Source organism: Xenorhabdus santafensis, from assembly GCF_033949405.1.
In the GTDB taxonomy this organism is placed as follows: Bacteria; Pseudomonadota; Gammaproteobacteria; order Enterobacterales; family Enterobacteriaceae; genus Xenorhabdus; species Xenorhabdus santafensis.
Genome location: NZ_VCDN01000019.1, coordinates 173,015 through 230,685, shown reverse-complemented (window position 1 = coordinate 230,685; position 57,671 = coordinate 173,015). Strand labels below are relative to the sequence as shown.

51 protein-coding genes (2 of these 51 running past the window's edge) are annotated in these 57,671 nt (G+C 44.7%); 21 read left to right on the top strand and 30 right to left on the bottom strand.

All coding sequences use genetic code 11. The features are described from left to right. Both FE392_RS06530 and FE392_RS06525 read right to left on the bottom strand, forming a co-directional pair. Positions 1-41: the beginning of a dihydrodipicolinate synthase family protein gene (locus FE392_RS06530; protein ID WP_319929427.1), read on the bottom strand. It extends 853 nt beyond the left edge of the window; only the first 41 of its 894 coding nucleotides appear in the window; the start codon lies at positions 39-41; its stop codon lies beyond the left edge, outside the window. A gap of 601 nt (positions 42-642) precedes the next feature. Beyond that, a complete protein-coding gene (locus FE392_RS06525) occupies positions 643-3,780 on the bottom strand; it encodes an autotransporter domain-containing protein (protein ID WP_319929414.1) in 3,138 nt (1,045 codons plus the stop codon). Between the two features lie 468 nt (positions 3,781-4,248). Here FE392_RS06525 and FE392_RS06520 point away from each other — a divergent pair, with 468 nt between their 5' ends. Then, the gene (locus FE392_RS06520; protein ID WP_319929413.1) at positions 4,249-4,743 is read left to right on the top strand and encodes a TIGR00645 family protein; all 495 of its coding nucleotides are present in this window, start codon (positions 4,249-4,251) and stop codon (positions 4,741-4,743) included. Between the two features lie 46 nt (positions 4,744-4,789). Here the strand turns inward: FE392_RS06520 and FE392_RS06515 are convergent, their stop codons facing one another. The 5 genes from FE392_RS06515 to FE392_RS06495 form a co-directional block, all read right to left on the bottom strand. Beyond that, positions 4,790-5,275 carry a tellurium resistance protein TerW gene (locus tag FE392_RS06515; protein ID WP_319929412.1) on the bottom strand — a complete coding sequence of 162 codons (486 nt, stop codon included), beginning with the start codon at positions 5,273-5,275 and terminating at the stop codon, positions 4,790-4,792. 197 nt (positions 5,276-5,472) lie between these two features. After that, positions 5,473-6,387 carry an HpcH/HpaI aldolase/citrate lyase family protein gene (locus FE392_RS06510; protein ID WP_319929411.1) on the bottom strand — a complete coding sequence of 305 codons (915 nt, stop codon included), beginning with the start codon at positions 6,385-6,387 and terminating at the stop codon, positions 5,473-5,475. Beyond that, on the bottom strand, positions 6,387-7,466 hold the full coding sequence (locus FE392_RS06505) for a cysteine protease StiP family protein (protein ID WP_319929410.1): 1,080 nt from the start codon (positions 7,464-7,466) through the stop codon (positions 6,387-6,389). Before FE392_RS06505 ends, FE392_RS06510 begins: the two co-directional genes overlap by 1 nt. Beyond that, entirely contained in the window at positions 7,459-8,262 is an 804-nt protein-coding gene (locus FE392_RS06500; RefSeq protein WP_319929409.1) for a hypothetical protein, read from the bottom strand. Before FE392_RS06500 ends, FE392_RS06505 begins: the two co-directional genes overlap by 8 nt. Further along, positions 8,255-9,424 carry a phosphoribosyltransferase domain-containing protein gene (locus tag FE392_RS06495; protein WP_319929408.1) on the bottom strand — a complete coding sequence of 390 codons (1,170 nt, stop codon included), beginning with the start codon at positions 9,422-9,424 and terminating at the stop codon, positions 8,255-8,257. Before FE392_RS06495 ends, FE392_RS06500 begins: the two co-directional genes overlap by 8 nt. Positions 9,425-9,847: 423 nt before the next feature. Here FE392_RS06495 and FE392_RS06490 point away from each other — a divergent pair, with 423 nt between their 5' ends. The 5 genes from FE392_RS06490 to FE392_RS06470 all read left to right on the top strand — a co-directional run bounded on the left by FE392_RS06490 (position 9,848) and on the right by FE392_RS06470 (position 13,812). Further along, complete coding sequence (locus FE392_RS06490; protein ID WP_319929407.1) at positions 9,848-10,435, top strand: TerD family protein; 588 nt, start codon at positions 9,848-9,850, stop codon at positions 10,433-10,435. Then, positions 10,435-11,589, top strand: coding sequence for a TerD family protein (locus FE392_RS06485; protein WP_319929406.1), 1,155 nt, complete (start codon positions 10,435-10,437; stop codon positions 11,587-11,589). Before FE392_RS06490 ends, FE392_RS06485 begins: the two co-directional genes overlap by 1 nt. A 63-nt stretch (positions 11,590-11,652) precedes the next feature. Beyond that, on the top strand, positions 11,653-12,108 hold the full coding sequence (locus tag FE392_RS06480; RefSeq protein WP_319929405.1) for a tellurite resistance TerB family protein: 456 nt from the start codon (positions 11,653-11,655) through the stop codon (positions 12,106-12,108). A 30-nt stretch (positions 12,109-12,138) separates the two neighbouring features. Beyond that, the gene (locus tag FE392_RS06475) at positions 12,139-13,167 is read left to right on the top strand and encodes a TerC/Alx family metal homeostasis membrane protein (protein WP_319929404.1); all 1,029 of its coding nucleotides are present in this window, start codon (positions 12,139-12,141) and stop codon (positions 13,165-13,167) included. Positions 13,168-13,233: 66 nt separating this feature from the next. Beyond that, entirely contained in the window at positions 13,234-13,812 is a 579-nt protein-coding gene (locus FE392_RS06470; RefSeq protein WP_092507922.1) for a TerD family protein, read from the top strand. Positions 13,813-14,159: 347 nt separating this feature from the next. Here FE392_RS06470 and FE392_RS06465 read toward each other — a convergent pair whose 3' ends face one another. Beyond that, positions 14,160-14,771: a tyrosine-type DNA invertase gene (locus FE392_RS06465; RefSeq protein WP_319929403.1), complete on the bottom strand. Its 612-nt coding sequence runs from the start codon at positions 14,769-14,771 to the stop codon at positions 14,160-14,162. Positions 14,772-15,485: 714 nt separating this feature from the next. Beyond that, entirely contained in the window at positions 15,486-16,892 is a 1,407-nt protein-coding gene (gene tnaA / locus FE392_RS06460) for a tryptophanase (RefSeq protein WP_319929402.1), read from the bottom strand. A gap of 815 nt (positions 16,893-17,707) precedes the next feature. On the opposite strand from tnaA, the gene FE392_RS06455 reads away from it, so the two are divergent. Beyond that, positions 17,708-18,058, top strand: a complete 351-nt coding sequence (locus tag FE392_RS06455) for a hypothetical protein (protein ID WP_319929401.1) — start codon at positions 17,708-17,710, stop codon at positions 18,056-18,058. Positions 18,059-18,171: 113 nt separating this feature from the next. Continuing rightward, complete coding sequence (locus FE392_RS06450) at positions 18,172-18,351, top strand: hypothetical protein (RefSeq protein ID WP_319929400.1); 180 nt, start codon at positions 18,172-18,174, stop codon at positions 18,349-18,351. Positions 18,352-18,472: 121 nt separating this feature from the next. Here the strand turns inward: FE392_RS06450 and FE392_RS06445 are convergent, their stop codons facing one another. The 3 genes from FE392_RS06445 to FE392_RS06435 form a co-directional block, all read right to left on the bottom strand. Further along, a complete protein-coding gene (locus FE392_RS06445; RefSeq protein WP_319929399.1) occupies positions 18,473-19,219 on the bottom strand; it encodes an SDR family oxidoreductase in 747 nt (248 codons plus the stop codon). Between the two features lie 36 nt (positions 19,220-19,255). Then, a complete protein-coding gene (locus FE392_RS06440; RefSeq protein ID WP_319929398.1) occupies positions 19,256-20,224 on the bottom strand; it encodes a 5-bromo-4-chloroindolyl phosphate hydrolysis family protein in 969 nt (322 codons plus the stop codon). Between the two features lie 133 nt (positions 20,225-20,357). Next, positions 20,358-21,461, bottom strand: a complete 1,104-nt coding sequence (locus FE392_RS06435) for a toxic anion resistance protein (RefSeq protein ID WP_319929397.1) — start codon at positions 21,459-21,461, stop codon at positions 20,358-20,360. A gap of 350 nt (positions 21,462-21,811) precedes the next feature. Here FE392_RS06435 and FE392_RS06430 point away from each other — a divergent pair, with 350 nt between their 5' ends. The 5 genes from FE392_RS06430 (at position 21,812) to FE392_RS06410 (ending at position 27,916) form a co-directional block, all read left to right on the top strand. Next, positions 21,812-22,141 carry a DUF3761 domain-containing protein gene (locus FE392_RS06430; RefSeq protein ID WP_319929396.1) on the top strand — a complete coding sequence of 110 codons (330 nt, stop codon included), beginning with the start codon at positions 21,812-21,814 and terminating at the stop codon, positions 22,139-22,141. A gap of 893 nt (positions 22,142-23,034) precedes the next feature. Further along, entirely contained in the window at positions 23,035-23,811 is a 777-nt protein-coding gene (locus FE392_RS06425; protein ID WP_319929395.1) for a protein bax, read from the top strand. Between the two features lie 299 nt (positions 23,812-24,110). Further along, positions 24,111-25,532 (top strand): MBOAT family O-acyltransferase, encoded by a 1,422-nt coding sequence (locus FE392_RS06420; RefSeq protein WP_319929394.1) that lies wholly within the window; start codon positions 24,111-24,113, stop codon positions 25,530-25,532. Continuing rightward, complete coding sequence (locus FE392_RS06415) at positions 25,519-26,688, top strand: SGNH/GDSL hydrolase family protein (RefSeq protein WP_319929393.1); 1,170 nt, start codon at positions 25,519-25,521, stop codon at positions 26,686-26,688. The genes FE392_RS06420 and FE392_RS06415 overlap by 14 nt, the downstream gene beginning before the upstream one ends. After that, positions 26,675-27,916, top strand: a complete 1,242-nt coding sequence (locus FE392_RS06410; RefSeq protein WP_319929392.1) for an SGNH/GDSL hydrolase family protein — start codon at positions 26,675-26,677, stop codon at positions 27,914-27,916. Before FE392_RS06415 ends, FE392_RS06410 begins: the two co-directional genes overlap by 14 nt. A gap of 81 nt (positions 27,917-27,997) precedes the next feature. Here FE392_RS06410 and gntU read toward each other — a convergent pair whose 3' ends face one another. From gntU to FE392_RS06395, 3 genes are all read right to left on the bottom strand, one after another. Further along, positions 27,998-29,335: a gluconate transporter gene (gene gntU / locus FE392_RS06405; RefSeq protein WP_319929391.1), complete on the bottom strand. Its 1,338-nt coding sequence runs from the start codon at positions 29,333-29,335 to the stop codon at positions 27,998-28,000. Then, positions 29,332-29,892, bottom strand: coding sequence for a gluconokinase (gntK, locus tag FE392_RS06400; protein ID WP_319929390.1), 561 nt, complete (start codon positions 29,890-29,892; stop codon positions 29,332-29,334). The genes gntU and gntK overlap by 4 nt, the downstream gene beginning before the upstream one ends. Before the next feature lie 376 nt (positions 29,893-30,268). Continuing rightward, positions 30,269-31,183, bottom strand: coding sequence for a LysR family transcriptional regulator (locus FE392_RS06395; RefSeq protein WP_319929389.1), 915 nt, complete (start codon positions 31,181-31,183; stop codon positions 30,269-30,271). A gap of 143 nt (positions 31,184-31,326) precedes the next feature. On the opposite strand from FE392_RS06395, the gene FE392_RS06390 reads away from it, so the two are divergent. Next, the gene (locus FE392_RS06390) at positions 31,327-32,256 is read left to right on the top strand and encodes an aromatic alcohol reductase (RefSeq protein ID WP_319929388.1); all 930 of its coding nucleotides are present in this window, start codon (positions 31,327-31,329) and stop codon (positions 32,254-32,256) included. 253 nt (positions 32,257-32,509) lie between these two features. Next, positions 32,510-32,785: a putative quinol monooxygenase gene (locus FE392_RS06385; protein ID WP_319929387.1), complete on the top strand. Its 276-nt coding sequence runs from the start codon at positions 32,510-32,512 to the stop codon at positions 32,783-32,785. A 200-nt stretch (positions 32,786-32,985) separates the two neighbouring features. Here FE392_RS06385 and gntR read toward each other — a convergent pair whose 3' ends face one another. The 6 genes from gntR to FE392_RS06355 form a co-directional block, all read right to left on the bottom strand. Next, positions 32,986-33,981, bottom strand: a complete 996-nt coding sequence (gntR, locus tag FE392_RS06380; RefSeq protein ID WP_319929386.1) for a gluconate operon transcriptional repressor GntR — start codon at positions 33,979-33,981, stop codon at positions 32,986-32,988. A gap of 146 nt (positions 33,982-34,127) precedes the next feature. After that, on the bottom strand, positions 34,128-35,099 hold the full coding sequence (locus FE392_RS06375; RefSeq protein ID WP_319929385.1) for a LacI family DNA-binding transcriptional regulator: 972 nt from the start codon (positions 35,097-35,099) through the stop codon (positions 34,128-34,130). Between the two features lie 52 nt (positions 35,100-35,151). Next, positions 35,152-36,459 (bottom strand): 6-phospho-beta-glucosidase, encoded by a 1,308-nt coding sequence (locus FE392_RS06370; protein WP_319929384.1) that lies wholly within the window; start codon positions 36,457-36,459, stop codon positions 35,152-35,154. 13 nt (positions 36,460-36,472) lie between these two features. Further along, positions 36,473-36,805, bottom strand: a complete 333-nt coding sequence (locus tag FE392_RS06365; RefSeq protein WP_319929383.1) for a PTS lactose/cellobiose transporter subunit IIA — start codon at positions 36,803-36,805, stop codon at positions 36,473-36,475. Positions 36,806-36,823: 18 nt separating this feature from the next. Next, positions 36,824-38,137, bottom strand: a complete 1,314-nt coding sequence (locus FE392_RS06360; protein ID WP_319929382.1) for a PTS sugar transporter subunit IIC — start codon at positions 38,135-38,137, stop codon at positions 36,824-36,826. A gap of 24 nt (positions 38,138-38,161) precedes the next feature. Next, positions 38,162-38,467, bottom strand: coding sequence for a PTS sugar transporter subunit IIB (locus tag FE392_RS06355; RefSeq protein WP_319929381.1), 306 nt, complete (start codon positions 38,465-38,467; stop codon positions 38,162-38,164). A 1,142-nt stretch (positions 38,468-39,609) separates the two neighbouring features. On the opposite strand from FE392_RS06355, the gene speC reads away from it, so the two are divergent. From speC to FE392_RS06325, 6 genes are all read left to right on the top strand, one after another. Then, entirely contained in the window at positions 39,610-41,772 is a 2,163-nt protein-coding gene (speC, locus tag FE392_RS06350) for an ornithine decarboxylase (protein ID WP_319929426.1), read from the top strand. A 106-nt stretch (positions 41,773-41,878) separates the two neighbouring features. Then, positions 41,879-42,316, top strand: a complete 438-nt coding sequence (locus FE392_RS06345; protein ID WP_319929380.1) for a bleomycin resistance protein — start codon at positions 41,879-41,881, stop codon at positions 42,314-42,316. A 400-nt stretch (positions 42,317-42,716) separates the two neighbouring features. Then, positions 42,717-43,703, top strand: coding sequence for a hypothetical protein (locus FE392_RS06340; protein WP_319929379.1), 987 nt, complete (start codon positions 42,717-42,719; stop codon positions 43,701-43,703). After that, positions 43,703-44,854 (top strand): BamA/TamA family outer membrane protein, encoded by a 1,152-nt coding sequence (locus FE392_RS06335; RefSeq protein ID WP_319929378.1) that lies wholly within the window; start codon positions 43,703-43,705, stop codon positions 44,852-44,854. The genes FE392_RS06340 and FE392_RS06335 overlap by 1 nt, the downstream gene beginning before the upstream one ends. Further along, a complete protein-coding gene (locus FE392_RS06330) occupies positions 44,851-45,987 on the top strand; it encodes a DUF4056 domain-containing protein (RefSeq protein ID WP_319929377.1) in 1,137 nt (378 codons plus the stop codon). The genes FE392_RS06335 and FE392_RS06330 overlap by 4 nt, the downstream gene beginning before the upstream one ends. A gap of 733 nt (positions 45,988-46,720) precedes the next feature. Continuing rightward, a complete protein-coding gene (locus FE392_RS06325; protein ID WP_319929376.1) occupies positions 46,721-47,533 on the top strand; it encodes a hypothetical protein in 813 nt (270 codons plus the stop codon). Positions 47,534-47,762: 229 nt separating this feature from the next. Here the strand turns inward: FE392_RS06325 and FE392_RS06320 are convergent, their stop codons facing one another. The 9 genes from FE392_RS06320 to FE392_RS06280 all read right to left on the bottom strand — a co-directional run. Further along, positions 47,763-48,233 carry a MarR family winged helix-turn-helix transcriptional regulator gene (locus FE392_RS06320; protein ID WP_319929375.1) on the bottom strand — a complete coding sequence of 157 codons (471 nt, stop codon included), beginning with the start codon at positions 48,231-48,233 and terminating at the stop codon, positions 47,763-47,765. Positions 48,234-48,324: 91 nt separating this feature from the next. Then, on the bottom strand, positions 48,325-49,080 hold the full coding sequence (locus tag FE392_RS06315) for a maleate cis-trans isomerase family protein (protein ID WP_319929374.1): 756 nt from the start codon (positions 49,078-49,080) through the stop codon (positions 48,325-48,327). Then, entirely contained in the window at positions 49,077-50,099 is a 1,023-nt protein-coding gene (locus tag FE392_RS06310; RefSeq protein ID WP_319929373.1) for a carbon-nitrogen hydrolase family protein, read from the bottom strand. The genes FE392_RS06315 and FE392_RS06310 overlap by 4 nt, the downstream gene beginning before the upstream one ends. 30 nt (positions 50,100-50,129) lie before the next feature. Beyond that, positions 50,130-51,041, bottom strand: coding sequence for a fumarylacetoacetate hydrolase family protein (locus tag FE392_RS06305; RefSeq protein WP_319929372.1), 912 nt, complete (start codon positions 51,039-51,041; stop codon positions 50,130-50,132). Further along, positions 51,032-52,183: a cupin domain-containing protein gene (locus FE392_RS06300; protein ID WP_319929371.1), complete on the bottom strand. Its 1,152-nt coding sequence runs from the start codon at positions 52,181-52,183 to the stop codon at positions 51,032-51,034. The genes FE392_RS06305 and FE392_RS06300 overlap by 10 nt, the downstream gene beginning before the upstream one ends. Positions 52,184-52,262: 79 nt before the next feature. Further along, positions 52,263-54,596 carry a bifunctional salicylyl-CoA 5-hydroxylase/oxidoreductase gene (locus tag FE392_RS06295; RefSeq protein WP_319929370.1) on the bottom strand — a complete coding sequence of 778 codons (2,334 nt, stop codon included), beginning with the start codon at positions 54,594-54,596 and terminating at the stop codon, positions 52,263-52,265. Between the two features lie 90 nt (positions 54,597-54,686). Continuing rightward, positions 54,687-55,106 (bottom strand): acyl-CoA thioesterase, encoded by a 420-nt coding sequence (locus FE392_RS06290; RefSeq protein WP_319929369.1) that lies wholly within the window; start codon positions 55,104-55,106, stop codon positions 54,687-54,689. Positions 55,107-55,213: 107 nt separating this feature from the next. Then, entirely contained in the window at positions 55,214-56,857 is a 1,644-nt protein-coding gene (locus tag FE392_RS06285; protein ID WP_319929368.1) for an indolepyruvate oxidoreductase subunit beta family protein, read from the bottom strand. Positions 56,858-56,868: 11 nt separating this feature from the next. Further along, positions 56,869-57,671: the 3' portion of a thiamine pyrophosphate-dependent enzyme gene (locus FE392_RS06280; protein ID WP_319929367.1), read on the bottom strand. 1,384 nt of this gene lie beyond the right edge of the window; the window shows 803 of its 2,187 coding nt (coding positions 1,385-2,187); the start codon falls outside the window, past its right edge; its stop codon occupies positions 56,869-56,871.

Genomic DNA, 57,671 nt, shown 5'->3' with positions numbered 1-57,671 from the left:
ACCAGAGGCGTTAACGGAAATGCTGAAAGCCCTTCAAACATACTCGATTTCATCTGTTTATTTATCCTCTTTTTGGCCAAATATGCCCACAGATATTTCCTGTGGTATATAACCAGCCGATGTAAGCTGACATAGTCGATCTCGGAGTTTTTTCAGTTTTATAAGGGAGAGGAGGTTAAGAGAAATGTCTCAATTTTATCGCGAGACCTCGCATCTGCCGTTCAACAGATTAGCCTCATATTAATCCCTGGCTAATTATTTATTTTTTACAGATAAATTGCGATACCCCAAACAAATTAAACTATATAATAAAAATATTGAAATAACATTCATCAGTTAATGCTAATAAGTAGATATGAAAGCATGTTTTATTTTTGTTGTGATTGCCTTATCTGGAATAAAATTCTTTTAGGATAGATTCTTAGTAAGAAATGATTTTAGTGAAGCTCAATATTATTTTATAGGCTTGCATTAAATCTGATTTTTCCTGTTCTCTGCTATAGTTGCGGATTGCCGCTTCGTTTAGCCCCACAGTACGTCATGATAATGGCTTTTGCCTTTAGCAATAAAATTGCCTTATATTACGGAGCCAGAAATCCCCCTGGCTCCGTATATTTTCTCAGATAGTTAAACCTTCAACTATCAGAAACGCCAGATAAATCCAGCATTTATACTGTTATCTTGATGATTTTTGGACAGCACGCCGCTATAACCAAAAGTGACTGAAACATTGTCATTTGCTTTCACTTCTGCATTGGCTTTCAACACGACTCCGTCACGGGAAATAGGCACGCTACGGGTTAAAAACGTCGTGTTGCTGCCACGGAATGACAGGCCAGTTGCTCGCTCACGATCACCGTATTGATGCTGCCAGCCTAGCTCTCCATTCAGGGCAACCAAAGCGCCTGATGGCATTTGCCAATTATGGTTAGCACGTAATCCTAATGTAGAGAGTGTCGCTTCAGTATGTTGGCGGTCACCGTGAAGTGCAGCCGCAGCCCCCTTCTCATTGATGCCTTCACTTTGGAAATTAACGTAGGCCAAATTGGCGAATGGCTCCAAATTTGCCGCGCCAACCGGCAAGTGGTAAGCAAGTTCCGCAGATATTTGTGCTGTTCTCCCGTCATAATTCGCATTTTCATCGTCATACTGGTTGCCATAGCTGATCAGGCGTTTGGTATCAATCTGATGCCAAGTGAATCCGCCGTTGGTACGCAATGCAAAGTCACCAAACTGGCGATCACCATAAAGAGCAAGATGATAGTTATTGCTGTCAGCGGTAGAGCGATTACCACCGTCGAGGGAAGTACGGGTGTAACCTGTCGCAACCCCAAGACGGCTGTAATCATCAATAAGCGTGTCAATGCCAAGGAGTACACCGTAGTTATTGGCCTGATAACCACTCGCATTTTCTGTACCCGATGCATGCTCCCAAGCACTGAGCAGGCGAACCCATGCACCGTTATTATCGCCGTGGATATCCGATGACAATGAGCGGCCTTCGGCCTGACTTAAACGAGAGTTTAAAGTGTCACGCAAGTAACGGCTGTTGTTGACAAGCAAAGACGCGACGTCAGCGTGGATTTGTCCATCAAGCTGGCAGTATACATTACGTGCCTGCTCCGCAGAATGACTGGTCAGAATACTTTCGTAAACTGAATTGCCGAAACCAAGAGAATCAGCAGCAGCGGCTAATTCACGTTCATTTTGTGTCTTGGCAACATCCACGAAAGCAGTGTCATTACGTTCAACATGGAGGTTTACTTCGCTTGGCTGGTAAGACAATGTCGTATCAACAAAGAGGGAATTAGTGCTGGTCGGTTGCTCAAAATACCCGCTTATACCCTGCCTTGCATTCAGAATACGGTATGGATGCTTCAGGAAGCCACTCACTTTATTGTGGGAAAGTAAGTTGCCGGTATTTTCAAGAGATACGGAAACTGTTGCACCATTCAGTTGCGCATTCTTTTCAACCTGAATGTTGTCGCCGCGCCCATCACCAGAGATTTCAACTGCATAATGAGAACCCGGTTCAAAAATCATTTTGTCAGCAACTTTCAACGTACCAATGGCATCACCCGGAGCCACAATACCGCCACGCTGTACAGTAACTTCGCCGACCGAACCCGCCCCGCCAAGCGCTCCATTTTCCATGACCAAAACGGTGGAAGAAATACTGCCGTTGACATTCAGCAACCCTTGTTTGACCAACGTTGGGCCTGAATAGGTATTCGCACCGCTGAGGCTCAACGCACCCCGACCCTGTTTCGTTAACCCGCCATGACCACTAATGTCATTGCTCCAGATATCCGACTCGCACTGATCCCCTTCACAAACACGTTCAGTCGGCTGGCCCTTGTCCAGTATGGCACCAACCCCCGGAATATCAGCAATAAACTGCCCATTGCCGTAAGCGACGCCGTCAGGATCTGGGATACGGAATTTCTCCGGAATATCTTCTGCGGTATAGAACATGCCCGGGCCATTTATTGCTTTACCGAGGTTAATCAACCCCCAACCGTAAAGCTCATCAATCCCTTTTTCACCCATATCCGTCGCAGTGGTGCGAAGAACAGAAGCTACTTGGGCACCCGTCATGTACGGGAAACGCTCCATCAATACCGCAATGCTACCGGCAGCATGTGGTGCAGCCATGGAAGTGCCGCTCCATTTTGCGTAACCATTTTTAATGTCATCAAGTTGGCCTTTGATCATTGAGCTATAAATTTGGCTGCCGGGAGCACTGACACAAAAGCTGGCGGTATATCCACAACGGGAAGAGAAACTACTGATAGTGTAAGGTTCGCTGTTAGCGCTATTTGGATCTTGTTGCAAACTAGCAACCGTCAGCCAGTTAGGGGCGATATCTGGCACAAACCAAGCCAGACCCGCGATAGCATCTGGCTCAGTGAAATTTTTACTATTGCCAGCGGCAAAAATTGTCACAATACCGCTTCTCGCGGCATCAATTGCCCCCTGATAAGCACCGCCGGGTTTTGTCCCTAAAATCGGTTTTATTTCATCAAACTGCTTCTGTGCTTCAACTAAGGTAAAGTGAGCTGCGTTTGGATCGCTTCCTCCATCCTCAAGCTTCTTAGGAACACCAATTCCCCAACTGTTATTAATGATGCGTACTCCGCTGTTTCTCAAAGCATCCCATCCAGCTTGGTAAACACCGCCATCATTACCTAAGATTTTTCCATCTTCAGGGCCGGGATCGCCGTTATCCGCGCCGATAATTTGAGCATCATAGGCCACACCGTGCATTTCTTTGCCATCCCGATTAGCCGCGGCGATGCCCGCAACATGAACACCGTGTGCGCCTACTTTCCCATCACCTTCCAGCTTTGGCCCATCACCGTATTTGAATTTAGTACCTTTGTTTACTTTAAGATACGGGTCGGTATATTCACGTATTCCTTCAGTAATTAAGTTAGTGACTTTGCCTTTTCCCATTAGCTCAGGATGCTTGACATAAACGTACTGATCAAGTATTCCCAGCTTGATCCCTTTACCGGTATAGCCTCGGGCATAGGCTTCATCAGCCCGGATAGCGCCAAGTCCCCATTCATTCTGGAATTCTTGGGTTCGCCAACTAGCGGGATTACCCAACCGTCCTGTTTCGACATAGTTCTTTAAGTTGTTGTTTTCTGCATAGGCGCCGGCACTGGCGGCAGCCAGACAACAGGCTATGGCGTAACAAAGGATACGCGGTTGAGTTTTGACTGACAGGCCAGCAGCAGCCAGAGAACTCTGGGGTATTCTGTCTTGTTTCTTCATCTCGATAACCATCCACGGTTGTTGGTTTGCAACAATACAAATTTCTCTGTTTTTTTAATGTATAAGCGAGGTTGAACCATCAAGGTGATGGCTCATTGAGTAATAAGGACAGATTGGAAGGAAATGCTGATTGCTAAATTTCCATCGAAAAGAAAGCTGAATCAAAACCATCCCTTTTACCATTTAAATACACCACAAAATGACACATTTAGTTAACATTTATTGTTATAAATTTTAAATATTGTGAAACAGGCAATGTTTTATCTAGTAAAAAGTAATATTTCATTTAGGAAATAGTGTCGTGGTTTTTATGTTTCGACGTAATGGCATGATATGGATGGGAATGAGTTGCATTGTTAATAATGTCAACAAAGAGGCTGTTTAAGATCCATGGTGTATATGTATTTCATAGCTGTCACATTGTTGATCTATAATATTATCCCTTTTGTAATAAATTCAAAAAACACTATGGAACGTTTTCTAGAAAATCTTATGTATTCCTCTCGCTGGCTATTGGCACCTGTGTATTTCGGCCTATCGTTGACGCTACTCGCTCTTACGATTAAGTTCTTTCAGGAAATTCTGCATGTCCTGCCTCAGATTTTTTCCGTTAACGAAGCTAATCTGATCCTGACGCTTCTTTCACTGATTGATATGGCTTTGGTCGGTGGATTGCTGGTAATGGTGATGTTCTCTGGATATGAAAACTTTGTTTCAAGTCTGGATATCCATGAACATAAAGAGAAGCTAAGCTGGCTGGGGAAAATGGATGCCACATCACTTAAGAATAAAGTTGCGGCTTCTATTGTTGCTATTTCCTCTATTCACTTGTTGCGCATTTTTATGGAAACCCAAACTATACCGGACAATAAATTGATGTGGTATGTCATTATTCACCTCACCTTCGTTTTGTCCGCATTTGTGATGGGATATCTTGATAGGATTACGCGTAATAGCCATTAAGCAAGCTGCTTAACCCAGTGCCAGTTATATTCCCTATCGGCTGGCATTATGGGTTTTTCCGCTTAAGTGATGAGTTATCCATTGTCTCTTTCATCAAGTTATCAATAAATTTATCCACTACCATTTCTACAATTTCACTTCTGGTTGTCTCAAGCCGATTGGACAAGCCATCAATTTTCCTGATAACGGACATTCTCAGGGAGAGAGAAATGGATTTTTTCTTTTCTTTATCAAGAAAAACATGACTGGCGGTCTCTTCTGATCCAAGGCTGAGGTGCTGGGCGAGCAATTCTTCGATTCTTTTGACATCCTTCCTGGTCAGCAGCCCTTTCTCGACCAACTGATAAGTATTCCCTATTTTGCTAAACCGAATATCAGCGCAGTACAAATCTCTTAATTCCCGCAGTGCACGTGTTAACGTCGGCTCAGAGCAATTGAGCTCTTGAACGATTTTAACCTTGCTGACGGGTTTGCCATGTGAAAGTAATAAAGTTAATTTAAAATTTCTAAATTGTTTGGGACTGAGCAACATTTTTTATTACCAAGTGAGAGGCAATCAGATCGATTGCCCCTACCATTAACTACGAAAATGATTTCAGCATAGCTTCAATCGCAGCTAAATCAACATCAAAACAGATTAAAAACCCCATCGCTCTCACTCTATTGCCAAAAAGTGAAAAATCTTCAGGATATGCAAGGTGCCGGATATTCCAATTCCGGATCTAAATTTCATGCTGCTTCTGGCTCAATGCCTGAATGTTTTGCACGTTCAAGGATATTTTTCGCCCAACGTTGATGGGTAGCTGGTTCACACATGGCTCCCAGTGACTTGAACACCGCGTGTTGTGTATTGAGAATATTCAACGCATCAGCATAATCGTGGGCACTTACCATAAGCGCTCTCTGGATATACCCGATTTGCTTCGGGTGTATGGCTGTTTTTCCCACTAAGCCGTGGGCAATATCCAATGTCAGCTCTTTTTCCAAGAGATTCAAATCATCAATATGCTCGCAAACCGGGGCAGTCAGGGCAAAATCTCTCGCTGCAAAGATCGCAACCAGCATTTTAATGACATACCCCATTGGCCCATCGTAAAGCGTGAAGGTTCGAGTACGCCGCAGGGACATCACACTCATGAGGTCGTTGCCACCGATACGAAGGGCGATAACCCGCTCGTTACAAGGATGCGATTTGAGTGTGTCAGCGAGTTGATTCATTTTCTGGGCATCAAAAACGTCTTCTGTTTCCAATGTTGGCATGACATAAAGATGGGTTGGGCCAATAATTTCCCACCAACCAGACAATGAGGTCTGAGTAAATTTAGGCAAAACCAATCCATCAATAACATTAAGATTCATATTGGCGACCAAGTAGCGTCCCATGCTTTCGTTGCGTGGTCGAATAAAAATCAATGGCTTGTTGAAAGCAGAATGTTTGCCGATTTCCGTCAGTATTTGCAGGGTATTACTGAGATTGTCGATGGCCGAGGGAATATCTTGCTCATTAACGGCATCTTCCAGACAAATAACCAGAGAGCGCAAGCCGGGAATTTTATTTCCCAACACAATATCTGCAATGTCTTGCCGGGTTGCAGGCATATACAGGGTTGCACCAAGTTGATATGGGGAAGGAATCGAGTTCATCACACTACCTTCTTGATGATAGTCACGGCACGATATTGACCAATCAGATCACCGACTTCCGTGATCACAACATTTTTCTGGCGAGCTAAATAGACTAGCAGTGCAACATCAGGATCCCCCTGAGAACGCACCAGTACATGATCTGGCACACGCCGCAATACCGCGCGGGTTGCCTCCGCAATTCCCGGTTTAATCCGGTTGTTATTGTCAATTCGGTATTTTTCGGCAAGATTGGAAATGACGGTTTTGCTCAGTTGCAATAGCGATTGTTTTTCTTCCGGCCGCCAAATGGCTTCCGGTACTGCATCCAGCGTCAGGCGATCACGACAGCCGGCAACCGTATCCACCAGCAAGCGGCTACATTCATAGGCCACCAAATGATCACATTGCACGCAACCATGCAGGCCACTTTCCTGCCAGATTGAACGTGATATCAAACCGGATACCGGTGCGCCCATAATGCCAAAAGGGATCAGCCAGTCATCATCACTGGCGGCCAGCCATGAGCAACCACAAGGATCGGCCAGTACCACCAAACGCGGGATGCCGGAATAACCGGCTCTCCCGGCCAGAGAACGAGATAACTCCGCCGTAATTGCCCCTTTGCCTGTCCAACCATCGACAAATACCAGCCCATCAGTGCCATGTTGTTGTTCAATATATGACAGGGCAGCATTATCAATACCGCGGTCACGAATGATACTGATACCGTAATGATAAGAAGTCTTGCCCATTTTCCGCAATGTCTGGTGCAGCATCACCCCCAAAGGAACACCCGCCCTGACCAGACTGACTAACACAATCGGTGTATCACCAAAACGCGATGCCAGTGCCTTGGCAAGCATGACCACTTCTGTCGCCAACCTGACCGCACCTTGCTCAAGCGATTTTTTAAACAATTCAAGATGATAAGATGTCGGTTCCGGCTCCTGACTCAACATATCTGAATAGTGGCGGCTACCGGACTGGAGCAACTGCTCTTTAACATCAACTGGCGTCATTTCAATTTGCACAGGCTTTAGCAGAAATTGGACATCATCAGCAGCATAACTTCCAGAGAAAGGCGGGTAGCTATTCATTGTTTACAGCTCCAAATAAAGCGGTCATTAAAGTGTCAGCAAACTGGCTTTGTTGGGGCATCCCGAACCAATCGCACAGTTGCATAAAACGGTGATCACTCAAACTATCTCCCAGACCAATGACGGGAAAAACACCTCGTTCCGCACGCAGCCTGTGCAAAAGGTGGCGAACGGCCAGCCCCTTATCAACGCACTTTGGCAGCAAGGTAAGGTTATTGTTGTTTTTATGGATATAAAAATTTTGGTGAATGCCAGAATCTTGATGCAGACTCGTTTTTTGCATCAAGGCGTCAGCCAACGCATTAAGCTCATGCGAACTGTCACAATCCCGGTGCTTGATAATCAAAAAAACAGGAATATCCCCATACTCATAATCAAGACGTGCCCAAGCATTGATGCCGAGTTCTGCAATTAACTGGCGACTCAAGCATTCAAATTCCCGTAATTGATTCCGGTATGACGTCAATTCACTCAGCATATGAGATTGCCAAACTTCATCAATCTCCCCTTCCGGAGTCAGCAACACCGCGCCATGCGAAGCAATGCGCCAAAAACTGAAAGGCATTTGTACCCGACTGAGTTGTTCCGTGTTTCTGGCAGTCACAGGAATAACTTCCGCATGAGCCAGCAGCCAATCAACCAGCATGGATTGTTCTGCGGTCATATAACTGTGGGGAGATAATTGCCGATCCACCGCTCCGACACGAAAAGACGAAATATCCGATATCTCTGCCATCTTGCGGCGCGATTGGAACAAGGTATCATCCAAATCAGTCAAAAAAACGGGCTTAACCATAGGCCACAATCTCGACAGACGGAGAAACACGGGAAAGCTGCTCCATTAATGCCGGATCAGCAGACATGCCCGGAGTTTCAAGGCAGAGCAATATGCGGTCAAATTTCTGGTGCGCAACGTTGTAGAGAAAATTCGGGATACCGAGCCCGTAATTATCGGTAAAAGCCATTACTGACTGAATGGCATGACCACACGAAATGGGAGAGCGAGTTGTAGAACCGAATTTCACTGATGCCCCTTCACGTTCAAGCCGTTCCGCGAGTAAAAATGGCTGCCAGACAAATTCGCTGGAGCCGAGCACCAGTATTTTCTCCCCTGCTTTGGCATGAATGTCAGTACCGATATCACATTCGATTGCATCCAGCCCCAGGCGGCCCCAATTCTGGCGGCCAATAATACTTACTTCCCCGCGAGCCGTAACATTGACATCAGGCATCATCGGAGCAAGGGAAGAGACATCGGCTTCCCACTGCCAGTTTCCTTCAACCAGAGAAACAGCAGAAACCGGTAACGGGCTGCGTTTGATAACTGAATCACCGCTCCAATCGGTTAATGTTACTGTGACGATCTTTTCAATATACTTAAGACCTGAATGGCGCAACGCTTCCAGCAGATTGAGGAAAGTATTTCCGGTTGTGGCTTCATCATCGATCAATACCAGAGTACGGGCTTCCATCACGCGTTGGCGCAACGACGCTTCTGCCGGCCAATAAATGAGGTGATCTGTTGCATGACTGTGGTTTTCCTTAAATTCACACAATAAATCACCGTCAACGGGATGGCGGGTGGAAGTCAAAAATACCGGGGCATCCACCTTGCCTTTTGTTTCCTGAAATACGCCGGCCGCCAGCCCGACTGCCGTTTCTGCCATGCCGATGTACAAAACAGGGCCAGAAAGATTCGCCGGAAAGCGCTCGGATAATTGCCGATAAACCGCACGCATAGTCGCTGGACTGACAGGAATGTGCCTGCCCAATACTTTACTGACAAATAAAAATGCTCTTTTGGGATTACGTCGTTCAGCCACATCAAACAGCGTTTCCAGAGATGCATTGCCGCGGGATGCCTTTACTGTCAGAGTCCCGCAACTCAATTTTTTTTGATAAACCAGAGGTTGATAAGCCTGCTTTAGAGAAACATCGGTGTCATTCAATGCTGTCATGATGAAGCCTTTGAGGAAAATTTAAGTTGATTTGGTATGCCTGATAAAACCAGTGACCATTTTTCCATAAAACAAATTTAACTATCCAAATAGAAACAATTGTTAAATTGCCAAGAATCAACTCGGTGATAATTAACATTTATTACCAAGTTGATGAATTATTCATCGCAGTCTAGAGTTGAGAACAAGCCAATGTCAATCATATTGTGATTTTTTAGTATAAAATTTGTTTGACTTTTATATTCAGAAAAGAAATCATAAAAAATGAAGCCAGATTTTTTCCTATTCAATCAGTTACTGTAACTGCATGCTGTTTATAGGAATCATAATATGACAGATTATGGCTATCTATTTGTCATATTATGATTTTTTAATATGTGAAATTACCGTAATTCACCGACAAACAGAATAGAGGTGTCATTAATGGTTTCGTTGAGTAAAAATCAGTCAGTTTCGCTTGCCAAACAGAGCGCTTCGCTGGCTAAAGTAGATTTCGGTCTGGGATGGGATCCCGTGACCAAAAAGAAAGGCTTTCTTGCCAGTTTATTTGGTGGTGGCAACGATGAGATTGATTTGGATGCAAGCTGCATTCTGCTTGATAAATCAGGTAATGCCATCGATACAATATGGTTTGGCCAACTACACTCAAAATGCGGTGCTGTACAGCACACAGGCGATAATATGACGGGTGAAGGCGATGGTGATGATGAAGTTATCCGCGTTAATTTGCTCAAACTACCTGCCAATGTCGAATACCTGGCTTTCACTGTTAATAGCTTTCGTGGGCAAACCTTCAATGATGTTGAAAATGCCTTCTGCCGTGTTGTCGATCAAAGCGGCGAAGAATTGGCGCGCTATCAACTGAATGAACAAGGTGCCCATACTGGCATTATCATCTCTTCCCTGTGCCGCAATGAAGGCCAGTGGGACTTTACGGCGCATGGCGTTCCTTGCCTCGGCCGTACCATAGACTCCATGCTCCCGCAAATAGTTGAAACGGTGGTGCGCTGATGAATCTGACACCCGGAGGAAATGCCCCTGTTTCCAACCAGACACTCACCGTGCGGGTTTTATCCGGTTCTGCCGTTGATGTCTCGGCTTTCCGTCTGTATGCCGATGGTAAAGTCAAAGGGGATCCAGACATGGTGTTCTACGGTCAGCCCGTCAACGATGACAACACCATTCGTTTGGCTGGCGGCAACATCAATACCTCGTTTTTCGTCAACTTGCCCGCATTAAGCCATGATGTCCAGAAAGTGGCATTCACCGCAACCTGCGATGGCAACCAGACTATTTCCAGCCTGCGCAATCTCTCCATTCGGGTTGAGCTGAACAGTGATGTCATGTTGCAAGGCAATGTCGAAATTCAGGGGCGTTCAGAAGCGGCCTTAATCCTCGGTGAACTGTACCGCCGCAATGGGGAATGGAAATTCCGCTTTATTGCACAGGGTTTCAACGGCGGCCTTAAGCCTCTGGCGGAACATTTTGGCATGGACATCCTTGATGATGCACCAGTGCCAACATCCCCAGCTCCAGCACCCAACAGCATCAACTTAAGTAAGGTTTCTCTGACTAAAGAAAAGCCTACCATCAGCTTGAATAAACGCGATAACTTCGGTGAAATCCGCGTTAATTTGAACTGGAATCAGACTTCTCCTGCCTCCAAGGGCTTATTTCAGAACATGTTTGGTTCAAGTTCCAACAAAGGCGTGGATCTGGATCTCGGGGCATTCGTCCGCCTACAGGATGGCAGCAGCGACGTTATACAGGCGTTGGGAAACCGCTTCGGCGATTACCGCTACGAACCCTATGTGAAATTGCAGGGTGATGATCGCACTGGCAGTACCAATGACGGCGAATGGCTCCATATCAATGGCCTTGAGTGGAAAAACATCCGTGAGGTTTTAATTTTCGCCTTTATCTACGAAGGGATCCCTAGCTGGGACAAAACCGATGGTATCGTCACAATCCATATCCCTGAGCAACCGCCGATTGAAACACGCCTGACAGAAGGCCAGAACAATCGTGGAATGTGTGCCGTTGCCCGTCTTATCAACGAAAATGGCACCATCAAAGTGGAACGCATCAATCAATACTTCACAGGGCATAAAGATATGGACAGGGCGTTTGACTGGGGCTTTAGTTGGACATCCGGCAGTAAATAATTCTTTTGGATCAAAGCAGTTACACAATCAGTGTTTGCATCGCAAATTTTAACGGAGGGGCTTATGTCCTTTTTAAACAAAATCAAATCAGCGCTCAACGCAGGGCGTGAAGAGCTGACTAACCAAGTTGGTCGTTTCAAGAATAAAAAATTCATGGAAGGTACTGTTGCGGTATGCGCGCACGTAGCAATGGCAAGCGATGGTGTCAGTTCAGACGAAAAACAGAAGATGATCGGGTTCATCAAAAGCTCCCCTGAATTGAAAGTGTTCGATACCAGCGAAATCATCGAATTTTTCAATAAGCTGGTGAGCAGCTACGAATTTGATGCCGACATTGGCAAAGGTGAAGCCATGAAATTCATCATGGCACTGAAACAGCAGCCAGAAGCGGCGCAGCTTGCTTTACGCGTAGGGATCGCAGTTGCCAAGAGTGACGGTGACTTTGATAACAACGAAAAGAATGCTGCCCGGGAAATTTGCACAGCCCTTGGCTTTGCTCCGGCTGATTTCGAACTGTAATCGCAGATAATTATTTAAGAGGCTTACTTCATGGTATCCACGCACATTGGTTTTCCGATGGAAACCGTTGCTGTATTTATTATTCTGTCGGTTGGTGCGCTCTTTATCGACCTCTTTATGCATCGTCATGATAAGCCGATTTCGCTGCGCAGTGCCGCCCTTTGGTCTATTTTCTGGGTTGCGATTGCCTTTGCTTTCGCGGGGTTCCTGTATGTACATCACGGCGCAGAAACGGCCAGCTTGTTTGTGACAGGCTACGCACTGGAAAAAGTCCTTTCCGTCGATAACCTGTTTGTCATCATGGCAATCTTCTCCTGGTTCGCCGTTCCAGACCGCTATCGCCACCGGATCCTGTATTGGGGGATCATCGGTGCAATCGTCTTCCGAGGTATTTTTGTTGCTATCGGGACAAGCTTGCTGGCACTTGGGCCGTGGGTTGAAATTGTGTTTGCCGTTATCGTTGGCTGGACTGCGGTCATGATGCTGAAAAGCGGTGATGACAATGATGAGATCGAAGATTATTCGCAACATATAGCATACCGTCTGGTGAAGCGCTTCTTCCCAATCTGGCCGAAGTTGCGCGGCCATGCTTTTATGCTCAATCAAAAAGAAGTGGATGCAGAGCTGGCTAAACCGGAAAACGCGGATGTGAAAGTCGGCCGGGCAGGTAAAGCGGCACTTTATGCCACGCCCCTGATGCTGTGTCTGGCGGTCATTGAGCTGTCTGATGTGATGTTTGCCTTTGATTCTGTACCTGCGGTTATTGCAGTCAGCCGTGAGCCTTTGATTGTATATAGCGCCATGATGTTCGCTATTTTGGGCTTGCGTACGCTCTACTTTGTGCTCGAAGCGTTGAAAAAGTATCTGGTACATTTAGAAAAAGCAGTCATCGCCCTGCTGTTCTTTATTGCCATCAAACTGGGCCTTAATGCCTCTGAACATATATTCCACCACGGCTATTCAATTTCGGCGACAACCAGCCTGCTTGTGGTGATTGGGGTATTGGCAGCGGGCATTCTTGCCAGCTTGTTGTTCCCGCAAAAAGAAAATGCAAGCTAAATCCGGTAACTAAAACCCTTACCCAAAAGAAACGGGTATCTAAACGTAATCAATGAGGAAATAACAATGGGTGTATCTCTTTCTAAAGGCGGTAACGTTTCTCTGAGTAAAGAAGCGCCAACCATGAAAAATGTTCTGATCGGTCTCGGCTGGGATGCCCGCGCGACTGACGGGCAGGATTTCGACCTTGACGCATCAGCTTTCCTGTTGGCAGCAAACGGCAAAGTGCGCGGTGATTCTGATTTTATTTTCTACAACAACCTGAAATCGGCTGACGGCTCCATTATGCACACTGGTGACAACCGCACTGGTGAAGGAGACGGCGATGATGAATCACTGAAAATCAAACTGGATCAGATCCCAGCAGACATCGACAAAGTGGTATTCGTGGTCACTATCCATGACGCACAGACCCGTCGCCAGAGCTTCGGCCAAGTTTCCGGCGCATTCATCCGTCTGGTTAACGATGATACCCAAGTTGAAGTTGCTCGCTATGACCTGACAGAAGATGCCTCAACCGAAACAGCCATGCTGTTCGGTGAATTATATCGCCACAACACAGAGTGGAAATTCCGTGCCGTAGGCCAAGGTTACGCGGGTGGTTTGGCTTCTGTTTGTGCGCAATACGGAATCAACGCTGCGTAATTCGTTATTTTGGCGTTGTTCAATATAAAAGTATCAGTGTGAAAATTTAATAAGTTAATATTTCGCACTGAAATTAAAAGCCCTGCCTGAATAAATAAGCAGGGCTTTATTTTCATTTATACAAAGAAATAAAGCGTAAGAAAACGCTTCTCAATCAAATGAGATTTTGAATATAGCATTCTTAAATACTGGTTTAAGGCAACACTGTCAGATGTTTTTCAGTATATGATTAAACGCCAATCGTTTTCCCTTTAGCCAAGTTAGAATATTAATTCATTGTTACTGGAATGAAACCCAGTTAACGTCAGCATGAAATTAAATAGGATATTTACTCTCTGTTTTATAATTTAATCTATTCTGGTCAATAAATTGGTCTGAGAGGTAATCATTTTTCGCTTTCCCCTTCCTCGCCAAATACCATCAAAGCGCCCAGCATTGCTCGCCGTATATCTGACTGTATGACGAATATTACGATGGCCCAAATAATCTTGGATCAATCGGGTATCAACACCATTATCCGCCAACGCATAACCACAAGAATGGCGCAACATGTGCGGGTTCGCACAAATGGCAATTTCTGCTTTGATACTTGTGTTGCGAATAATTTTATAGAATTGCTGACGCGACAAAGGTTCCCCGGTACGAGAAATAAATAACCATTCACTTTTGCCGAATTTTTCAAATTTCTTACGTACAGATAACCACTTACGCAAAATCTGTATTTCCCGTGTCACCATGGGATGAATGGTGGAAAACCCATTTTTCAAACGATTGACGCTCAAACTGCGGTCACGCAAGTCAACATCGGACATACGTAATCCCAACAACTCAGAAACACGGAAGCCATGGAGAAACCCCATAAAAAGCATACAAATGTTACGTTCTGCATTAGGACCTTTCCCTAATTCAGCTAAGAGTTGCTCAATTTCAGATTGAGTTAAATATTTACGTTTTAGCATAATACATTACTCTCTATGGCCACTGTTTACTTATTCTTAAAACAAATATTTTCAAAACTAATATTTTTTAAAACTCATATTCTTCAAAATAAAGTTATTCATAAATAGAAAAAATTCAGCGGGAGCCATTGGTTAAATAAATATATATTCATCACTAAAATAAAAATAACCACCACAGTCATTTAAAATGACATTGAAATTATCAAGTTATCTTTGATGAATTTAAAAAACATATTATTCCATTAACTTCCAACACCGCGACAAATATATATAGCAAAACTAAACATAAGTAATAATTATTATTCAAAATAAAATCATTATTTTTAATAATTGATATAAAATTGATTCATGGCGAATAATGCAACAGATAGGATAATCAAGCAATATTTTTTTAGTTATTAAGAATAAATGAAAGATAAAATTTAAATTTATTGCCTGTTTTTATTCTAAAAGTAAAAAACAAAGCACTTTCAAACAAATAGACAGCAATTAACCAATGAATTTATTGCAAAATCACAACACAATAATTACACCATTGAGAATTAATCAATGTATCAATTAAATTTAGGAAGGGTTATCCAATGGAGCCATATGTATTTTATATATATGGCTCTATATTCTCGCAATATTTCATTCCATGACATAATGCACGTATTAAATGGTCATTTATAAAATGCTAAAAAAAATAGCATCAAGATACCCATTTTCTAATTATTACTCCCCTTCAATCGGTTTTAATCTGGCCGTAAAATGGCGCAAAATGGGAGGCTCGTGAGTAAACGTTAATCCCCTGATATCAGCCACTCGTTGTTTTAACGAAATAAAAGCCTCAACGACATAATCCATATGGTCGTTGGTATAAACACGGCGGGGAATAGTTAATCGCATCAATTCCATCGGTGACTTTTTCTGTTCACCGGTTTCTGGGTCTCGCCCCAATAACAAAGAACCAATTTCCACCCCCCGGATACCGGCTTCCAGATATAATTCATTATTCAAGGCATGGGCTGGAAATTGATCGCTGGGAATGTGGGGCAAAAACAATTTGGCATCAACAAAAACAGCATGACCACCAATCGGGTACTGAATGGGAATTCCGGCTTTTCTTAGCTGCTCTCCTAAATATGTGACTTGATTAATGCGATAAGTCAGAAAATCCTCATCCATTCCTTCTCCAAGACCTATCGCCATCGCTTCCATATCACGCCCGGCAAGCCCGCCATAAGTCACAAACCCTTCCATCGGAATACAACGAATACGCACTTCATTGAATAGCTCTTCATTATCACGGAAACAGCAAAGACCGCCGATATTCACCATGGGATCTTTTTTCGCAGACATCGTCAGCATATCGCCATATTGATACATCTCTTTGACTATCTCTTGAATTGATTTATTTTCGTAACCTTTTTCCCTTTGCTTAATAAACCAAGCATTTTCACAAAAACGGGCTGAATCAATCACCACAGGAATATCATGTTGCTTTGCTATTTCATAAACTGATTTCATATTGGCAAGAGAAACCGGCTGTCCCCCGGTACTATTGCAAGTCACTGTCACAATAATGGCAACCACATCATCTGCGCCATACTCTTTGATAGTGTGTTTAAGTGCTTCAATATCAAAATTGCCTTTCCAATCATAATAACTGCCTGTATCAAAGGCTTTGTCAGTAACAACATTAATCGCCTTGGCACCATTTAACTCCACATGGGCCATTGTCGTATCAAAATGGAAATTGGAAATAAAAACAGGCGCAATAGCCCCTCCGTTTAATTTCTTACGGGCAATCAGAGCGGGAAATAAAATCTGCTCTGCGCCACGCCCTTGATGGGTGGGAATAGTATATTGGTAGCCAATCAGTTCCTTAACTTTATCGACCAAATGATAATAATTACGAGAGCCGGCATAAGATTCATCGCCCATCATCATTCCTGCCCATTGATGATTGCTCATCGCTCCTGTTCCTGAGTCAGTCAATAGGTCAATGTAAACCATGTCAGAAGGCAGCATAAATGGGTTATGCCCTGCCATTTCCAATGCAGTTTCACGCTCAGCGCGACTTGTCATCCGAATATTTTCTACCATTTTGATGCGGAAGGGTTCTGGAATACGTTTCATTTAGATGCACCTATTTAAAAGGAAAACAGAAATTGATGTACTGAATAATAAATAAAGCTATCTGATTATTTTTCTAAGCCATGCAAGATGAATACTGACAAATAAAAAATATGATGAATTATTTTTATGGGGATAGGAATAAAATGACTAAACAGGTAAAGGGGCGAATAACCAACAGAAAAGCTTAAGATTTTCACGAAGAAATTTTTTACACAGAAAAAAACAAACATTCATATGTTAGCCCGTAAAATATTAATTAACACATATATATTGTAACACTTATACAATAGTGCAATATTTCTGTCTATCTGGATTTTATAACAATAATAATAAGCATAGGGTAATAAAAAAATCCAAGTAAAATCAACGCACAATAAAATATAACCCATGTGTAAAATACCAAACCTAAATGATAACGGTATAATTATAATCGTCGGTTTATAAAATTTAAAAACCAGACAAATACAAAACCAAATACAGATTGTTAACATGAGTATTTATCAGGTTATATATAACTTGGTTAATCAATATAGATTGATGGACAATTATAGAATCATTGATGAGTGTAGCGTGGCTGGTAGATATTATTCTGACAAAACATTTTAGAATGGATAAATATCCAGTGATTTTTTGCGAGTCACTTCGCAAAGAGTGACATTATCGATAGCATATTAGGTCACTAAACGCTAGGGTAGGAGCCGATCATTAATCGATGAGTGCGATACAGATGAAAACAAGTATGAATTCGCGGTGCAGTGCGGGCGAAGTGCTGATAAAGTATCGCTGTATACCCAAATAACACAAGGAACGTACAAATGAGCCTTCATGTTGCATTTCGCCATACTGACATTGATATCCCGGAATTAATAATTAATGGCAGTGCACTCAGCGATGCTGGATTTACCGCGAATGAGTTATTTCATATTTCACAGTTTTCCAATGGAATCATTATTTCGCTGGTTGATCCCAATGCAGATCTGGTCAATTTGATCAATGAAGTCGAAGATAATCCATACGAAGGGATCGACAGCATTCGTGAAAATGGCGAATTCTATATTGCAGGGGATTGGTTAACACTCAGCAATTTAATAGAACAACCTATCAACATTGAGATCGAACCTGGAAAGATGATCCTTAAACCGAAATTGGGAGAAATGCTGGCTTAAATAGTATCAATTCAGAATGATTGTTTATTTAAAGCCCGCATCTATTTCAAACCATTCTCATCTTATGGCAATTATACCTAATGGATTTCAAGCTGCATCGCGGCGGCAAATGAATGACAAATTCGTCGGCAACGAATTTGCCCAGCCAAAAGCTGGCCTCCGGTGAGAGACAGGACCTATCAATAATCCCCGGGAGCATAGATAACGATGTAACCGGGGTGAATGAGTACAGCCAACAAAGCGGCAACTTGAAAGACGAAGGGGAATATTTATTAACTCGACTGGTTATCTAAAAATTGCCTGCTAATAAGCCGGAAAGATCATCAAGAAAATTTTCGGCTTATATTCATGGTTTTCACATTTCAATATCTGGCAATATAAAAACCACTCAACCACGATAAATAGGTTGATAAGCTATTTCCCGCCAGCTAAATCAATAAAATTCCCCGTCACATACGATGCTTCATCCGATAGCAGCCATGCAATAGCCTGAGCAACTTCTTCTGGCTGTCCACCCCGCTTCATGGGCAAAAACTCTTTGACTCTATCAACACGCCCAGGCTCTCCGCCATCAGCATGCATTTCGGTATAGATGAGCCCGGGACGAACCGCATTCACCCTAATCCCTTGGGCTGCAACCTCTTGCGCTAACCCGATTGTCATCGAGTCAACAGCACCTTTTGATGCCGCATAATCAATATATTCATGGGGAGCGCCCAGCCTGGATGCAGCAGATGAAACATTGACGATTCCCCCTCCCTGCCCGCCATGCCGAAAAGCCATCCTTTTGACCGCTTCACGGGCACAGAGAAAAGCCCCTGTGACATTGGTTGCTAAGATGCTATTTATCCTTTCTGCCGTCAGGTGTTCAATGGTCGTTTGCTGTTTCAAAATCCCAGCGTTATTCACCAGCCCAGAGATGTAACCCAGCTCTTTTTCTGTCTGCTCGAATAACGCCATAACCTGCTTTTCATCTGCTATATCGACTTGAACGGCCATTGCCGATTGCCCAAGAGCCCGCAGCATATCGACAACTTCATAAGCCTGCTCCTGGCGATGCTGATAACCAATACAAATATGATGCCCCTGCTTTGCCAAACACAGTGCTGTAGCCTTGCCAATACCTCGGGAACCACCTGTAACGATTGTCACTTTTTGCAAAATAGCTTCTCCCCATTTTCAGGTTATTTTTTCAGATTACTTTTTCACATCAAATCCCTGCGATTGCGCTAATTGGCTCATTGATTTCAAATCAGCCATCAAATCATCAATATTGTTGTCCAACAAATTCTGGTGCATTTCACTGAATGCCACGCCCATCTCTTGCAAACTCTGAATCGTCAATCGCTTGGCCTCCTGAAATTGCGGACTGTTGGCCCGATGGAGATTCAGTGATGCCAGGGATTCCAAGGCATTTTTAATCATCGGCAAATAGCGATTCAGAAATGCAGTACCGGATGGGACATCCCTTTCATCTTCTTTCATGCAACTGATGATGGCACGGGTTTTCTCTTCAATTTTTTTCAGATAAGGCCAGACATCCTGAGGAACAGCGGGCTGGTATGCCATAATTGATGCCAACTGCTGAATGTATTGGCTAAAAGCGGGTGGGGCTTTATCCGGTTCAGCCGGAATAGGCATTTGAGGAGGTTCGGCCACTTTATTGTTCTTATTAATGTTTTTCCCATCCATATAGAACAAGAAAGCCACTGTCACCGTGTAAATAAAGCTAAACCACAACGGAATCAATTTTGAATCATGAATCATCCAATTCACGACTATAAGGCCGGTCATCACCAGCAAAAATAACCTTCCTTTCGTTAATTTCTTTCTCTTGGCTTTAATCAGCAATGCCATAAACCCAGCCAATAGGAAGTATGCCGGTAAGGCATTTGCAACCCCACACAGTGCTAGCATGATGACAAAATGCCATACATTGCTCGAATATCTTTCACGACGAGGGGCGAAAAGAGCCATAATCCCCAGATAACTGGAAATAGAAATTAATCCACTTATGTCACTTTGAACAGCTAACGGAGCGTCTTTCAAAGGCCCCCATTCGAAGTGAGTAAAAAAACTACTCAACACACCGCCTGCCAATAACCCGATAAAATGGAATAACAGGCGTAAAAAAAATGCTTTTATCTTATCCACAACAAAGCTCATTCCTTTAAATCCCCATCATCGTGCAAATTGTGACCTGAACGATGATGGGGATAAGTAACATAATAATGTGTATAGAAAGTGGCGCAAAATTAGAATGCGCCTGACATACACAATATGTCGTATCTGTTTATTGTTATTGATATTTCGTGATTGCAGCACTTAAGCGCTGACGCAAGTTTTCTTCCATGCCTGCCAGTTCCACTTCAACTTGGGCACGCTTGGCTTTTGCATCAGAAGCAATGCGCATGGTGTCTTCAACCGTATTGATTAGGCGTTGTTGCACATCACGCAACGTTTCTACATCAATAATCGAGCGTTCCACTTCTGTGGCTGTTGCAATGCTATTTTGTTGCAGAATTTCCGCATTTCTGCGCAGCAATTCATTCGTTGTGTCGCTGACTTCTTTTTGCAATTTGGCTGCCTTGCCCTGAGCTTCCAACGACATTTGCAATACCAACTGGCTTTTCCAGATAGGTAAAGTTGTCATGATGCTGCTCTGAATTTTTTCTACGAGCTGCTGGTTATTGCTCTGCACAATGCGAATTTGTGGCGCAGTTTGAATTGCCACAGTTTTTGACAACTCCAAATCATGAATACGGCGTTCAAAACGAGTGATGTTTTCCACCAGATCTTTCACGCTCTGGGCATCCATCATGTCCTTGGACATTTCGGCTTTCATGCGCAATTCAGGTAAAAGTTCATTATTCACCTGTTCTAGCTTCAGCTTGCCGGCTTCAACATACAGTGTAATATCACGATAGAAGTTAAGGTTGCGGGCATAAAGTTGCTCAAGCACATTGATATCGCGCACCAGATTAGTCATTGAGCGGTCAAGGTGGCCGCTGATGGTATCCACCTGTTGTGTCAGTGATTTTCTGTCAATGCTGATCCGCTCTACTTTTTTGAACAGTCCGCCAATCAACGGCAGTTTACGCAAGAAACCACTGGCTTTCTCTTCTTCAGTCAGCACCCCGTTTTCACGTACAAACACCACCAGATCTGACAACTTTTTACCGACTTCCCCGGCATCTTTTGAACGGACATTTTCCAGCAGGGAATCAGCAAAGCGCGCAATTTCCCCCATTGGTTTAGCACCGTAACTAATCACGGCAGCCGGCTGGAAAATATCAATTTTTTCAACCAACGCATTCACCTTTTCCCGATCAACCTGTTCAGATAATTGCGTTGCACCAGATTGACGTTCAAATGATGGTATCGGCATGGTTTCCGTATTCATGGGGTAATCCTGTTGTAAAATTGATATAACAATATGGAAAATAAAAAATATTATACGATTTTCACTGGTTATTTAAAACACATTCATTCCTGAGCAATTGTGTTTCAATTCCTCAATTGAACGTACTGCTTATTTGATTTTATTTGTGTATTTCAGCATGCAAAAGCGGGGATAAACTCACAGAATGAAATATAATGATCTATCAATAAAAAAGTTTAATTAATTAAAAACAAACACTTTTAAAAACATAAACATTTTCTATGTGAAATTTGCAATCATATCATTCAAAACTATACTCCAAACTGCAAGAGTAGATTTCGGTTTTTAAGTACTCTAACCAGAGGATATAAATGATGAAAAGCTTGAAGTTATCAGTTGCAGCATTACTGGTGTTGTTTTCAAGTGCAGCACTTGCAGTGCCTGCGGTATCAACCTCAGCCGAAGCAGCCTCAAAAACCGCAACGGTAGTGAAACACAATGTTAAGTCTGCCAAAAATAAAGTTAATTCGTTAGAGAAGAAAGTAACCAAAAAAGCAAGTAGCCATAAGGCAGCAAAAAAGAAAAATAAATCAGTAAAAAAAGGAGCCAATACAGCTCTTTGTAAAGACGGGTCTTATAGCAAGAGCAAATCTCATAAAGGAGCCTGCTCTCGCCACGGTGGTGTATCTAAGTGGTTGTAAAATAGCGTTAAACACATCATATACAATTAGGGAGCAAACGCTCCCTAATTCTTTTGTACCAACGGTTTTCACCCAAATATTTAAACCCCATTGGGGTGGTAATCTAAATCGCATTTGTTAATCAACAAATCAAAATAAAAAAACCTTATCGATAATGAATATTACTCTATGTTTTTTATACTACTATAATATTCTTAATAAGAATTTCACTGGCGACACCATTAAGATATTTTAGCTTATAATATTTATTGTTCCCGCATAATTCCTGTCATTCATATTTCCATTTATTGAAAATTACATTTACTGAAACTAACACTCATTAAAAATTTCTATTAAATTTCTATTAAAAAATAATGTACCTGCCATGCTCCAAGTTATCCATCATGCTGCATTTTCTGTTTGTAAAATCTGATAACATAAAAAACAAAACAAACATTACAGATATTAAATCATTAATGGCATTTCCACTCATTAGCCAAGGTAAGAAATCAAAAAACCAACCAGAAAAACTGATAATTAAAATTAAGCAATTTCCCAATTCACAATAACAGAAAGAAACAGACAAGCATGCCTTGCAAACCGATTTAAAGGGAAGTAAAAATAATCATTATATATCATGATATTGCATTAAAAATCCTCACGCACTCACACTAGATAAAATGTGAATAATCAGACTTTATATAAAATAAAAATCACTAGATACCAGATAAAATCATAATAACTATTACACTAATTTACTGTGAAAGATAAAAAATATAGATATTTGTCAGTAGGGTGATAACATTCGTTACAGAAACGAATCTTATGCATAACGAATAGCAGTAGCTATATTTGATTTGCTCTGCTAATATTCGTTTGTTTTTTATCCAGAGTAATAAAACGAGGAGAAGCAAATGCCCTCACGAACGATGATGAGGACAACTGCGGTCTTCGCTTTCTTTATCTCATTAGTCTTTACCGGTCTGAGCTATGCCTCGACCAGTACCTCGCAAATGAAAGAGTATTCTCACAATGGCATTCAGAAAAACTTGCCTGACTTGCGAAAATACCCTTCAGGTACACCCCGGAAGAAAGCGTTTTTAAATATTGTTGTCCCTGTAGTAGATCAGCATAATAAAAAAATTATGCAAGACCGCAAATGGCTCCTGTCACGCCAGAAAACACATAACTGGACGGCACAGGATGTCAGTCGATTAAAAAGGATCTGCATGGATTACAAAATGACCTGTAATTCACCCAAACAGGTCAATTGGAACAGGCTGCTAAGCCGGGTTGACATTATACCAACCCACTTTGTTATCACTCAGGCAGCAGCAGAATCAGGCTGGGGCACGTCAGAACTTGCCCAGAAAAACAATAATTTGTTTGGCATGCGTTGCGCTTCATGCGGCAAGGGGAAAGGAAAAGTCAGAGGCTATTCCGTTTATCACTCCATTGATGATTCAGTCGTTGCCTATATCAAAAACCTGAATACGCATCGTGCTTATGAATCACTACGTTCTTCACGTGCAAAACAGAGAACAGCACAAAAGCCACTGAACACCAGTAAACTTATCGATAACCTGAACGGTTATTCGGAACTGGGTGCTGACTATAATCGCTATTTGCACCGGGTATTTAATGGCAATAAAAACCTGATTTCGCAAGTACAGGAATTTGCGATCCAATAATAGTGATAGATTAATGTTCCAAAAATAATCTCTTAAAGAAATGTGTTAAGGACAACATGCTAAAAATGACATTTTGTTTAATTCACAATCATTATTAGACAAAAAGGATATAGATTTCTCTGTGCAACAATTTCTCAATCTCCCAAGAATCCACTGTGTGTTAATACCAGAGTGGATTCTTTTTTTTTTTATAATTCTTCTCTACTTTATCTATTGTAACTATAGATAAATTCCATACTATAATAAGCCTCAGAATTACATTTCATTTTCCAACAATAAATGGTTAGCCAGAGCCTAATATGAATTTCTTTTCTTTTGAGTTTCTAGGATCGTTTGGTATTCTGCTACTTGTCTACTGGCTTTTACAGAAAGCACCCAAGCTACAGAATGGCCTATTGATTTTAGTTAGTTATTTATTTGTATACTCTTTTTCAGCCAATTTCGCCTATATTTTATTCGCGTACACCCTATTTATTTACTTTTTAACGAATATTCTCAGCCGTTATTTATCCAATAAGATCATATTTTCGCTCTTAACAATAGGTATTCTTGGTTGTTTTACCACCTTCAAATATTACTCTTTTTTCCAAGAATCAATTCAGCAATCATTAGCCAGCATTGGAATGAGTGTTGAACTACCTGTACTTGAATTCCTGATTCCGTTGGGCCTGTCATTCTATGCATTTCATTCGGTCAGTTATGTCGTTTCCGTGTGCAAAAAAGAACTGCCGACCGCCTCATTGCCTGATGTTATTTTGTATCTTTGTTTTTTTCCCAGTATTGTCGCCGGGCCAATTAATCGAGCTAAAGATTTTTTACCGCAAATTCAGGCTTCATCCAGAGTTATGCTGGAGCCGTTGAGAGCGCTGTTGTTGATTGCATTTGCCATAATAAAACTCTTTTTACTCAGCTCTACGCTGTCTGAAAATTTTGTTAATCCGGTTTTTGAAGATCCATCCAGCTACCATGCTGGGCAAGTTCTCGTCGCTATTTATGCTTATGCATGGAACATTTATTTTAATTTTTCCGGCTATACCGATCTCGTTACGGGTATCGCCCTGTTATTGGGCTTCAAAGTACCACGCAATTTCGATGCTCCTTACCTTGCCGAGAATTTACAGGTATTCTGGCGGCGCTGGCATATCAGTCTGTCAACGTTTATCCGTGATTACGTTTACATTCCTCTGGGCGGCAATAAAAAAGGCACATTCCGCAAGAACCTGAATATGTTCATGGCGATGGTTATTTCAGGGCTATGGCATGGTGCTGGTCTCAGCTTTATTATCTGGGGAGCCATTCATGGGCTGGGATTAATTCTGCAAAACATTAAAAATGCCCTGCTCCCTGCCGGAAAAAAACACAATGAATTAGCGGCGAAAAACCCCATTGCTCTATTTTTATCCCGTGTAGTGACGTTCCATTTTGTCTGCTTTGCATGGGTCTTTTTCCGCAGCCCGACATTTAATGATGCTTTGGCGGTATTAACGCAATTGTTCTCTGGCGAGGTTTTTGCTGCCCTGCTGTCCAGCAGCTCGATATTAATCGCTTTCTGGGCCTTTTTTATCGCCTACCCTTGGTTGGTCAATCTCAGAAACAAAATTGAAAAAAATCACGATCAGATTTCTTGGATTTATTACCCTATTCCCTTAGCTCTGATACTGACTTTGGTATTTATTTTATCTCCTTCAGGAATGCCAGGATTTATCTATGCCAACTTCTGAATATATTTCTAACCTAAAAAAAGTCGGGCAAATCATTTTTGCCGTTATTTTAACCACTGTGATGCTGGTCTGGTTGAATCAAAATTCATTGGATAATTTCTGGCAGCAGAAATACCACCGCAACAGCCCTTGGACTTTCCTCAAAGGAGAGCCATTGTGGGATTTAGGCCATAATGTGCAACAAGGCACGACTGCTGCTGGTGAGATATTTATGGCCTATGCAAAGGGAAAGTATCAGGATAGCCCCGTAGACGCCATGCAAACGCAATCTATGCAAGCCGAACAAACGGGCAATAATGATAACAACCGGATGGTATTTCACCCTGATTTTCAGATAGGCCTGCGCTTTCTGGAGGGGTATGTGTACCCCATCGAAAACCTTTCAGTGACATTTCCTGAGCTTCTGCAAAAGGACATTAAGCTCGTCCGGGCTCCTTCGTATCAACATGATTTAATCCAAAGTGCCAACTTTGATGTTATTCAAAAGACACATATCAATCTGAGTGCCAAAGATAAGGTGTTATTTGTCGGTGATTCGATGATGCAAGGCGTTGCCCCATTATTAAAACGTCAGCTTTCTCAGGAATATGGCATTTCCAGCATTAATTTAAGCAAGCAGAGCACTGGGCTGTCTTATCCCAGTTTTTTTGATTGGCCGAAAACTATCAGCGATACGTTAAAAACGCATACTGATATTAAATTAATCGTGGTGTTTTTAGGGCCGAATGACCCGTGGGATATGCCGGCAAAACGCGGTGGGCCTTATTTGAAATTTTCCAGTGACGATTGGGAAGCCGTTTACCGCCAACGAATTGAAACTATTTTGCACAATGCGCGTCAAAATCAGGTAGATGTTATTTGGGTGGGGCCACCCAATATGCGCAAGAAAAAACTCTCCAGCAGCATGGCTTACCTCAATAAATTGTATCAGACAGAGGTGGAGAAAATGGGCGAGATCTATGTTTCCGTTAATGATATGTTCAAATATCAGTCAGATAATTATTCAGACTATATTGGTGATGGCAGCAGCACGATAAAAATTCGAAGTGGCGACGGCATTCATTTCAGTTTGAAAGGGCAACAGACCATCTCAAATCATCTATTTTCATTGATTAAATTTATTCAGGAGCCAGTTAAAGAAAATGCAACCATTTAGCACATTCCGTGGGTTATACCGGATAATGGGTGCAGGTCTGGTTATCGCGCTCTCTGTGAGCCTGCTATCATGCCATGGGAAGAAAACCAAACCCTCATCGGAGCGCCAAATAACGCAAACACAGCATCAGCAACAACTGACGAATTTTGGCGATCCCAATTTTGCGTTATTAGCCGATAAACTCCGTCACAGCGACACTCGCCAGATTCACGTTGTACAACTGGGGGATTCTCACACCGCTGCCGATTTTTTTACCGGCAGCTTGCGCAAATTATTGCAGAGTCGTTACGGTGACGCCGGCCCGGGGTTTATTCCTCCCATGAACATTCCCGGCCAGCGCCATGACATCATGAAATTCGCCGAAGATAAAACCGGCTGGTGGCTTTCAAGCAGCCGGAAAGACAACCGGGCAGATTATCCACTGGGGGGCTTTATCGCCACGCCAGAAAACGCCAACAGCAAGATACAGTTATATTCGCCTTCTGCCCATGGCAAATATTGGATAAACGCCCTTTATCAGTCTCACGACGCGGCAAAAATCAGAGTGCAGTCTGCTTCGACGCAAATTTGGCAATGGCCTGCCACAAACAGTGAATGGCGCTTCTCACCAGAGCAGAGTGTCCATTTTCCCATGACTTTTTATCCACAAGACCGTTATCCACAAGAAACTCAATTGAAAATTGGTGGCTGGCTGGTAAAACGTCAAAGCCCCGGCATTATGTTATCTGCGCTGGGGATTAATGGGGCCACCATCAATATGCTGGATAAATGGCAACCTCAATGGGTTGATACACTGGCCCAATTGAAGCCGGATATGGTGATCCTCGCTTACGGCACCAATGAAGCCTTTAACGATTCGCTGGATTTAGCGACTTACCAGAAAGAGCTGACAGCCAAGGTGCAAAATATCCGTAAAGCGATTCCCCAAGCCGTTATTTTGTTAATCGGCCCAAATGATTCGCTGAAGGATAAAGCCACGGAAAGTTGTAGCGAACAGCAGCCAGCCTTGCTTAACGGTATTATTCAAGTTCAGCAGGAAGTAGCCAAAGAACAACATACTTTGTTTTGGGATTGGCGGGAGTTTATGGGTGGGCCATGCTCAATCAAGGGATGGGAACAACAAAAACTCGCACGCCCTGATTACATTCACCTTTCTGCGGCAGGTTATGAACGCAGTGCCGAAGCCCTTTATAAGCAGTTTACGGGGTTAGTCGGAAAATCGAATTAGTGGGAAAACAAGGCACCTTAATCAACTTATTAGTGTGAATTAAGGTGCCATTAAGCGCTTATTTTGAAAAAGCACTCAGCATCACAGCATGGCGAAATAAATCATGCCGACAATCGCGCCAGTAGTACCCAAGATGGTCTCCATCATTGTCCATGTTTTCAAGGTCTGTACTTCAGTCGCGCCGGTAAATTTACCGAATAACCAAAAACCAGAATCGTTCACATGGCTGAGAACCAAAGAACCACCAGCGATACAGACTGACAATGCGGCCATTTGCGCACCGGAATAGCCCAGCTCATTGATTACCGGCAATACCAAGCCCACCGTTGTCAGGCAAGCAACAGTGGCTGAACCTTGGATCATGCGAACTGCCCCGGCCAGAATAAAACACGCCAGTGCGATTGGCAGGCCAGCATCAACAAGCGAATTCCCCAAAGCAGGCCCGACGCCAGAATCAATCAGTACTTGTTTGAATACGCCACCCGCTCCCGTTACCAGCAAGATAATGCCCGCAGGCTGAATTGCCGCAGAGCAGACATCCATCACTTTCTCTTTGCTCATTCCACGACGGATAGCCAGACCATAAATGGCTACCAGACATGCGATCAAAATAGCCGTGAAAGGATGCCCAATGAATTCCAGCCATTGGTACAGCGTAGAACTATGGTCAACAAAACGCGCGCCAATGGTTTTCAATCCTACCAATACCAACGGGAATAAAATCAGTGCCAGACTGAAACCAAAGGAAGGCATCTGGTTTTTACCGATACTTGGAGTGCTCAGATCTTTCGGCAAATCCAATGTGACATATTTACTGATAAAGTTGCCGTATATCGGCCCTGCCAGTAACATTCCGGGAATAGCGGCACTCAGCCCAATCAGGATCATCCAACCAAAATCAGCGCCCATCTGGGAAGCCAGCATCATGGGAGTTGGCCCCGGCACCAAAAACGCAGCCGCTGCTGCAACCCCGGCAAATAAAGGGATTGCCAATTTGACGACATTGCCGTTGGTACGGCGCGCCACGGCAAATACCACACCAATCAACAACACAACTGCCACATCGAAAAACAGCGGCAAGGCACAAATCAGCCCGGCAATTCCCAGTGCATAATTCGCTCGTTTTTCACCAAAACTGCCCAGTAGTTTTACCGCGATTTGGTCAAGGGCACCTGTTTCATGCAGGATCTTGCCAAACATTGCCCCCAGTGCCACAACAACCGCGAGGAAGCCCAATGTGCCCGCCATGCCGTTCTGTATTGTCTGGGTGATTTCTTCCAGTGGCATCCCTGAAAAAATTCCGGCTCCCATAGAAACCAGCATCAGGGCGATAAAGGCATGCATTCGGGCTTTCATCACCAGAAACAGTAATAAAAGAACCGAGCCGACGGCAGTCAGAACGAGAGTTAATGTACTCATTGATGTTCCTCATTAATACTGTCAGTAGTTTTAATTGTATGATCTATAACTTGGATTGTTTTTTTGATGACATCATCAAGCGCTGGCTGGATATCAATGTGCTGAACATCTTTTTCATCACTGCCAGGCTCTTCCAGCGTTTCAAATTGCGAAATCAGCATTTGTGGTTTGAAGAAGTGCCCCTTGCGCACTTTCAGGCGATCTTCAATCAGGTCAATATCACCTTTCATATAGAGAAAGGACAGGTTGCTGTTGCCTTCACGCAACATATCCCGATAGCTTTTTTTCAAGGCGGAACAGACCAGCAAAGAAACATGATTCGTGCGCTGCATTGCGAAAATGGCATCATTAAGTGCTTTCAGCCACGGGCGGCGATCATCATCATTTAAGGCATGTCCTTGTGCCATCTTTGTAATATTGGCGCGGGGATGCAGAAAGTCGCCATCCAGAAATGCAGCGCCTAACTCACGGGCAACACCACTGGCAACCGCAGACTTACCGCTACCGGATACCCCCATCAAGACAAAAACATGGTTTAACTGCTGGGTATCGCTCATATAAAACTCCTTTATGTCAACCTTACAGCTTGGCTATCTCTATCAATTAACTGAAAATTTAGTAATAAAACCGTCCACAGCAACAGTATCTAAAAACAGTCTCTAAGCAGTAACCACAAAGTGTTACCGATAATAAGTTACCGGTAACATAACAGTAGCTCAGGAAGGCGAGCAATCAGTCAATCTGGTCAAAAAAGGAAAATGTGAGGCTTATCGCAATTGAAGGTAGGTAAGTATCATTTTGAGCTACAATATTTAAACAATTTCACGATCAACTAACTGCGTGCTGATTAATTCATACGTGATTGTTTCTGTATAGCCATATCTGTATCCCCCTATCGCAACTTTTCTGTAAGCGCACGGGAATTCCACTCGATTATGTCATGTTGAGCCGGTAAGCCGGTTGATTCAAAACCACCTTGCTCCAGTCGTAAAATGCCCGAACCGAAGGCGGAAGATACCTGTTTTGCGGATACACCAGAGATAAAGGTAAATCAAAAGTGTGGTGCTCCAGACAAGAAATAAGTGCCCCGTTCTCCAGATACGGCGCAACAAGATAGCTGGCCACGCGAATTAACCCCATCCCCTGAATTCCGGCCTGAATGTAGGCATCCGTGTCATCGACAACCAGACTCTCTTTCATACGGATCACGCAATCCGCATCGTCGAGAGTAAAAAACCATTCAGTGGTTCGCCCGGTGCGGTGACTCAGATAACCCACAGCGTGATGCTTTTCCAGATCTTCCAGATTTTCAGGCTTTCCATGGGCTGCCATGTATGCCGGAGCGCCCAAAATCACCCATGTAAAGTTTGCCAGTGGACGGGCGACCAAAGTCGTTGAATCCTCGATTCTGCCGGTGCGGATCACGCAGTCATATCCTTCTTGGATAATGTCCTCCACGTTATCACTGGAGCAAAGCATCAAATCCAGTTCGGGATAGCAGTGCAGAAATTCCTGAATTCTCGGAATAACGCAATGCCGGGCGAGAGATTGCGGCATTCCCACTTTAAACCTGCCTTTGGGTTGCCCAGACCTGCCCGAAAATGATGATTCCATGGTCGCAATATCGGCCAAGATCCTTTTGCATTCGTCGTAATAACTGCGTCCATCGGTGGTCACGCTAAGTTTTCGGGTAGTGCGCTGTAGCAGCTGGATACCAAGCCAAGCTTCCAGTTCCTTGATCACCCGCGATACCGTTGAACGCGGCAGCCCCAGTACCTCTGCTGCTCTGGCAAAACTATGAGTCTCCACCACATAAACATAGACCTGCATTGATTCGAGCTTATCCATATTGCCCCCCGCCATAAACGTCTTGATTATTCCATTTATGCGAACAGTCTAACCCGCCCACTTGTACTTATCAAAAGAGGATTGTCGCCGTAATATCGCCAAACACAAGGTAAATACGCAACATTGAAAAGTAAGGCATTAAAATGAAGCAAGATGATTTAAAGGTTGGCGAAAACATATTAGTGCTAGGAGCGGGACAATTGGGTGCTGCCGTCCTGAACTCGCTGCTGCCGGCTGTAACTCAGTTAAAAAGCCGCGTTTCGGTGATCGTTTCGCCTGGCTCTTGGGATGAACAGGGCAAACTGCGATCTGGTATCCACCAACGATTGGCGGATACCGGCGCAGCATTTATTCCTATCGACATCGCTGCCGACACGGTTGAATCACTGACAGCATGCTTTAAGGCTTTTGATAGCGTTATCAATTGCATGGGGTTCATCGCCGGAGCTGGTACGCAGATAAAGATCACCCGCGCGGTGCTGGAGGCAGGCGTCAGGCGATATTTTCCCTGGCAGTTTGGTGTGAATTACGATGTGGTCGGCAAAGGCAGTGGTCAGCCGGTCTGGGACGAACAATATGATGTTCGCACTTTATTGCGCCAACAGCAGGCAACGGAATGGGTTATCGTTTCGACTGGAATGTTTACCAGTTTTCTTTTTGAACCCGCATTCAATGTCGTGAATTTAGCCGAAAAAACGATCCACGCACTCGGGGGATGGGAAACGCAGGTCACCGTTACCTCGCCAGACGATATCGGCCGACTGACCACCGCCATTTATTTGCATCAGCCCCGCATTGCCAATGAAGTGGTATTTGTGGCGGGTGAAACGACTTCATACGGAAAATTGGCTGAAACCGTTGAACGCGTAACGCAGCAACCTTTTACCAGAAGCGTCTATAGCCTGAGCGCACTGCGGGACGCACTACGTTTAAATCCAGATGATCAGATGATTCGCTATCGTGCGGCTTTCGCCCGAGGGGACGGTATGTGGTGGCCGATGAATGAAACCTACAATGCACAAAACCATCTGCCGACCCAAAATATTGCTTCCTGGCTGAAAGCATTCCTTTAACTCGCTTCCCCTGAATGAAAACTGGCAGGACGCAGCGGTTAGATTCTCCTGCCATTTTTCTTTGGCGAGAAAGATGCCTACTATAGCTACTAACCGCCTTTCTCAGAAATTTCACTTAGTTAGTCGACCCAAGAAAATATAAAAATTAATGATGCATTTCATAGGCATTGCATATTAATTAGAATAAAAATAAATTTTAAATTGAATAAATATTTGGTATCCGAAATTAACTTCAATAAAAATAGGGATAATAATGATTAAACTGACTGGTCGTTTAATATGTAAAAGTGCAGAAGAGTCGGAGCTTGTCCGCCAATACCTCTCTGAGCACAAAAAATTGACTGCGGAAGAGACCGGATGCCTTTCTTTCGAGGTAACAGCAACAGAAGATCCTCTGATCTGGATAGTCGAAGAGCTCTTCACAGACAAAGATGCCTTTGATACTCACCAGAAAAGAACAAGAGCTTCAATATGGGGTAAAAAGACCAGCACAATTGTCAGAGAATATGAAATTTCCGAGATTGTGTGATTACACTTATCCGCTACACGTCAGTCGAAATCAGGGTGCTCACACACTCGGATTACTATGTCTCCTGTTAACCCCTTTATCTGTGTTCCGTTCCCTCAATCTGAAACACTGGTAGGATATTTCTACCAGTATATCTGTAATTATGGTGTTTCAGTCGGGGACTATCGCTCTACAAAAGTGGTAGCCAAGTATAAGGTTAGTTAAATGCTTTCGCCCAATGAGAGAGTAAAACCGACATCAATTTGTGTGCATGCTGATTTTTCGCCTTTCAAACGGTTCAGCAATGCTTCTGCCGCCTTGCGCCCCATCAGATCACGGGGAGTCAGCACACTGGCGAGTTTTGGTGTCATGACCTGCCCGATGTCATGACCATGAAAGCCTGCTACCGCAATTTCTTCCGGTACTTTAATTCCCTGACGCTGACACTCAAAAATTGCGCCGATGGCAATATCATCATTTGTACAAAACAAGCCATCAACGTTGGGGTATTTCTGGCGGGTTTCCTGCAAAAGCTGCGCCCCCAATGAATAGGATGAACTAGCGAACGTCATTACTTTCCTTGGGCGCATCCCGGCACTGCGCATGGCCGTTTCAAACCCTTCCAGACGCATTAACGTCCGCTCATCCTGTCGGGCACCAAGGTAAACGATATTCTGGCAACCTCGCTCAATCATTGCCATCGTCATCTGGCGTGCAGCCTCAAAATTATCGATCCCTACCGCAATATCAAGGCAAGGCGATACACTGTCCATCAGCTCGACGACCGGAATTCCCGTTGTTTGCAATACTTTCAGGGTCTTGGGGGTGTGCGTTCGCTCCGCCAGAATCAAGCCATCAATGTTGTAAGAAAGCAGTGAAAGCAAGCGTTCTTCTTCCCTCTGGGCGGAATAACCGTAGTGAGCAAGCATAGTCTGATACCCACTGCTGTCTGTCACATGTTCTATCCCACGAATAACTTCAGCAAAAACCTGATTGGTCAGTGAAGGCAGCAAAACACCGATTGCACGGCTGGTGGAATTAGACAAGATATCCGGCACTCGGTTGGGAATGTAGCCCAGCTGTTCCACAGCTTCAGCTATGCGTTTCCCCAGGGCTTCAGAAACCTGATCGGGATTACGTAAAAAGCGGCTAACCGTCATTTTTGTGACCCCAACGAGGTTTGCAACATCTTGTAAGGCTGGGCGTTTTTTCTTCATTTTCAATGCACTACAATCATTTTTGAAACTAACAGAGGAATAGCACGCGGTTTTAACATATTTATACACCAGAACAACATGCTTTTTGGTGAAAAATGCCACCCCTCTCTCATCTCATTTACGCCAATCTTTAAAACTGTGATGATTTACGCATGGCGGAGTGAGTTCCGATAAATAATTCGTGGGATGAATTCAGGGTGCTGCACATCAGGTTCAAGCAGCAGATTCACGGCAAAACGGGCCATATCCGTGATGGGAAAATGGACACTGGTCAATGCCGGATGGATAAAGGCGGCTCTTTCCCCGCTGTCATAACAGATGATGGAAATATCTTCCGGTACACTTAAACCCCGTTCCGTGATCGCCAGCAACGCCCCAAGCGCCATTTCTTCACTGCAAAAAAACATGGCATCAGGTTGCGATGTTGCCAAAATCGTACGGGTTTGCTGATAACCACTTTGCAAATCGTACTCCCCAGCCAAACAGGCGATGGATTGCAGCCCGGCATTTTGCATGGCATCCAAAAAGCCTCTCCGACGCTGTTGGCTTGGGTTCCGGCCTAAAGGGCCACTGACGCAAGCAATGCGCCGATGCCCATGTTCTATCAAGGCTTGAGTTGCAAGGTAACTGGCCTTGTGGTGATCAAATACAACACAGCGCTGCTCCAATCCCACAACCTGCCGATCCAGCAAAACGAAAGCGTGCCCGTCTTGAGCCAGTTGCCGTAATTTATCATCGCTTATCGAACGGACATGCAAAATCAGCCCATTGCAGCGCAGGCTATGCAAATGGCTAATCGCCTGCCACTCATTTTCTGCACTGTCCCTTCCCTGTGTAACCAGAAGCGGCTTACCATGCCGCTCTGCTTCTGTCTGGATGCTATCCATCAAAGCGCCGAAAAAGCCACCGCGATAAGATGTTGTTACCAGCCCCAGCGTATTGCCCTGACTGGAAGCAAGCTCACGAGCCGCAAGATTGGGGCGGTAACCCAACTCAACAATCGCTCTCTCCACTTTTTCACGGGTTGCTTCCCGAACCTTTTTATCGCCATTGACAACCCGCGATACCGTGGCGCGGGAAACGCCAGCGTAAGCAGCCACATCTTCCAGTGTTACCATGCTTTTTCCTTATCACCTTTTCCTCACAGACACTGGTAAGTGCATGCCTGCTTTATTGAAATTGTGGCAAATACATTCGATTGATATCCAGCACTTCATTTAATAATGTCGAATCCAGCGCGGCATCTGCAATCAAAGGATGGCTCACCAGCGCCAGCAATGCCGCCTTGCGATCGCCGTGAACTGCGGCTTCTATCGTTAAACGTTCAAAGGCTTTCACTTGTTGTGTCAACGCCAGCATATGCCCCGGTAAATGACCAACCACCAGAGGATGGGCACCCTGCGCATCAACAATGCAGTTGGTTTCAATAACTGCATCATCGGGCAAGCCGTGAATTGCCCCACGGTTCGGCGTGTTCACCACCAATTGTGTGCCAAGATTATTATGGATGGCAGAAATCAACTCCAATGCAACCTCTGAGTAAAAAGAGCCACCCCGAAAACTTAATTGATCCGGTTTGTGATCCAGTGACGAGTCAGCATACAGCTCAAATAACTGCCGCTCCACTTGCATAACTTGCTCTGCCCGTGTGCCTTTGCTCGCTGCGCTCTCTCTTTCCTCCCGCAACATTTTCCCGGTCTGGTAAAAATAACGGTGATAAGGACAGGGGATCGCGCCCAATGCCCGCAAAAATTCCGGTGGCCAAGGCTCTTCCTTGATGTTGTTCATCGTTAATTCAGCGCCATTGCACAGCAGTTCCAGAACCTGTGCTGTTTCATCCTTGCCATTTACCAATACCTGATGCGCCCAAACCATATGATTCAGCCCCGCAAAACGTAACTGTACATCCTGATAGGGGCGCTGCAACATATTGGCTATCATGTGGTGCATAGAGATGGGGACATTGCACAGACCGATAATTCTGGCCTTGCTATAACGGGATACCGCTTCAGTGACTATCCCGGCCGGATTGGTGAAGTTGATGATCCATGCATCAGGGGCAAGGCGCTCGACTTTGCGCGCAATCTCCAGCAAAACCGGGATCGTGCGCAATGCCTTGGCAAAGCCCCCCACCCCAGTTGTCTCTTGTCCCAGCAAGCCATATTTCAATCCCAGACGCTCGTCCGCAGCACGGGCGGGAAGCTGCCCCACACGCAATTGCGTGAGGACAAAACTGGCTCCGCGAATAGCCTCATCCAAGGCGTAATGCACACTGACGGCAACATGTTGCAAACCTTGCCTGTCCAACATTCTCCGCGTCAGCCCGGCAATGATTTCCACTTTTTCTCGTCCGGCTTCCACATCCACCAGCGCCAATTCAGACAATGGGATCATTTGACTGCGCTGGATAATGCCTTCCACTAACTCAGGTGTATAGCTACTGCCACCACCGATTACCGCAATTTTGATCGATTGCATACAACCCTCACTTTCACACAGTCTGGCATTCAGGTGCTGGCAAACGCCGGTAAAGATCAATCATGTTATTGGCAAGATCTTGAATCACCATTGCATTCATCAAGTGATCTTGGGCATGAACCGTGATCAAATTGATAGGCAATTTCCCACACCCCTCATCCAGCCCAATCAGCGTTGTCTGGATAACATGGGCAGCCCGGGTTGCCTGACCAGATTCCTCCATCAACGCTTCGGCCTGTTGAAAATTGCCCTCTTTTGCCTGCTGCAATGCCATTAATGCACTACTGCGTGCACTGCCGGCATGCAGTAGCAACTCGATTATTTGCTGTTCAAAATCGGTAGACACGTTTTCCCCCTCTTACCATTACGAGCGCACCGCAGACTCAGATGCCCCTTTAACTTGCTGCTCTTCGGCCAAAAGCTGTTTTTCATACACCTTGAAAAAGGGATACCAAATCAGCAGATCAATCACCATCAATAACCCGACCAACACAAATGCACGGTAATCCCAAGCGGCAGAAATCAGTGCACCGATGGGGGCAGGTGTCGTCCACGGCGCGATAGCAACCATTTTATGCACCAGATCCAGATGCAGCGCGCTGTACGCCAATACCGCATTGATCAAGGGAACAAGCAGCAGCGGAATTAATAAAGTCGGGTTCATCACTATTGGGGAGCCGAACAGCAAGGGTTCATTGATATTAAACATAGCGGGCACAACACTTAATTTCCCGATGGTTTTCAAGTGAACCGAGCGGCTGCGCAGATAGAGGAATGCCAATACCAGTGTCGAACCCGATCCACCAATACAGACATAAAAAGACCAATAAGGCGCGGTCAAAATTTGGGTTGTTGCCATTCCTTCGGTCATTAAAGCGGCATTGGCGGCAATATTGGCCATAAAAATAGGGTTAAGCAGCCCCGTGACAATGTTGTCGCCATGAATGCCGGCAAACCACAATAAATTTGCCACCAGCACCAACAACATAATGGCGGGCAGTGTATCCCCGACGGCAATCAATGGCTGGAATAGCTGCATCACTGCAGCGGGCAACAACAGATTGAATTCACTTTGCAGAAATAAACTGACGGGATAAACCGTCAACAAAATACCAATAACGGGATACAGTAATTCAAAAGAGCGGGCGATGGCGGGCGGAACCTGAGAAGGCATGCGGATAGTGATGTTGTATTTCTTAAGCAGCCGAATCAACTCTACCGACCAGATTGCACAGAGAAGCGCAGTAAATACCCCAGCTCCCCCGAGAAAATCAAGCGGCATTTTATTGTCAACCTGCGGAGCCGCGGCCAGCAAGAATGCCATCAAGGATAACAGCGCAGAAGTCAGCCCATCCAACCCATAGGATTTTGCCAGACTATAAGCAGTACCGATGGAGACAAAAACGCTCATCAATCCCATCGTCATAAAAAAGGGCATCGTAATTGTTGCCCAGTGAGTCTTGGCAAACATCAGCCAGAGCTGCCCAAAAGAAGATGAAGTTTGGGCATCAAAAGGCGGGTTTGCCACAATCAACATAATACTGCCGATAATCAAAAAAGGCATGGCGGAGATAAAGCCATCGCGTATCGCAATAATATGTCGCTGACTGCCTATTTTCCCTGCAACGGGGGCCACATGTTTTTCTACGATACGTATCAAAGAGGCGTAAAGACTCATAAATTGACTCCGTCTGGTGAAAAGTTATTCCAGCAGGCTTAAGGCATGATCCAGCACCTTATCTCCCCGAAGCGCACCGTAATCCAACATATCAATCAAGCTGATGGGCTTGCCCAAGGGTTCAGCCAACTCAGTAAAGCGGGCAAGTTCATACCTGATTTGCGGCCCCAGTAAAATCACATCCGCATCATGGATACACGACTCCAGCTCCAACGCGGGTATTGCTTTGATAGCCACATCTAAACCCCGTTTTTCGGCTTCCGATTGCATACGCTGTACCAACATGCTGGTGGACATTCCCGCAGCACAGCACAATAAAATGGTTTTCATAATTTTGTTCTCTTTGTTGTTGATCTGTACCATTTATTTAAGAAATCAATTATCTGAGAAATTAATTATTTTAAAAATTAACGACCTTAAATAACCAAATGAGAGCGCTCTCATTTCACTTTAAGGCTAACAGGTTATTTTATGATTGCTGCGATGGAAGTCTCATAATGCGATAAGTAAAAATCAGTGATCAGAGTGAAATGCGATCTGCATCTATAAATTTCGCGTGATAGCGGAACAGCTAAGTATAAATACACTGAGCAGCCATTTATGGCTGCTTGTTTTATTCAAAGCAGCCTTGCTTTGCTAAGCCTATAATAGGCTCTTTAACATATAAAACTCTCGGATACCGTCATGAACTTTTATTCCAGACAAGGTAAAAATGATTTATCCGCTTTTCAATCGTTCCTCACATAAATATTCTGACATAACACTCCAGCCATGATATTAGGCGGCGTTATCATATCACTGGCAGGTGTATGTGTAATGAAGTTGATCCCACAACCAACTCTACCCATTAACTATCCCCAATAAATGCCAAGATACAGCGTGGCGGCAAGGGAACGAATTTTCGCAGCTAAAAACGGGCGTTCGATGAGAGACAGGCACCTCTTATCAGTCTTCAGCAACCTAGATAACCGTATGTTTATCAAAACGGTGACGGGGTGAACGAGTGCCGCCAACAAAGCTGAATCCTGCAAGGTAGCAGGGATAATTTGATTAAATATAAAATTAAAATAATTATCATTTAATAATTTTCCCGGATTTAATGGGTGCGAATTTATTAGTAAAAATGTAGAGACAAAGATTTATTTTTATTGCCTCTATTTTTTAGGGAAAGGGAATAAATAAAAACTCGAATGAATTCATCAGAGATGGCTTCCCAAAAGGCACCGATTCTAATAAGGTATCCGCACTGTAGGTTCATCTTGCCGGCTGATTAAATAACCGTTTTCGTGAAATACCAACTTAAAATATAGGTTGAAATAGGGTTGAAAAACACCGAATCAACTATTTAAATGGAAACCAAAAATCAAATAGTTATAAAACATCGTTATTTATTAATAAATAAACACTCTTTTAAAAAGAGAAACCTCAATAACACTATAATTAAATTCATATAGTATAAACACCTTAATATGATAAAAAAATTTAATATTGCTTACAGCAATGATACTGCACATTTTTTTAATAGCGAAAGAACAAACGTCAACATTAAAAAAACCAATTTTACCGATGTTTCCGCCGTTGTTATTTCATTGGAGGATGTATTAAATGGTGAATTAGAACGTATTGAAGAAACACAGTATCCACTCCCCATCTATCTTATCCTGCCTAAAAATGAACCCTTTCCCGGGCACCTCCTGCCACGGGTCACGGGAGTATTCCAATCAGAAAAAGGCCATGAAGATCTCTATGGGCACCAACTGGATACCGCAGCAGAAAAATATGAAAAGAGCCTGCTGCCGCCATTTTTTGGCGCAATGACCCAATATCTCGCACAAGGGAACAACGCGTTTGATTGCCCGGGACATCAAGGAGGCCGTTTTTTTCAGCGCCACCCTTCCGGCATGCAATTTTTTAATCATTTTGGTGAAACATTGTTTCGCTCTGATCTCTGTAATGCCGATGTTTTCATGGGGGATTTACTCATTCATGAAGGCGTTCCCTGCGATGCCCAGAAAAATGCCGCAAGAGTCTTTAATGCCGACAAAACCTATTTTGTCCTTAACGGCACGTCTTCTTCCAATCGAGTCGTTCTGAATGCGTTATTGACTCCCGGAGACTTAGTCCTTTTTGACAGGAATAATCATAAATCTAACCATGTTGGCGCGCTCATTCAGTCTGGGGCAACACCCATTTATTTGGAAACGACCCGTAACCCCTTTGGGTTTATTGGCGGAATTGATGCCCGATGCTTCGAAGAAACTTATTTGCGCCGTCTAATACAGGAAGCCGCCCCTGAGCGGAGCACTGAACAACGCCCTTTCCGTCTGGCCGTCATCCAATTGGTCACTTATGATGGTGTTGTTTATAACGCCAAACAAATCGTGGAGAAAATCGGGCACTTATGTGATTACATTTTGTTTGATTCCGCATGGCTTGGTTATGAGCAATTCATTCCCATGATGGCCGATTGCTCCCCCCTTATGTTGGATCTCAATGAAGATGATCCGGGGATCATGGTTACCCAATCGGTTCATAAGCAACAAGCGGGGCTTTCCCAAGCCTCCCAAATTCATAAAAAAGATAAGCATATAAAGGGGCAGTCTCGTTACGTAAATCATAAGCGCTTCAATCATTCTTTCACGTCCCATGCTTCTACCAGCCCGTTTTATCCCCTTTTTGCCTCTCTTGATGTCAATGCCAAAATGCACGAAGGAAAAAATGGTGTGAAAATGTGGATGGAGTGTGTGAAGGTCGCCATTGAAGCCAGAAAATTAATTGCCCAGCAATGCGAATATATTAAGCCGTTTATGCCTGACATGATTGAGGGGCGTCCGTGGGCTGACTACGATACCGACGAAATCGCCAATAACCTGCGCTTTTTCAATTTTGTACCAAATGAAAAGTGGCACGCATTTGATGGCTATGCCGATCAGCAATATTTTTTAGACCCCTGCAAACTCTTGCTCGTCACACCAGGCATTAATATCGGCACCGGGGAATATGACGAGTTTGGGGTTCCAGCTACCGTACTGGCTTATTTTCTGCGTGAAAATGGCCTCATTCCGGAAAAAGATGACCTGAACTCCATTTTATTTCTACTGACTCCGGCAGCTGACAACGCTAAAATCGGGCACCTTGTCTCTCTGCTTATCCAATTTGAGCAACATCTGAAACAAGATTCTGCACTGGAAACAGTTTTCCCCTCACTTTGTCATGCCTACCCAACTCGTTATCAGGGCCAGACTATCCGGCAGTTGTGCCAGCAGATGCATGACCTTGCCATCCAATACGATGTTAAGCGGCTGCTAAAAGAAATATTCCGCAAGGAACACTTTCCTAAAGTAGCCATGAGCCCCTATCAAGCCAATCTTGAATTAGTCCGTGGCAACGTGGAATGGGTTGCATTGCGTGATAGCGAAGGCTTGATCGCAGCAGATGGGGCGGTTCCTTACCCTCCGGGTGTTTGTTGTATTGTTCCCGGCGAAATTTGGGGAGATTCCGTATTGCGCTATTTTCTTATGCACGAAGAACGCATCAATCAATTCCCGGGCTTCGAGCAAGAATTACAGGGTGTTTACCCTCAGAAAGATCAAGATGGGCGCACTCGAATTTATGGTTATATGGTTAAATCATAAAATTCGGGTCAGAATAAATACTCTTACGGAATTTCAAGATGCAGCCAACAAAGCTGCATCTTGAAAGGCAACAGGCAGAACCGGAATCGTGATGAAGGAAAATACGATGAGCATTGCTACCACAGGAAGCACATACTGGAATCGGATGGTGCCAGAGCTGACCGTGACTGACTTTGTAGCTTCACTCGATTTTTATCAACGAATATTAGGATTCAAGATTTTAATTCGACGTGAAAATCCAGATTTTGTCTATTTAAGTTTAGGTGAGGCTCAATTGATGCTAGAGGCATTTGATCCCAGCGGCTGGAATACAGGGGAACTTACCTACCCTTTAGGCCGCGGCATCAATTTACAAATTGAGGTCGATGATGTCGTGCCTATCTTGGAAAATTTACGAGTTAACCAAATCGCGCTTTATCGTTCATTGAAGGACAATTATTACAACATAGGCGATGAAGAAGCCTGCCAGAGAGAATTCCTTGTTCAAGATCCGGATGGTTATTTACTTCGGTTCAGCCAATATATCGAAAACACTGAAGAGTAACTGCCACAGTCAATCATGTTTACTGTTGCGTCATCATCTGGTGAAAAAGTAAACATTCATAAGAAATACTTTACAAAATCATTATCTCATTTGAGTTAATGCAAAAAATACAGCTAAAAATCCTTGCAAAAATTCATTCTATTATCTACGCCGAAAGCGCATTAAGCCAAAAAGTAATCACCAAATTAAATGATTAGCGTTACTAACTGATTATAAAGCAGAAACCAATCTATTTTGACGATAAAACGAACGAAAATTCCAAATAATGCAATAACTTTGTGCCAAGCATAATTCGTTAATGATTGTCCCAAATACCTATGCTAATCTACGCCGCTTTTCATCCCCTCACTGTTGATTTGATAGGCAATTTATCTGTCAGAAATAGGATGTGTAACCAATTATGAACTTAACTAACACCAGCAAATTATTCGCTGCCACTCTGTGTTTTGCGACTTCGTACAGCTATGCAGATAGTGATCGCCCGCTTTTTTCATTAACCGTCGCAGAATCTGGCGCTCCGCAAACAAATAGTGACGGAAGCTTATCCCAATCTGCTCAATCTAAATCTCGTATTCTGCCAATTTGGGGTGATGCTGCACGAGCGAAGGGTTACAACCTGCCAGAGCCATTTGGTGCTAGTTATAGTTATATGAATATGCGACAGAATATTGTTGTAGATAGCATTAAATTTCAATTCACTAACCCAATGTTTAAGCCTTGGGAAAGCGAGATAGTTATTGATGCTGGCGCTACTCGCCAAAAAAGCGAAACTCACTTGCTTAAGCTGGACTCCTGGATACTTCCCTTCCTAAACGTCTATGGTGTTTATGGAAAAACTGAAGGTAAATCCAAAACAAATTTAAATAATATTGCAGCTCTCGGAGATCCTAATTATGTTCAAAATATTCCTTTCGAACTGAACTTCAAAGGGAAAACTTTTGGTGGTGGAGCAACTTTTGCTGGCGGCTATAATCAATTTTTTGCCACATTAGATGCTAATTATACTCGCACCAATCTGGATATTTTAGATGGCGATATTAGTGCTTTTGTTCTGACACCTCGTATTGGTTATGAATTTGTATTTAATCCATTAATTTCTGGTCAAGGTAATAGCAAAGTTCAAGTCTGGGTAGGGGCTATGTATCAAGACATCACCCAGCAATTTAAAGGTGATGTTGGCGGGCTTAATTTACCACCTGAGCTTTCACTGTTTGACATGATTAAGCCAATGACAGATATCAAATTCGACGTCAGACAACACCTTGCCCATAAATGGAGCAACACTGTTGGAGCCCGTTTCGAAGTGACCCGCAATTTCAACGTTATCTCTGAAGTGGGTTTCGGAAATCGGAACACCTTCTTTGTTTCCGGTGAGTTCCGTTTTTAATGTTAAGTCTCGCTATATTCAAAAGGCTGGTAATCTCCAGCCTGCTTATTTTCACCGCCTCATCTGCATATGCTGAGATCTTACCCGACCGGAAAAAAATTGATGGTTGGCTAAACGAATTGGGCGGCAACAACTCTTTTGATGCCCACAAGAAAATTGACTGGGGAGTCTTGCCCGGCCCTTTCTATACCCCTGAAATGGGAATAGGGATCGGGGTTGCCGTGATGGGTTTATATCGTCCGGACAGTTCAGACCATACCAGCCAAACCTCTTCATTGGGGCTGAGTGGTTTTGGCTCATCTACCGGTGCATTTGGCCTGAACTTTACCAACTACAATTTTCTTGCCAATGACCAATGGCGGTTATTTGTTTCTGGCACGCTGAATAACACCCCGACTTACTATTGGGGCACCGGCTATCACGCCGGCAAAGATAACGGCAATAAAGAGAAATACCATTCTCAGGAATTTGAAATCCATCCCCGTTTCCTCTATCGCGTGGCGAATGCCACCTATATCGGGTTGGGCTGGAATTTTTCATCCGTCAATGCCAGTGATCCGGATATCGGTGCAGAGCGGTATTTTGCACATTCAGTCGGCGGCCGTTCAGTTATCAGCTCTGGCGTAAGTACCTACTTCAGCTATGATACGCGGGATTTTCTGCCCAATGCCCGGCACGGGCAAACCTTTGAGGTCGTTTATACCTATTTTTCCCCTGAATTGGGGGCAGATCACCGCTTTCAAACCACACAGCTCCAGTTTTCAACCTATCACCAGTTATCCGAAAAAACCGTACTGGCGTTTGATAACTACGCCCGTTTCAGCGCCGGCGATGTCCCGTGGAATCAACTGTCATTGCTCGGCAATAGTCAGCGGATGCGCGGATATTATGAAGGCCGCTATCGTGACAACAATATTTTCACCACACAACTGGAATTGAGGCACAAGCTTGACTGGCGCCACGGTGTGGTTGGCTGGGTAGGTGCCGGAACGCTTGGGGGTTCACCTTCAGAATTGGGAACCAAACATTGGTTGCCTTCCGTCGGTGTTGGCTATCGTTTCGAGTTTAAACCACGCATGAATGTCAGATTAGATTTTGGTGTCGGTAAAGGCAGTACAGGGTTTTATTTTCAGGTAGGGGAAGCGTTTTGAGATTGTTAGCTACACTGTGTTTCTGCTTTTTGCTCGTGGCGTGCCAAAATAATCCACAACCTGTTGAATCCGTAAAACCTGTTCTTGCCAGTGATACCCGCGAGCAATCGCCAAAAGATTGGCTCGCCCTGCCACCAATGGCACCACCAGAAGGCTTAAGAGCCTGCTGTGTGTTCGGTTATGACCTTAAAACCCAACTCTGGAAAATCCCGGTTCCTTTCTACCACATTGACAATATTGTTGAAGCGGAGAAATTGGGGGAACATCACTACAATGACAGCGTATTAGGTGCCAGTGCTGCCTTGATGGGGATAAGCAATGAAAAAATCGGCCTACTCTATACCCACAAAGGCGGGTTTATTGATCTCGCCCATGTGAGGGATACCGCAGATTATTCTCTCTATTTATTCAGCCAGATTTATGCCCATCTTGGTCAGAAATGGGAGCTATCCCTGAGCAATGAACTGGCTGCCCGCAAGATCCATTTCTTTGCATTTACGCCACCGGAAGATCCTGCTGAGCGCTACACCCTGAGCGCCTATTTAGCCGCTAAACTGGCCTTCCAGCTTGCGGTATGGCATGAAATCGCGCAATGGTACGGTTATCAGTCCATTCCGGGTTTCTCAGAAAGCATCTCTGCGTTTTCACCGGAAGATCTCTATTCGAATTTGTTGGGTGCACGGCTGGCATTAACGCTGATCTTACAGGGAAAAGCGCCTTCGGTAGCCCAGTTTTCGGCTTCCATGGTTGCTATTTTGCCCACCGCCTTGAATGAGTTGGGCGCTTACGGCAAAGCTGATACCAAAGCAATGTTTGATAGCCTTGACGGGCTTTGGTGGAATAGCTATCAACGCATTCCGCAAAAGTTTCTGGTATTGCACCGCAACTATGATATTCAGGACGATCGCTATCCCTTGATGCCGTCAGGTAAGGAAGATTTTGCCTTGCGTCTGGCTTTGCCTGAACATTACCAGCATTTCTCCTTGGATAAGCTGGCTGAATTTCAATTGTGGCCAACCAATGAGATGGTAAATTTACCGGCCCCCAAGCAATATTGGACAGCAAAAGATTTTAAGATGCTGGTGGAGAATGCCCAACACGAAGATGTACAGCAGCAATTGTTGATTGAATAGCGTTGCTGTATTCACGCTCACCCCAGCTACATAGTTATTTTGTAGCTGGGGGTTATATAAGGTCATCACAGTGCATGAACTTGTTTCTAATATGTTGTCTTAATTAAAATACAACATAGGTAACGATATTCATTTGTTTAATATGCGCTATTAATCACGATTTTGCCGTTTTATTGCAAAACACACTAGAGTATATAAATAACTCTGGTGTATTCTGTCGCCTAATGTATCAAAAATGGGCTATCATCACAGATAACATAAATTTTTTAACTGGAATTGTTTTTAGTTAGGCAAAAATGATAGGAAATTTGAATGTGGATTAAATCATTGTTCAATACGTTGATAATAATGTTCTTATTTATTATTAGTAACGTAGGATTCATTTCTATTGATTTAACTATCAAAGAAATAATGACTCTGTGGTCAAACGAGGAATATACCGCGGCTGAACTATCTTTTCTGATTAACGTCACTGATTATGTGATGTTAACTAATAATTTACTCTTTATTTTTTGTATCGTTGTATTTTTATTTTGCAGTAAATTAAAACATTGTTCACGTATAATTTTTGGGGGATTTTTAATCTCTCTATTAAATAATGCTATCACATTTTTTTATATTTTTATTTCCTCAAATGTTTTTCAATTCGTTAAAAACCACGATCTTATTTTGGTATTAATTTTGTTTCCTGTTTCAATGATTATTATTTATCGTCTTGCAAGGAATAGAAAAAATGAACAACAGAGATATAATTAGGCAATCAAGGCTTGTGGATAAACTTGATGAGTTTACATTAAATGTATATAACACTACGTGTAGATGGCTACCTAAAGGTATTTTTTTATGGGTGGAAACCAAAGGTACAGGTCATACATTTATTTCTGTTCATACTGAACAAGGAATAAATGTATTTACCTATGGTCGTTATGCTGATACAGGCCCATTAGGAATAACCGGTGATGGCGTTTTAATTTGGTTGCAGGATAATGAAGCAATTGAATATATGTCCACCGAACTTTATAGAATGGAAGCTCAAGTTTATAACATCAGAGATGCCAATATTTTTGCAATAATGGGATATTTTAAAAATCTATGGCATTCAGGTAAAAAAATAGGCGGTACTTCCGTATCTGGATCCACCCAAAGATTTGGAAAAATTATTGATGTTTATGATGTGACTGGCGTTAACTGTACAACACACTCTGTCAAGGCGCTTAACTACGCAGGTAGCACGGTATTTCAAAGAAAGAATATATTTTCTATAAATTATACCGAAGATTTTACCATTCCATATTCATTAAGAGTGTACATGAATGATATTGATACACTTAATAAAAGTTTGATCATCACTGATGTTACCTTGAATTTTAAACAACAGATGAGGAACACAAAAGGATTAGTGCCTTTAAATGGTGCGGGGAAACAGCAAGAAGCACTTGGCATTGGAGCTCAATCTTCAGGTCAGCTCGGTACTCAAAGTAGTGGATACGGCGGAGCAACGTTTGGTGGTTCATCCGGTTGGAATTATTCTCTGACAGAAGAATAATCAAAAATAATAATGTGCCTCCCATCAATTACATGAAAGCGTCTGAATTGATGCTCTCATGATTTCAAATCCTATTTAATTAATCAGAATTTTTTAAGCCATCATCTTCAAGTAGAAAATATCAAGCGATGGCTTCTTCAATTTAAGGCAGCAAGAATCATCAATATCGCAGATAATTTCGACTCACTTGTTTATAGCCTTCTCCTTGGAATATTTCCAGCCATCGCTGTTATTTTTCCAATCCACCCAATACCCTATGTACTGGCGTATGCCGCTTAATAAGTTCTTGCAAAACCTCTTTCAGCAATTGGCTTTTTCCATTGCCCAATGGCTCCAGCACACTCTTTTCATGGGATTCCGCTTCAGAAAACAACCCCGTGACTATTTGCAACCCCATTTCCGTCAGGCGCACCAATGTGACACGACGATCTCCGCCGCCATTGGAAAAACGCTCTACATAGCCTTGGGACTCCAGACGCTGTAAAACACGGGTGATCGTCGGTTGTTTACTGACTGTTTTTTGCGCCAACAGGCTAATGTTGATCGCCCCGCTTCCCGCCAGCGTTGATAACACCCGCCACTCCAACACTGACAGCCCTTGCGCTTCAACAATGTCATGGAACTCAGAAGAAACCAACATCCATGCCTGCCCCAGTAAGGCAGGCAAGTAATTGTCAACAAACACTTTTGAATCTGGCATAAGTTGAACAACCCTTTTATCTCAGGAAGTTTTTCGTTTTCCGATTTTAAAAGGTTCAACCGTGAAAAACACGTCCCTGATCGTAATCTCATCAATATTTTCCTGATAACAGTGAGCCAAATCTCGGAACATATGTATTCAAGCCAAGTTGTTTCAATATCATGTAGGTTGTCGCCACAGATGAAGAAATAACAGGCAATCCCACTCTCTCTTCTATCAGTGGTACTGAAGCCAGTGACGGCATTTGTACGCACGCGGAAGCCACCATGATATCAACGTTACTGTTCAGGCGTTTGGTTATCTCCAATGGTGCGAGAGGATCTTGCCGCCCTACGTCAAGATTGTCGGGGATCTCCAACGAAATGCTATCAACAACTTCAATGCCTTCGTTTTCAATGTAATCAATTACCAATTGCGTCAATGGCTTCATATAAGGGGTCAGTATGGAAATCCGTTTCGCCCCCAATGCATGAAGGGAATCCACTAGCGCCCCCGCGCTGCTGACAACCGGGGCTGGGTGCCCGTTTTCCTGTGTCCGCAGATGAAGGCGTTTTTCAGATATCCGGTGATACCCCTTACCCATGCTCATAATGGCAACCAAGCAGGCATATCCCAACACATCCACTGCGGCATCCGATAACTCAAGCGCACAGCGATCGCTATCGGCATCCATTGCCGCCAGCTCTTCCTTGGTGACCGTTTTCATTCTCATCCGGCTGGAATGAAACGTAAAACGCTCCGGGCCAATCGCTTCGCGGGCGCGCAAAATAGCGGGAATTTCCGTTTCCATGGTCGTGTTGGAAGAAGGCACAATTTGGCCGATCCTGAAATAGCGTTTCCCGCTCATGGCTGCTTCCCCTGTGCGGGTTCAGTCCCTATGTTGAGGTCATCTTGTTCCTGTGGGGTATCCGTAAACCGGATCGCATTGCCGGGCCGGCGATTGACTTGCAAATCAAAAATATCAAAGCGGTTGTAATGCCCGGTTATGTCGTGCATCTGACGGGGCTGGATGCAGCGGTTCAAATCAATATCGGCATACACAATCCCTTCTTCATCAATCAAGGGAGTGCCCATCACGCGGCCATCCGGCCCAATCACTCCCGTAAATGCGCTTTTGCGGCGGGACAACAATGCTTCCGCTTCGGGATGGCTTTCTGTCATGGCCTTGATTATCCCCGGAGAGATTGTGGAACAGGAAACGATGGTAAACACCTTGCCTTCAAACGAGTGAGCCGCTGCCCGCAAGCGGATCGCCTCAGCCATATCATAATCCGGCGGTGCGACCGGCAGAGAAATGTAGCTGGCAACATGTACAAGCTCGCCTTGGGACAACAAAGAAAAACGCGCCAGCGTATTGGTATTTTCACCGCAAGCCAGCACTCCCAACGGGCCGATGCTGGTGTCATGCACTTTTAACGAAGAAGCATCCCCATATGCCCACGTCAGTTTTTCGGCCCACGTCGGCACTAATTTACGATGGCGTCCAAGAATGCTTCCGTCATCAGAAATGGTCACCAGCGTGTTATACAGTGTCCCCACCCCCTTGGGATTGCGTTCATTCACGCCAATCACGACATTAATGTGATGGCGAGCCGCTGCCTGTGCGATTTTTTGGATTTCCGGCCCCGGTATTTCGATGGCAGATTTGCACAGCTTTTCAAACCATGCGCTTCCCTGCACGGGGTTCATGATCCAGTTCCAATAAGGGTAGCCGGCAACAAATACCTCTGGAAACGCGATCAGGCTCGCACCATTGTTTGCCGCTTCATGAATTATCTGGCAAACAAAATTAACTGTGGCCTCCGTATCCAGAAAAATGGGGGCTGCCTGTACTGCGGCTGCTTTGAACTTAGGAAGATTCAGCATATCAATCAGGCTCCTGTTTTTTTAATGGCGCTACACAGCGACGATGGGATGCCGTAAATCACCAATTTTTTCAAGGTGCGCTTCGATGATGTCCCCCGGCCAGAGCCACTCTTGTGGCGAGCGGCCTGCTCCCACACCTTCCGGTGTTCCTGTGGCGATGATATCGCCCGGCTCCAGAGTTATTCCCTTACTGATATCTGCAATCAGGGTATTGACCTTAAACAGCATATAACGGGTGTTGGACTCCTGTTTGGTGACGCCGTTGACTTTCAGGCTCAAGGCAAGATCTTGGGGATCGGGGATTTCATCAGCCGTGACAATGCAAGGGCCGAAAGGCGCGTAAGTATCTTGCCCCTTGGAATAAATCCACTGTCCGGCACGGCGGCAATCACGGGCGCTCATATCAATAAGCAGGCTATAGCCAAAAACATATTTCAGCGCATCTTCTTCCGATACCCCTTTGGCTCGTGTTCCCATGATCACCGCCAGCTCAACTTCCCAATCCAGTTGTTGCGTGATTTCGCTGTTATGCTCAATGGCATCGCCGGGGCCAATCACGGTCGTCGGTGGTTTGGAGAAAATGACCGGCTCCTTTGGCAGATCTTTCGCTGTATCCAAAGCCCGGCTGGATTCAGCCACATGTTCAACATAGTTCAGGCCAATGCCAAAAATGTTTTTCCGTGGCCGAGGAATGGGAGCCAGAATTTTCACATTCGGCACCAGCAATGCCACGCCCGGCGGCCATTGTTCTTTGAAAGAGTCCAGCAAATCGCTTATGTCGCTCACGACCTGTGGCCCCAGATTGATGAAATCCAGCATATTGTCCGGTAATTCTTCCTCAATGTAGGTAGCCAGCTTTGCCAGATCCACCACATGGTGATTCACAATCGCCCCCAACCGTGCTGCGGCGGTTATTTCTGAACGGTAAGTAACTAGGCGCATTTTTGTCCTCCCACTTGTTGATGCCCATCGTTATCGCGCAGGGCTTCTTCGTAATACAACTGCAATGCCTGAATGACCGGCAAGTCATTGAAGCAAAACAGGCAGGCATCCTCAGTTTGTGAGGTATTTACGTGTTCATGGAACGCCCAAGAGGGAACGCAGAAAATATCACGCTTCTGCCAGTCAAACCGCTCACCATTGATGATTGAATACCCCTGCCCTTTGGCGACCTGATAGATGAAACTACCGGTATGACGATGTGCCTTGCCGACAAAACCAGGCCGCAATAATTGCATGCTGGCACCAAGGGTTGGCATGACATGCCCGCCAGTCAGCGGGTTGGTGTAATACATCAGAATATCGTCAAATGGAGAACCTTCCGCAATGCTGGCATAGCGCTGCAAGGCTTCATAAGTCGGCTCCCATTGATATCTGAGCAGCGGTGAGTAAGGCTTGTCCCAACCGATATTTTGCGGGCGCAAAGCCGGTGCTCCCCATAAGGCAATACTGGAATCCACGGGCTCAGTGACAGCCTGACGCAATTCTGGATGCACTTTATAAAAACTGGCTTCCAATGTATTGACCAACGGCATATCCAGCCCATCCTGCCAGATACACTGCGAACCATCAGGCTCAACGCCATGTTCATGCCAAGTGCCATTGGGCGTCAGTACGAAATCATTCTCCTCCAGCAACATTTTTTGCCCATCAACGATGGTGTAAGCTCCGCGCCCTTCCATGATAAAACGCAGGGCTGAGGAGGAGTGGGCATGGGCTGAAGCCGATTCACCGGGTCGCATGGTCTGGAGGCCTGAATAGAGCAATCCTACGGCGGTGGACATATCCTTTCCCCCTGAATTGTTCAGATAAACCACCCGGCGCCCTGCTTGCTCTGGTGTCACCAAATCAGCAGATTTAATGACGTGCTCCCGTAAATCGCTATAGCGCCAAAGTACGGGTACTGAGTTGGACTGCGGCTGCCAAGGTTCAATCTTATTGGCGATTGTCCACAGTGCCCCTGTTTTGTATTTTTCCAATTCCTGGTAATAAGCCAGTAATTCAGGGGAGTCGGATACATTGGCTCGACCGAGAATATCTTCCTTGTATAAATCATGAGCCAGATTTCTTTCTTCTTGAGACATAAATATCTCCTGCGCTTTCATGTTGGAATGCATACCCGTCATTTCTCAATCTGCCGCTTTGCTGGCAGCAATTTGAAACCTATTGGGTATATTTCTGAGCCATTTGGCGTTCCAGTTGCTCTTTGCCGTAGAGATAAGGTGCAGGCCACTGAATATGCCCCCAACCGTATCTGGCACACTCGTGCAATAACCAGGCCGCATCAGATAAGAATGGGCGTGACAAGGCACAGAGATCGGCACGGCCTGACGCAATAATGCTGTTGATTTGGTCAGCGTCTGTAATGGCGCCAACGGCAATAACAGGCACTCTGCCTTCATTGCGAATGCGATCAGCCATCGGGGTTTGGTACATTCGCCCGTAAATGGGTTGCTGTTTTGTGGACACTTCACCTGTAGAGCAATCGATGATATCCACCCCTGCATCATGGAAATATCGGGCGATAGCCACCGCCTCATCCACTGTAGTTCCCCCGTCAAGCCAATCCGTGGCAGAGATCCGCACCGATATCGGCAAACCAGCGGGCCACACATCTCGTACCGCTTTAAAGACCGCCAGCGGAAAGCGCAGACGATTTTCCAGTGAACCGCCGTATTCATCAGTACGTTGGTTAGTCAGCGGCGAAATAAAACTGGAGAGCAAGTAACCGTGGGCAGCCTGAATTTCCAGCCAATCGAAACCCGCCTCAATGGCACGTCGTGTTGCAGACACAAACTGATCAATCACTTCGCTCATTTGTGCTTGGGTCATCGCCTCCGGCACTTGTGAAATCCCCGGGCGATAAGGCGCTGCTGACGCGGAAATCAAAGGCCAGTTTCCCTCAGCCAGCGGATGATCCGGTTGTTCCCATCCCCGCTGGGTTGATCCCCGGCTTCCTGCGTGCCCCAACTGAATGCCTATCTGCGCATGGGTGTGTTGATGGACAAAATCAGTGATGACCTTCCACGCCTGCACTTGTTTATCATTCCACAGACCCGTGCAAGCTGGTGTAACGCGTGCCTGCGGTGAAATTGCTGTCATTTCGGCAATCACCAAACCCGCTCCGCCCTGTGCCCGGCTGCCCAGATAAACCTGATGGAATGCTCCGGGCACGCCATCTTTTGCGCTATACAGGAGCGTCGGGGATACAACGACGCGGTTCTTCAAAATAACGTTCCGTGCCTTATAAGGCGTCAGTAAAGGCGGGACGAATGCAGAAGAATCACCGGCCTGTTGAGTAAACCAATTTTCGTAATTTTCCAGCCATGTTTTATCCCTCAGCCGCAGGTTTTCGTGTGAAATGCGCTGCGAGCGCGTCAGGAGCGAATAGGCAAATTGCTCCGGTGAAAAGTTTTCATAACGCATCACGTTTTCAAACCATTCCGTTGAATTACGCGCTGCATTCTGGATTTTCAGCACTTCAACGCTGCGCACGGCTTGATAATGGGTTAAGCCTGCCTGTAGATCGCCTTGATGAACTTTCAGGCTGTTGGCGAGTTCAATGGCATCTTCCAATGCCAGTTTTGTACCGGAGCCAATGGAAAAATGGGCGGTATGGGCAGCATCCCCCATTAACACAATGGGCAGCAATTTACTGTTTTCTGCCTCTGGGTTGATCCAATGCACCCAATTTGCACAGATTACCCGGGGAAAACGGATCCAGATTGCAGCGCCGCGCAGATGGGTGGCATTGGAAATCAGCTTGTGCCCATCCAGCCACGGTGCAAACAATTTTTCACAGTAAGCAATGCCCTCTTCCTGTGACATTTTGTCGATCCCCGCCGCCAGCCATGTCTCTTCTGTGGTTTCGACAATAAAAGTCGATAGCCCTTCTTGAAATTGGTAGGCATGAACCTGAAACCAGCCATGTTCTGTTTCTACAAACAGAAAGGTAAAAGCATCAAATACTTTATGGGTTCCCAACCAGACAAAACGGCAATGGCGTTGGTCAATATCGGGCTTAAATGCATCGACATGGCGGGTGCGGATCTGGCTGTTGATCCCGTCGGCAGCAATCAGTAAATCTGCATGATATTGACGGGCGATCTCTTGTTCATCATCAACTTGGGTTTCAAATATCAGTTCCACCCCCACTTCCTGACAACGATCTTGCAGAATATTCAGCAACTTTTTACGGCCAATTCCAATAAACCCGTGACCGCCACTGCGATTGACCGTGCCTCTGAAATGAATGTCGATATCATCCCAATGGCTGAATTCCTCTCCAATCGTTCGCGCGGATACGGGATCTGCCGCATGCAGGTTTTCCAGCGTGGCATCCGAAAACACCACGCCCCAACCAAAGGTGTCATACGGGCGATTTCGCTCAATCACGACAACGCGGTTGTCAGGGTCCTGCAATTTCATCAACAGGCCGAAATACAAACCAGCCGGCCCACCGCCAACACATACAATATTCATACTTTTTGGGTTCATACTTCTTCTCCTGCCACACAATGTCTGGCTCGTAATAATGCGATTGGCATTAAAATCAATGAATAGAATCAATGAAGATGCGTGTCTTTGTCAGGGCATTTGTCTTGTTAACGCATAGTAAAGCTCGTCAGGGATAGGAATTGCCCGATGCGTATCCAATGAAGTAGTCACATAAGTCTGCACTGCCCTCATCCTGAGTTCCCCATTCTTGCTGATGCAGCGCTGGAGCAGTTTCAAAGACTTTCTGCCAACCCGCTCAACCGACAATTCCAGATTAACTTCATCCCCTATCCTGCTGACGGCTTTAAACTCGGCTTCCAGATGCACTGTCGGCAACCCAAAACGATGTTTAGAGATGTAATTGGCATATCCCATTGAGGTCAATTCATCGAACCACGTTTCCAGCAGATTGTTGAACATCACGAAATATTGCGGATAGAAAACAATCCCCGCGGGATCACATTCAGAAAATCGAATTTTATGAGGTAATACAAATTTCAGCAGGCTCACTGCAAACTCCCCCTAATTCTGCTTTATGGACAGACCGCCCCTGTAGTGAGTCGGTTATTTATGCTGGTGTTTGTTCACTAGGTTGATGATTCAATCTCATTGGCGCGTCAATATAACGAGAGATGCCGCTGGCACGCGCGCAATTGCTCACCATGTTCATCAGCCAAAGCCGCTTCCCTGAGCAGTCTCAGGCTGGCTGGAGACAAGTGGGGAAAATGGCGATCAATAATTTTCATCAAGGTTTGGAAATTATTCATCCCACGGGTATAGGTATCCCCATATCCCTTGATCAAACGCTGGCAATGGACAATTTCCAGCGCCAGTGCCGGCTCATGTGTTGCTGCCGTCCCAATCCGCTGCAACCATTTTTCAATCCGCTCCGTTTCCTGTTGGAAGCGTAAAGTGCGCCGACGTATCCGCCGCCCACTCGCCAGCGTATACAGCAATAAATAACCGCTGATTGAACTCGTGCTGATCACCCGTCCACGACTTAGCCATTTTTCCAATATTCGCTTAACGAAATGAGAATGAGACAACCAGCGGGCAATACTGGCTGGCAAGGTGTCACATATTTCCTCGATCCTGGGATGTAGGAATTCTTTGATCTCAATGAGTTGATCATTTCTGGCACCCACATCTTTGTAGACCCGTTCAAACCGGCTGGCGCGGATTTTCAAATCTGCCACTCGGATAATGTCTTCATATGTCATCCACAGCGCCAAGTGTCGGGCAGTTTCATAGAGTAATTTTTTATTGTGATTGTTTTTGTGACTGTTTTTGTGACTGCCCTTTTCTGCTCTATCTATCAGTTCCTGCAATCGCTCAAGGTACAACTGGGCATAAGCCGGGTCCTGATAATCAATTAAACGTTTGATCCCTTTTCGGGCAATTCCATGAAGGTAAGGTGGCATCTTCTGTTGGATATGCTGCAAAAGACTTTTTACTTCACTCTGATCATCATGATCAAAACCACTGTCCCTGTAACGAGAAGTCGCGATTTCTTCCTGAATATCCTCATCTATATCGAAGGTGTGAAATACGGAAGTTGGTGTTGCGATGCCATTTTCTGATTGCACCCGCCCCAGTCCTAATCCAAAGGCGATCAAACTGGGTTTTATTCCTACTCCGCCTTTGATAATGGTTTCTTCAAACTGGGCACGATTGAATGGCAGGGTGCCAGTACCGCAAAGTGCGCCAAACAGCACGGCACTGATCACACTGCCACTTTTTTCCGCCACTGACGCCATATCAAAATGGACAAAGCGTCGGGCGGCCTGATGGGATTGCTGGATCAGCACATTGCTATCTACGCGCCCGTCTCCCATCGCTGATTTTTCTTTTATTGAAAATACGCGATGAGTTGAAGTGATCAGTGTGGTGCGATCAGGGGTCACAAGGCCACGCTGAACCGCACGCCCGGCTTCCATCAATTCAGAAGCCAGCACAATATCCACATCACCGGCAGTCGGCATCAAAGCCAGCACGGGCGCAGGTATCTCCGGGTTATCGGCACCGGGGAACAATTCCACATAATAAACAGTTGCTCCCGTTCTTTGCGCGACACCAGGCACTGAGGTCGTTTGGGCAAAATAACCGTGCTCTTCGCCTAAATTGACAATCCAGTCAGCCAATACGCCGCCACCTTCTCCTCCCATCGCCAAGATGGCAATTTTGATCGGCTGTGTGTGCGATTGCATGACCGCCTGTTCCGTCGATTGAACGAACGGGCTTGTATTGGGTGATTTAATCAAGCGTACCTCCCTTAAAAATCGTACCGTTCGCGGCGTTTGGTATCACGGCGTTGCAAATAGCCGATCACTTTTTTGCGGACACGATGCATGAATCGCTCCCAACGAGTGGGATTGGCAATAATTCTTGTCTTGAAAAAAGAGGGGCACAGTACTGCGGCATGGGAAATTTCCCCGCATAACCCACAGCCCACGCAGCTATTTAATACTGTTGCTATCGGATCTGTACGCAATGGATCCGGATTGGGCCTGATTGACAAAGAGGGACAGCCGGATAAGCGAATACAAGAGTGATCTCCGGTACACGTTTCAGGATCAATGCCAAAACGCTCACGGACGATCCTCTTTCCCTCTGCCAGCGCTTTATTGTTCTGCCTCTTTTCACGGCGCTGTTTGTTCAGCATGCATTCGCTCTGCGCGATCACAATTTTTGGCCCTTTTTCGCTGCTGGTCAGGGCTTCCCGCAAGGTATGGATCATTGTTTTCAGATCATAAGTACGTTCGACTGTCCGTACCCATTTCACGCCAACGCCTTTTACGGCTTTCTCGATGGCATGCCCCGTACTACGGCTCCGGTTCAGGGCGGTTGAGGATGGGATATCCTGCCCGCCTGTTGCCGAGGTGTAGCTGTTGTCGACGATGATCGTCAGGTTATCGCTACGATTAAAGACGCTATTGGCAACGCCGCTTGTCAGCCCGTTGTGCCAAAATCCGCCGTCTCCCATAACTGATACCGCCCGCTTGTTCGTGTCCGGCGTATTCAGTGCCGCCGAGCCGGCAGCGCCCAATCCATATCCCATCGTGGTATTGCCAAAAT

Bases quoted from the DNA above. Each gene is read 5' to 3' on its own strand.
- FE392_RS06325 (WP_319929376.1), top strand. From the start codon at position 46,721: ATGAACAACAGAGATATAATTAGGCAATCAAGGCTTGTGGATAAACTT.
- FE392_RS06490 (WP_319929407.1), top strand. From the start codon at position 9,848: ATGGTTTCGTTGAGTAAAAATCAGTCAGTTTCGCTTGCCAAACAGAGC.
- FE392_RS06315 (WP_319929374.1), bottom strand. From the start codon at position 49,080: ATGAGCGGGAAACGCTATTTCAGGATCGGCCAAATTGTGCCTTCTTCC.
- FE392_RS06465 (WP_319929403.1), bottom strand. From the start codon at position 14,771: ATGCTAAAACGTAAATATTTAACTCAATCTGAAATTGAGCAACTCTTA.
- FE392_RS06310 (WP_319929373.1), bottom strand. From the start codon at position 50,099: ATGCTGAATCTTCCTAAGTTCAAAGCAGCCGCAGTACAGGCAGCCCCC.
- FE392_RS06300 (WP_319929371.1), bottom strand. From the start codon at position 52,183: ATGTCTCAAGAAGAAAGAAATCTGGCTCATGATTTATACAAGGAAGAT.
- FE392_RS06480 (WP_319929405.1), top strand. From the start codon at position 11,653: ATGTCCTTTTTAAACAAAATCAAATCAGCGCTCAACGCAGGGCGTGAA.
- FE392_RS06295 (WP_319929370.1), bottom strand. From the start codon at position 54,596: ATGAACCCAAAAAGTATGAATATTGTATGTGTTGGCGGTGGGCCGGCT.
- FE392_RS06435 (WP_319929397.1), bottom strand. From the start codon at position 21,461: ATGAATACGGAAACCATGCCGATACCATCATTTGAACGTCAATCTGGT.
- FE392_RS06320 (WP_319929375.1), bottom strand. From the start codon at position 48,233: ATGCCAGATTCAAAAGTGTTTGTTGACAATTACTTGCCTGCCTTACTG.
- FE392_RS06440 (WP_319929398.1), bottom strand. From the start codon at position 20,224: ATGAGCTTTGTTGTGGATAAGATAAAAGCATTTTTTTTACGCCTGTTA.
- tnaA (WP_319929402.1), bottom strand. From the start codon at position 16,892: ATGAAACGTATTCCAGAACCCTTCCGCATCAAAATGGTAGAAAATATT.
- FE392_RS06525 (WP_319929414.1), bottom strand. From the start codon at position 3,780: ATGAAGAAACAAGACAGAATACCCCAGAGTTCTCTGGCTGCTGCTGGC.
- FE392_RS06450 (WP_319929400.1), top strand. From the start codon at position 18,172: ATGACAAATTCGTCGGCAACGAATTTGCCCAGCCAAAAGCTGGCCTCC.
- FE392_RS06370 (WP_319929384.1), bottom strand. From the start codon at position 36,459: ATGCAATCGATCAAAATTGCGGTAATCGGTGGTGGCAGTAGCTATACA.
- FE392_RS06475 (WP_319929404.1), top strand. From the start codon at position 12,139: ATGGTATCCACGCACATTGGTTTTCCGATGGAAACCGTTGCTGTATTT.
- FE392_RS06415 (WP_319929393.1), top strand. From the start codon at position 25,519: ATGCCAACTTCTGAATATATTTCTAACCTAAAAAAAGTCGGGCAAATC.
- FE392_RS06500 (WP_319929409.1), bottom strand. From the start codon at position 8,262: ATGGTTAAGCCCGTTTTTTTGACTGATTTGGATGATACCTTGTTCCAA.
- FE392_RS06340 (WP_319929379.1), top strand. From the start codon at position 42,717: ATGAACTTAACTAACACCAGCAAATTATTCGCTGCCACTCTGTGTTTT.
- FE392_RS06510 (WP_319929411.1), bottom strand. From the start codon at position 6,387: ATGAACTCGATTCCTTCCCCATATCAACTTGGTGCAACCCTGTATATG.
- FE392_RS06375 (WP_319929385.1), bottom strand. From the start codon at position 35,099: ATGGTAACACTGGAAGATGTGGCTGCTTACGCTGGCGTTTCCCGCGCC.
- FE392_RS06305 (WP_319929372.1), bottom strand. From the start codon at position 51,041: ATGCGCCTAGTTACTTACCGTTCAGAAATAACCGCCGCAGCACGGTTG.
- FE392_RS06430 (WP_319929396.1), top strand. From the start codon at position 21,812: ATGATGAAAAGCTTGAAGTTATCAGTTGCAGCATTACTGGTGTTGTTT.
- gntR (WP_319929386.1), bottom strand. From the start codon at position 33,981: ATGAAGAAAAAACGCCCAGCCTTACAAGATGTTGCAAACCTCGTTGGG.
- FE392_RS06360 (WP_319929382.1), bottom strand. From the start codon at position 38,137: ATGAGTCTTTACGCCTCTTTGATACGTATCGTAGAAAAACATGTGGCC.
- FE392_RS06425 (WP_319929395.1), top strand. From the start codon at position 23,035: ATGCCCTCACGAACGATGATGAGGACAACTGCGGTCTTCGCTTTCTTT.
- FE392_RS06410 (WP_319929392.1), top strand. From the start codon at position 26,675: ATGCAACCATTTAGCACATTCCGTGGGTTATACCGGATAATGGGTGCA.
- FE392_RS06345 (WP_319929380.1), top strand. From the start codon at position 41,879: ATGAGCATTGCTACCACAGGAAGCACATACTGGAATCGGATGGTGCCA.
- gntU (WP_319929391.1), bottom strand. From the start codon at position 29,335: ATGAGTACATTAACTCTCGTTCTGACTGCCGTCGGCTCGGTTCTTTTA.
- FE392_RS06495 (WP_319929408.1), bottom strand. From the start codon at position 9,424: ATGACAGCATTGAATGACACCGATGTTTCTCTAAAGCAGGCTTATCAA.
- FE392_RS06520 (WP_319929413.1), top strand. From the start codon at position 4,249: ATGGAACGTTTTCTAGAAAATCTTATGTATTCCTCTCGCTGGCTATTG.
- gntK (WP_319929390.1), bottom strand. From the start codon at position 29,892: ATGAGCGATACCCAGCAGTTAAACCATGTTTTTGTCTTGATGGGGGTA.
- FE392_RS06355 (WP_319929381.1), bottom strand. From the start codon at position 38,467: ATGAAAACCATTTTATTGTGCTGTGCTGCGGGAATGTCCACCAGCATG.
- FE392_RS06455 (WP_319929401.1), top strand. From the start codon at position 17,708: ATGAGCCTTCATGTTGCATTTCGCCATACTGACATTGATATCCCGGAA.
- FE392_RS06385 (WP_319929387.1), top strand. From the start codon at position 32,510: ATGATTAAACTGACTGGTCGTTTAATATGTAAAAGTGCAGAAGAGTCG.
- FE392_RS06420 (WP_319929394.1), top strand. From the start codon at position 24,111: ATGAATTTCTTTTCTTTTGAGTTTCTAGGATCGTTTGGTATTCTGCTA.
- FE392_RS06335 (WP_319929378.1), top strand. From the start codon at position 43,703: ATGTTAAGTCTCGCTATATTCAAAAGGCTGGTAATCTCCAGCCTGCTT.
- FE392_RS06515 (WP_319929412.1), bottom strand. From the start codon at position 5,275: ATGTTGCTCAGTCCCAAACAATTTAGAAATTTTAAATTAACTTTATTA.
- FE392_RS06390 (WP_319929388.1), top strand. From the start codon at position 31,327: ATGAAGCAAGATGATTTAAAGGTTGGCGAAAACATATTAGTGCTAGGA.
- FE392_RS06470 (WP_092507922.1), top strand. From the start codon at position 13,234: ATGGGTGTATCTCTTTCTAAAGGCGGTAACGTTTCTCTGAGTAAAGAA.
- FE392_RS06505 (WP_319929410.1), bottom strand. From the start codon at position 7,466: ATGAATAGCTACCCGCCTTTCTCTGGAAGTTATGCTGCTGATGATGTC.
- FE392_RS06395 (WP_319929389.1), bottom strand. From the start codon at position 31,183: ATGGATAAGCTCGAATCAATGCAGGTCTATGTTTATGTGGTGGAGACT.
- FE392_RS06485 (WP_319929406.1), top strand. From the start codon at position 10,435: ATGAATCTGACACCCGGAGGAAATGCCCCTGTTTCCAACCAGACACTC.